The sequence below is a fragment of the Streptomyces sp. PA03-5A genome, from assembly GCF_033792725.1.
In the GTDB taxonomy this organism is placed as follows: Bacteria; Actinomycetota; Actinomycetes; order Streptomycetales; family Streptomycetaceae; genus Actinacidiphila.
Window position 1 is genome coordinate 1 of sequence record NZ_JARAVL010000009.1, and the last position, 56,047, is coordinate 56,047.

Below are 56,047 nucleotides of genomic sequence, written 5' to 3' on the forward strand. Positions count from 1 at the left end.
GCGGTCACCTCGTCCACGGCCGGGAGCAGGGCGAACTCGCTGGAGAAGCGGTACGCGACGGTGGCCGCGTCGGCCAGGTCGCGCGCCGCGCCGACGATGTCGCCGGCCCGGCGGGCGGCGTCACGCGCGGCCTCCGCGGCGGTCGCGGCGGCCTTCTCCGCGTCCGAGGCCTCCAGGGCGGCGCGGGCCGGGTCGGCGTCGGGGGCGGAGTCGTCCAGCCAGCCCGTCCGGACCGCCTCGGCGGTCTCCTGCTCGACCTCCGCCAGCCGCTGCACCAGGTGCCCGGACTCGCTGCGCGCGCGCTGTGCCTCCGTCGCGGCGGCGGTGGCGTCGCGGTGCGCCGCCTCGGACTGCGCCTGGAGACCCGCGGACCGCTCCTCCTCCGCGTCCGCCCGCTCGTCGGCGGTGTCCGCGGCGGCCCGCAGCACGCGGACGAGATCGCCCGCGGCCTTCGCACGGGCAGCGAGTGCGGGCGCGGCGTCCCGTTCCGCCTCGCGGATGGCGGTGGTGACCCGGGTCATGCGGTCGGCTGCGGCCCGGTGCCGCAGCACGATCTCCGCGGCCTGCCAGGCGGACTGCAGCGTCCGGGCGTCGTTGAGTTCGCGGCGCAGCGCGGTGGCGCTCTTCTCGCCGGACGCCAGGGCCAGCGAGGCGTGCCGGTAGGCGAGTTCGGCGGCGACCAGGGCGCTGCGGCCGCGGGCGGCCTCGGCGTCGGTGACGGTGTGCGCGGCACGGGCCGTCTCCTGTGCCAGCTCGGCGGCGCGGCCCCGCTCCTCGCGGGCGCGCGCGGACAGCCTGCGGGCCAGGGCGCGGCTGCGGCGCTCGGACTGGGCGTGGACGCCGCGTGCCTGGTCGCGGGCGGCGGTGGTGTCGACGATGCGGCCGAGCAGTTCGAGGGAGCCCGCCGTGAAGTCGCGTTCCGCGGTGAGTTCGGCCCGGCGGCCCAGCTTGCCCGCGAAGCCGTGCACGAGGTCGGCGAGGCCGTCGGTGTCCCGGGTGTCGGTGACCGCGCGCAGCAGGAGGTCGGTGAAGTCGGAGTCCTTCTTCACCGCGAACAGGCCGGCCGCCTCGCCCTCGTCGGCGTTCATCTCCCGCTGGTAGCGGAAGAGTTCGGGGTCCAGACCGAGCTCGCCCAGGTGCTCGTTCCACCGGTCGTGGATCTCCTCCCACACCACTTCCAGGTGCGGGTAGTAGCGTGCGGCGTCGGTCACGGCGTCGCGGAAGCCCTTCATGGTGCGGCGGCGCCCGCGGGCACCCGAGGCGCCCTCGACGGGCGTCCGCACCGCGGTGGACTCGGCGACGGGCAGCGAGTCCAGGCTGAGCCCCGGACCGGGCCGGAAGGAGTACCAGGCCTCGGCGAACTTGCGCGGGTCGGAGGAGACCTGGCGTCCGCGCCACTCGCTGACCTTGCCGACGACGACCAGCTCGCCGGTGACCGTGTGCTGCCACTCCAGGGCGACGTGGCCGCAGTCGTCGGCCAGCAGGAACTTGCGGAGCACTCCGGAGCTGGCGCCGCCCAGGGTGTTGCGGTGACCGGGCAGCATGACCGAGAAGATCAGCTTGAGCAGGACGGACTTGCCGCCGCCGTTCTCCAGGAACAGCACCCCCGCCGGTGCCGGACGGCGCGGCGGGCCGGTCGGCTCGTCCTCGAAGAACTCCGCCTGGGCGGGGGCGGGGTGCGGCACGGGCTCGCCGACTCCGCGCAGGTCCAGCACGGTGTCGGCGTAGCGCGCACCGGCGGGCCCGATGGAGTAGAGGCGGACCCGGGACAGCTCGTACATGGGGGGCTCTCGTGGTGGTCTGTGGTCGGCGGGTTCGGGTGGATCGGCAGGATCCGGGAGGCGGGTGCGGGGGCGGGGCGCCGCTTCAGGAGTGGAAGGGCAGGCCGGCTCCGGTCACGAGGTCGAGGTCGTCGCCGTCCGCGGCCGGCATCAGGGCCGCCGAGTCACCGGCCCGGGGCACGATCCCGAGGTCGAGGAGCTCGGCCATGGCGGCGCTGCCCGCCATGTCGCGCACCTGGAGCTGGTAGCGGGCGGTGGTGCGGTAGGTGCCGCCCGACTCGTCACCTGTGCGCTGCAGGAACCCCGAGTCGACGAGGAAGGAGACGGCCTTGCCGACGATGCCGGTGGTGGAGCCCGCCAGGCGCCGGGCGTCCTTGGTGGCGCCGGTGGAGCTGCGGCGCACGTAGACCCGCCAGGCGGCCTCCAGGCCGGGGGCGTCGCTGGCCGGGTCGGTGTTCTCGCCCTGCTCCTCGGCCCGTTCCTCCAGCCTGCGGCAGGCCTGGCGCAGGAAGCCGTCGATGCCGTTGACGGTGACCCGGCCGATGTACGCGTCGTCGGCGAGGTCCTCCGGGCGGGGGAAGGCCATGGCGGCGGTGGCGAGGTGGGCGAGGCCGTGCAAAAAGCGGTCGCCCGCGTCGGACGCGGCGCGGCGTGAGTAGTCGCCCATGCGGACGGCGAAGACCGAGTCCTCGCCGGCGGCCAGCGCCATGCCGGCCCGGGGCGAGACCTCCAGCACGACCAGGCCGAGCCCGGCGGCCACGGCGTCGGCCAGGCGCGAGAACAGCGGGTCCTCGCGGTAGCGCCGGATCAGCTCGGCGTACTCGACGTCGCGCCCGGGCAGCAGCTTCGGCTGGAGACCGAAGGAGACGAGACGGGCGGCGTCCGCGGCGTCGCCCGGCGTGACGGCCGCCGGGACGGGGGCCGCTGCGGGCGGCTGCGTGCTCTCGCCGTCGCGGTGGTCGCTCACGGGGTCGTCTCCTCGGTACGGATGGTCGGTTCGCTCATCGTCACGCCACCTCGGACCGCTCGGCGGCCATCCCGGCGGCGTCCAGCCGGGCCGTGCCCACGATCAGGTCGGCGCCGCCGAACTCGGGGTCGTCCAGCCCGGTGCCGTCGTCCACGGCGAACAGCAGCCGCTCCTCGCCCTGGCGGTAGGCGGTGCCGACCGGCGGGCTGGCGGCGTGCACCGCCAGCAGGGCCACCAGGTAGGGCAGTTCGGGATCGAGGCGGCGGGCCTCGGCGAGCAGCCCGGACAGCCGGCGGGGGGCGTCGTGCGGCAGGTCGAGGAGTTCCAGGGCGGTCTCGAGCTGCTCCTCGCTGAACCGGCTGTCGTCCGGCGTGGCGACGAGGTCGGGCTCGGGCATCTCGGCACCGAGGTGCTCGCGCTCCAGCGGCGGGGTGAGCAGGGCGTCCACGAGGTCCGTGACGCGTACCGAGGCGGGGGTGCGCAGGCCCGTGCCGCGGGCGAACCAGGCGTCGGTGACCCGGGTGGCCTGCTCCACCGGGAGCGGCAGGACCGGCGCGACCAGCTGCCCGTACAGGTCGAGCATGCCGACGAGGGCGCCGCCGCGCGGTGCGGCGAAGGCCTGCCGGTCCTGCTCGGCGCGGAAGATCGGCCCGGCCTCCAGCAGCCGGGACTGCAGCTGGGTGTGGCGGCGGATGCAGTCCTTGACGATGTCGACGAGCTCGGCGGCACGGCGCTTGTGCTCCGGGTCCTCCGACTCGTCCCTGGCCTTGCGGATGTTGGTCAGGATGGCGTTCTCGTGCCGGTAGCGGTCGGCGACGTGGTCGAGCGCCTCGTCGATCATGTCGGGGACGGTGCGGATCCAGTCGACCGCCCGGACGTTGCGGCGGGTGGCGTCCAGGGCGCGGCGCAGCGTCTCGGCGTACTGCACCGTGCGGTAGCGGGCCTGTTCCGCGGCGAGCTGGGCGTCGGCGAGGCGGCCCCGGTTGATCAGCACCTCGAGCTTGACCTCGGCGGCGATCTGGGCGCTGGTCACGTCGGTGTCGAGGGCACCGACGAGCACGTTGACGGCCTCGTCGGTGGTGCGCAGGTAGACGGTGCCGTCGCGGCCCGGTACCTCCTCGATGAGCTTGAAGTCGTAGTCACGGCGGACGTACGCCCCGTCGGGGCCGAAGGTGCCGTAGACGGCGCGGAAGCCGCGGTCGACGCTGCCGACGTTGATCAGGTTCTCCAGGACCCAGCGGCCCACCCGCTCGTGCTCGGCGGCGGGACGGCCGGGGGCCTGGGCGGCGATGCGCGGCAGCAGACGGGAGATTATCTGGTCGTGGTCGGCACCGGTGTCGAAGTCCATGTTGAGCGTGACCAGGTCGATGACGGCCAGGGCCACCTCCGCCATCGCATACACCGAGTACTCGCCCGCGAGGTTGGCCTTGCGCACGTCGAGGTCGTGCAGCGGCGCGGTGCAGGCCAGGGCCTTGAGCCGGCGGGCCAGGCCCTCGTCCGCGGCCGGCCCCGGCGCGGGCCGGACACCGCCGCTGAGCTGGTGCGGAACGGTCGTGGTCACGACGCACAGACTAGGCGCTCGGACCGACATCATCCCAAACGGCACGGTCCGGGCGGCCCCGCGCCCGGGCCCCCTCAGCCGCCTGCGGCCCCGTAGCCGCCCCCGCCGGGCGTCGCGACGACCAGGACGTCACCGGGCCCGACGTCGGCGGAGTCGACGCCGCCGAGCGGGGTGACGGAGCCGTCGGCGCGCTCGATCCGGTTCTCGCCCAGGGCGCCGGGCCCGCCGCCGGCCAGGCCGTACGGGGCGACCCGCCGGTGGCCGGAGAGCAGGGCGACCGTCATGGGTTCCAGGAAGCGGATGCGGCGGACGGCCCCGCGGCCCCCGTGCCACCGGCCGTCGCCACCGCTGCCGTCGCGCAGGGCGAAGCCCTCGACGCGGACGGGGTAGCGCCACTCGAGGATCTCGGGGTCGGTGAGCCGGGAGTTGGTCATGTGGGTCTGTACGGCGTCGGCGCCGTCGAAGCCCTCGCCCGCCCCGGAACCGCTGGCGACGGTCTCGTAGTACTGCACCCGGTCGTTGCCGAAGGTGACGTTGTTCATCGTGCCGGAGCCCTCGGCCTGCACGCCGAGCGCGGCGTACAGGGCCCCCGTGACGGCCTGGGAGGTCTCCACGTTGCCGGCGACGGTGGCCGCGGGGTATTCCGGGGCCAGCATCGAGCCCTCGGGGACGCGGACGTCCAGCGGCTTCAGGCAGCCGCTGTTGAGCGGGATGTCGTCGGCGACGAGGGTGCGGAAGACGTAGAGCACGGCGGCCATGACCACGGACCGCGGCGCGTTGAAGTTGCCCTCCTGCTGCGGCGCGGTGCCGGTGAAGTCCAGGACGGCGGAGCGGGTCGCGCGGTCGACGCGGACGGCGACGCGGACGACCGCGCCGTTGTCGGTCTCGTACGCGCAGTCGCCGTCGTCCAGGCCGGCGACGATGCGCCGCACGGACTCCTCGGCGTTGTCCTGCACGTGCCGCATGTAGGCGTGCACGACGTCGAGGCCGAACTGCGCGGTCATGCGCCGCAGCTCGGCGATGCCCTTCTCGTTCGCGGCGATCTGGGCGCGCAGGTCGGCGATGTTGGTGTCCGGGTCGCGCGAGGGGTACGGGGCGTCCGCCAGCAGGGCGCGGGTCTCCTCCTCGCGCAGGCGGCCGTCGCGCACCAGGAGCCAGTTGTCGAAGAGGACGCCCTCCTCGTGCACGGTGCGGCTGAAGGCGGGCATGGAGCCGGGGGTGAGGCCGCCGATCTCGGCGTGGTGGCCGCGTGAGGCGACGAGGAAGAGCGGGGACCGGCCCTCGTCGTCGAAGACGGGGGTGACGACGGTGACGTCGGGCAGGTGGGTGCCCCCGTGGTACGGGTCGTTGACGGCGTAGGCGTCGCCCGGGCGCATGGTGCCCTCGTTCCGGCGCAGCACCTCCTTGATGGACTCGCCCATGGAGCCGAGGTGGACGGGGATGTGGGGGGCGTTGGCGATCAGGTTGCCCTCGGGGTCGAACAGGGCGCAGGAGAAGTCCAGGCGTTCCTTGATGTTGACGGAGTGGGCGGTGTTCTCCAGGCGCACCCCCATCTGCTCGGCGATCGACATGAAGAGGTTGTTGAAGATCTCCAGCATCACCGGGTCGACCTCGGTGCCGACCGCCACCCGGCCGGGCCGCGGCCGCACCCGGGTCAGCAGGAGGTGGCCGTGCTCGCCCACCGCGGCCCGCCAGCCGGGGTCGACGACGGTCGTCGCGTCGGCCTCGGCGATCACGGCGGGCCCGTCCACGGTGTCGCCCGGGCGCATTGCGTCCCGGCGGAACAGGGGGCTGCCCTGCCGCCGGCCCTCCGTGTACAGCGACACCTCGGCGGCCGGTCGCAGGGGGCCCTCGCGGGCCGGCGGCTCCACGTGGTGCCGTCCGGGCGGGCCCGCGGAGCCGACGGCCTCGACCGAGACCGCCTCGACGACCAGGGGCTTGTCCATGGTGAAGGCGTACCGGGCGCGGTGGTCGGCGGTGAACGCCTCGCGCATGGCGTCGACCGTGCCCATCGGCACCGGGAGCGCCGCGTCGGTGCCCGCGTAGCGGACGTGGACGCGGGTGACGGTCTCGACGGTGTCGTCGGGCACCCCGTCCTCGCGCAGTTGCGCGCGGGCCAGGCCGTCGAGCTCGTCGCGGGCCTTGCGCAGCGCGGGCAGCCCGTCCTCGCCGAGTCCGGTCTCCACGGAGCGCTCGCGCATGGCGGTGGCGTCGGCCAGGCCGATCCCGTACGCGGACAGCACACCGGCCAGCGGGGGCACGACGACCGTGTCGACGGACAGGGCGTCGGCGACCGCGCAGGCGTGCTGGCCGCCGGCTCCGCCGAAGCTGGTGAGGGCGTAGCGCGTGATGTCGTGGCCGCGCTGTACGGAGATCTTCTTGACGGCGTTGGCCATGTTCAGGACGGCGATCTCCAGGAAGCCCGCGGCGACCTCCTCCGGGGTGCGGCGGTCGCCGGTCGCGGCCCCGGACTCCTCGGCGAGCCGCGCGAAGCCCGCGCGGACGGCCTCGGTGTCCAGCGGCTGGTCGCCGTCCGGGCCGAACACGGCCGGGAAGTGCGCCGCCTGGACACGGCCGAGCATCACATTGGCGTCGGTCACGGTCAGCGGGCCGCCGCGGCGGTAGCAGGCGGGGCCCGGGTCGGCACCTGCGGAGTCGGGGCCGACGCGGTAGCGCTGCCCGTCGAAGTGGAGGACGGAGCCGCCGCCCGCCGCCACCGTGTGGATGTCCATCATGGGCGCCCGCATCCGTACGCCCGCCACCTGGGTGCCGAGGACGCGTTCCAGCTCGCCCGCCCAGTGGGAGACGTCGGTGGAGGTTCCGCCCATGTCGAAGCCGACGACCCGGTCGAACCCGGCCTGCCGGGACGTACGGGCCATGCCGACCACTCCCCCGGCCGGGCCGGACAGCACGGCGTCCTTGCCGCGGAAGTGACCGGCCTCGCGGAGCCCGCCGTTGGACTGCATGAACATCAGCCGGACGCCGCGCAGTTCGGCGGCCACCTCGTCCACGTAACGGCGCAGGATCGGCGACAGGTAGGCGTCCACCACGGTGGTGTCGCCGCGCGGGACCAGCTTGATCAGCGGGCTCACCTCGTGGGAGCAGCTGATCTGGTCGAACCCGGCCTCGCGGGCCGCCCGCGCGACGGCCTGCTCGTGGGCGGGATGGCGGTAGCCGTGCAGCAGGACGACGGCGACGCTCGTCAGGCCGTCCCGGCGCGCCTGACGCAGGGCAGCTGCGGTGGCGGCCGGGTCGAGGGGGCGGACGACCTCGCCGTGCGCGCCGATGCGTTCGGGGACCTCGATGACGCGCTCGTAGAGCGCCTCGGGGAGGACGATCCGGCGGTCGAAGAGCCGCGGCCGGTTCTGGTACGCGATGCGCAGCGCGTCACGGAAGCCCTCGGTGACGACGAGGACGGTCGGCTCCCCCTTGCGTTCCAGGAGGGCGTTGGTGGCGACCGTGGTACCCATCTTGACGGCGGAGATCCGGTCGGCGGGCACGGGTTCGCCCGGGTCCAGGCCCAGCATGCGCCGGATGCCCTCGACGGGGGCGTCCCGGTAGCGCCCGGGGTCGTGGGAGAGCAGCTTGCACGTCTCCAGGCCGCCGTCCGGCCGTCTGGCGACGACGTCGGTGAAGGTGCCGCCCCGGTCGATCCAGAACTCCCAGCGTCCGGTCACCCCCTCATTGTCCCAGGGACGTCCCTTCCAGGCGGGCCAGCGCACCGGCGGTGGCGTCGCGGGAGCGCAGGTCCAGCAGCCCGTCGGTGCCGGCCAGCCGGTGCCGGGCCTCCCGGCCGGCGAGCCGCAGCAGATCGGGCAGCAGATCGGTGCAGCGGTCGGCGACCCAGCGGGTACCCTTGGTCGCCATCCACCAGACGCTCGCCGCGGCGCCCGGTCCCGGGCCGCCGGGGGTCGTGGACGGCGGTTCGCCGTCCGACAGGCCGCGCGAGACCAGGAGGTCGTGGAACTCCCGGGCCAGCAGCCGGTGGCCGAGTTCGCTGGGGTGCAGCCGGTCCGCGCTCCACGAGGCGCGGTCGGTCGCCCACGCATGGCGGGCGGCGTGCAGGTGCACGGCCTCGTACCGCTCGGACAGCACGTGCACGACCTGGTTCAGCGCGGCCATCCGGCGGCCCAGCGGGCGGGCGAGCGGCCACGGCAGCCCCAGCATGCGGCCGGGGTCGGGCAGGCAGGCGGTGAGCACCTCGGCGCCTTCGGCGCGCAGTTGGGCCAGGACGGTGTCCAGGCGGCGGGCGACGGTCTCGATGTCGAAGCTGCCGCGGAGCGTGTCATTGGCGCCGATCACCACGGAGGCCAGGTGCGGCCGGTGGTCCAGGGCGCGCGGCAGCTGCTCCTCGACGACGTCCTTGGTGAGGGCGCCGCTGCGGGAGCAGTTGAGCAGGCGCACGGCCGAGGGTTCGGCGGACAGCCCGTGCGCCAGGAGCGGCGCCCAGCCGCGCCATCCGCCGGCGACGGGGTCGCCGAGGCCCTCGGTGAGCGAGTCGCCGAGGGCGGCGAAACGTATCTCCTTTGTGCCGGCGGACACGGTGGTGGCCTGGACCGACGCCGGGGTGGTGGCCGGGGCGGGGACGGGAGCAGGGGCGGGCATCCGGGCGGTGACCTGGGCCTGGACGGGTACCGCGACGGTGGGCGCGTGGGCCGCGGGTCTGGCACGTCCGGGGACGGTGGGCGTCTGCGTGCCCGTCGTCATGGCGTGACCTCCGGGACGGTGAGCCGGGGCGCGGCGTCGTGGGCGGCGAGGAAGGCGTTCACGGCGGTCGGCCAGCCGTAGCGCTCGGCCTGGGCGCGGGCGATGGCGCGGCGCATGGGCTCCGGGCGGGCCAGCAGGTGGCCGACGGCGTCGGCGAAGGCCGGGCCGTCGTCGGTGGCGGCGGCACCGGCCGGGCCGAGGATGTCGGGCAGCGCGGACAGCGCGCTGGCGACGACCGGGGTACCGCAGGCGAGGGCCTCCAGGGCGGACAGGCCGAACGTCTCCACCGGGCCCGGGGCCAGGACCACGTCGGCGGTGGCCTGGAGGGCGGACAGGGCGCGACGGACGGGGACGTGCCCGACGAAGGTGACCGGCAGCCGGGCCTCCCGGGCCCGGGCCTCCAGGCGGGCGCGCATCGGCCCGTCCCCCGCGACGACAAGGACGGCGTCCACCCCCTGGCGACGCATGTGGGCGAGGGCCTCCAGGGCGCGTCCCGGCCGCTTCTCGGGCGACAGGCGGGAGCACATCACCAGCAGCACCTCGGCGTTGCCGGCGTACCGGGCGCGCAACTCCGGGTCGTGGTGCGCCGGGTGGCATGCCTCCAGGTCGACGCCGAGCGGCGCCCGTACGACGTTGCGGGCCCCGATCCGCTCGAACTCCGCCGCCGCCCAGGCCGTCGTGCAGACGATACGCGAGTACACGTGCGCGCTGCGGCGGTTGAGCCGGTCGGCGGCGCCCTGGGCGAGGCCGCTGGGCACACCCCAGGTGCGCAGCACCCCGTCGACGCTCTCGTGGGACACCATCACGGACGGCACCCGGCGGCGGCGCGCCCACTCCCCGGTCCAGCGCAGCGTCGTGCGGTCGGAGACCTCCAGCCGGTCGGGGCGGAGGCCGTCCAGCACCGCCTCCAGCCGGGCCCGGCCGGTCAGGACGCGGTAGCCGCCGGTACCGGCGACCAGGGGGCCGGGAAGGGTGATGACCCGGCCCTGGGAGGTGGTCTCGTCCTTGGCGGCCGGGCCGGGGACGACCAGGACCGGGTCGTGGCCGGCCGCGAGGTAGCCCTCGCCGAGGTGGCGCAGCGCGGTGCGCAGGCCGCCGGAGGTGGGCGTGACGAAGTTCGCCAGCCTGACGATGCGCAGCGGGCCGGTCATGCCGCCACCGCCGTGCGGGCGTCGAGCACCTGCGCGTAGTGCTCCAGGAGCAGGTCCCCGACGGCCTCCCAGGTGCGCGCGGCCACGTCGGCGCGCCCCTCGGCGCCGAATTGGTCGCGCATGGCCGGGGCACCGGCCAGCAGCCGTACGGCGCCGGTGACGGCGTCCACGTCGCCGGGCGGCACGAGCAGCCCGGTGCGGCCGTGGTCGACGAGGTCGAGCGGACCGCCGGCGGCGGGGGCGACCACGGGCAGCCCGCTGGCCATCGCCTCCTGGACGGTCTGGCAGAACGTCTCGAACGGCCCGGTGTGGACGAAGACGTCGAGGGAGGCGTAGATCCGCGCCAGGTCGTGGCCGGTGCGGCGGCCGAGGAACACCGCGTCCGGCAGCGCCTCGCGCAGCCCGGCGGCGCTCGGGCCGTCCCCGACGACGACCACCTTCACCCCGGACAGCCGGCCCGCGCCGGCCAGCAGCTCCACGTGCTTCTCCGGAGCGAGGCGGCCGATGTAGCCCACCAGGACCTCACCGTTCGGGGCGAGTTCACGGCGCAGCGCCTCGTCGCGGTGGGCCGCGTCGAAGCGCACGGAGTCCACGCCGCGCGGCCACAGGTGCACGCGCGGGACGCCGTGCGCCTCCAGGTCGCGCTGGGAGGCGCTGGACGGGGCGAGCGTGCGGTCGGCGGCCGTGTGCACGGCGCGGATGCGGCGCCACGCGGTGCTCTCGCCACGGCTCAGGTAGGTGCGGGCGTACCCCGCGAGGTCGGTCTGGTACACGGCGACCGCGGGGATGTGCTGGCGGGTGGCCGCGGCCATGCCGCGCACCCCGAGGATGAACGGGCTGGCCAGGTGGACGAGTTCGGCGCGGTGCGCGGCGATCGTCGCCGCGGTCCTGCGGCCGGGGAGCGCCACCCTGACCTGCGGGTAGCCGGGCAGCGGCAGCGACGGCACACGCACGACGGGGCACGGTTCGTCCCCCGGCGCGGACTCCTGCGGGCCGGCCGGCGCGATCACCAGCGGCTCGTGGCCCCTGCGGACCAGATGTTCGGCCGTGCGCAGCGCGCAGTGGGCCACTCCGTTGACGTCGGGTGGGAAGGACTCTGTGACGATGGCTACTCGCATACGGACGTTGTCGGCTCCCCGGGCGTTGTCCGGGTCACGTGGATCTTTCACCTTGGGGAACGTGCCGTGAGCGTTGGCTCCGGATCGGGCCTTCCGGCCGCGCCGGCGCCCCTCGGTCTCCCCCGGACGCCGCGCCGGGAGGCATCGGGCGCCGGTCGCCGGTCCGGGCAGGGGTTCGGCGACGAGCACGGGACCGGCGGGCGGTCGGGTCGGCGTGCGGGAGGCCGACGCCGAGTCCTTCGGCGAGGCGGTGGAACAGGCCGCGCGGACCCAGGGGGCCGTGGTCCGGGGGTGAACCGATGGGGATCGCGGCCGGGGCAGTGGTCCGGGTGGAGGCCCGGCAGCATGTTGATGTCGTCGGCGTGCAGCACCAGCGCCCGCGTCCCCGCCGGTACGTCGAGGACCAGCCGCTCGCCCTCGACGCAGCTCCAACTGCCGTGCTCCCAGGCCCGGGCCCACTCCCCGGAGCGGCCGGCGCCGTCGACGCACCCGCCGTCGGCGTACAGCAGGTCGCCGAACGCGCCGGCGAGTTCGTCCTGGCCGAGCAGGGCCGGACGGCCGTCCACGCCCATCCGCTCCGGGATTGCCCGCGGCGGGATGCCGTGGGCGAAGGCCGGACTCGGCAGCGGCAGGTCGCACCCGTCCATCCGGTCCGGCCCCACCCGCGGCCGGGGGGCCGGGGCCTACCGCGCGGGATCGCCGGAGCTGAGGCGGCCGCGGACCGCGGTCTGGACCTCGGCCTCCTCCGCGGGATCGGCGGCGAGGCTGCGCAGGCGGGCCAGGACCCGGACGTCCGAGGTGGTGGCCGTGCGGGCGGCGAGTTCGCGGGTGGTCTCCTCGCAGTCCCACAGGCACTCGACGGCGAGGCCGGCGCCGAAGCAGGGGTCGGTGCGGGCGAGGGCGTGGGCGGCGACGCCGCGCAGCTGTGAGGAGCTCGTCTCGCGGTAGACGTGGCGCAGGACGGGGGCGGCGCACTCGATGGAGAGCCGGCCGGCCCCTTCCACGAGCACGGCGAGGCCCTCGGCGTCGGCGCCCTCGCGCTGGACGAGGCGGCGCAGGGCGCCGAGGACGCGGTCGGCGTCCTGTTCGCCGCCGCGGCAGGCGAGCATGCGGGCGGCGGTCGCGCCGAGCACGTCCTCACGGCGTGACCAGGCGCGGGCCCGGGCGAGGGCGGCGATGCTGCGCATCCGCTCGAAGGACTCGACGGCGGCGCGGGCGACGAGCTCGGACTCGCTGAGGGCGGCGGCCTCGATGAGGTCGAGGGCCTCGCGGTCCTGGCGGTCGGAGAGGTGGCGGAGTGCGGCCGCGCGGGCCGCCTCGGGACCGCTGCGGGCCGCCCGGACGAGCTCCTCGCGGTCCTCGGGGCCGGCGACGGCGGCGAGGCAGCGGGCGGCGGGGGCGTCGCGGTGCTGCGGTGGGTGGGCGGCCAGGCCTTCCTGGGCCCATTCGAGGACGGCGCCCACGCTCCAGCCCGGGGTCGGCCCGGCGGGCCGCATCTGGCGCTGCCAGCGGTCGAAGGCGGTCTGTTCCGCTGCCTTGCGCACCCGTTCGGAGACGGCGGGGTCCGGATCCTCGGCCCACAACCGCCAGGGCCGCGGCTCGTACGCCTCGCGGAGCGCGGTGGCGAGCTGGGCGTCACCCTCCGTGGTGAGCGGGAAGCGGGCGAGCACGGCCGGGCCGAGGGCACGCAGCGCGTCGTCCTCGTCACGTACGGCGAGCTCGTCCAGGGCCCACTCCCAGTTGCCGCCGGTGGCGGCGTAGCGGCGCAGCAGCAGGGCGGCGTCCCGGCGGCCGTAACCGGCGAGGTGACCGAGGACGGACAGCGCCAGGCCGCAGCGGTGCTCGTCGGGGCTGATGATGTCGTCGGGGTGGAAGAGGTGCTGTTCGATCCCGTCGAGCGAGCCCTCGAGCTCCGAGTAGAGGCGCGCGTAATAGAGGGAGCGGGACTCCACGCGCCAGTCGTGGCGGGGGTCGCGCAGGACGCACTGCTCCAGCGCCGCGAGCGCGTCTGCTCGCTGCGCTGCGAGGGCGTGCAGGGTCCCGTCTCCGCGTCCTCTCTGGAGGAGGCCGAGAAGGGTACCGCTGGGCGCTATGTCGGGGTCGAACATGAGGTCAGCATCCGGTGCGGGGAGTTGGTTGGCAACGGGATTTCCCGTTACCGGCTGCGAGGTATCTTCGCAGATCGTCCCGGGTTCAAACCCTTTGTGCGGCACCCGGGCGGCTCGCGGGCACGCTCGCGGCCGGAGTCCCGCAGCTTACCCGGACCGAGGCATTCCGCCGAGTTCTCCGAGCGTGGCGGCCCTCCAGGCTCCTGACATATGCCGGTAGCACCACCGGATCGGGTATTGCAGAAACCCTTACGGGCCATCACTCCTTGTGCAAGAGTCGTGACTGGCCCATCCGTACGGCCCCGTTGAGGCCGGCGCCCGGTTCGGAGACATGTTCGGAGAGCGTCATGCCGCCCCATTTGCATGAGGACCGCGCCACCGCGAAGCCTGAGCCCGGCACCGTGGACGCGCTCATCTCCCAGACCCGCCAGCTGCGCGGCAAGGTCGACGCCGTTCGTCGTGACGCCGCCGCCGAGGACGAGGAGGACCCGCAGCTGCGCTGGCAGCGCGCGCTGTGCGACCTCGCTGTCCACCAGCTCGACGACCTGGGTGCGCACCTCGGGCAACTGCGGGACGGCATCCCCGCCCTCGGCGACCCGGAGACGGGCACCGAGCCCGGCGGCGCCGCCTACGCGGGCCGGTCCGCCCGGGAGGTCCCGGTCCCCGCGCCGGTCGCCGGCGCCGTGCAGGCCCTGGGGCGGGCCGGTAGCGCGGAGTGGGACCTGCTCACGGACGGTGTCCAGTGGTCGGAGGAGCTCTACCGCATCTTCGGGCGCACCCGCGAGGACGGGCCGCTGACCCTGGACGAGCTGCCCTCCTGGCTGTTCGCCGAGGACCAGCAGACCCTCACCGCGGCCGTGACCGGCTGCCTGGTGGACACCCGGCCGATCGACTGCGAGTTCCGCATCGTCCGCCCGGACGGTGCCGTGCGTACGGTGCACATGGTGGGCGAGCCGGTGCTCGACGCCGCCGGCGCCACCGCCTCCATGTGGGCGGTGCTCCGCGACGTCAGCGAACTGCGCCGCAGCCAGCGGACGCTGCGCGAGACCCGTGACTCGTTGCAGCGCGAGCAGCAGATCGCGCAGACCGAGCGCCGGCTGGCGGTCGAGCTGCAGGAGGCCGTACTGCCGCCGTGGCGCGGCTCCCTGCGGTTCCCGCAGGACGGCGGCCCCACCACGGTCGACCTCGCCGCCCACTACCTCCCGTCCTCCACCGGCGCGTTCGTCGGCGGCGACTGGTACGACGCGCTGCACCTGCCCGACGGCTCCGCGCTGCTCACCGTGGGCGACCTCACCGGGCACGGGGTCTCCGCCACCTCCGGCATGGCCATGCTGCTCGGCGCGCTGCGCGGCATGGCGATGACGGGGCTGGACCCGGCCCCGCTGCTGGGCGGGCTCAACCAGTTGCTGGACAGCTCCGCGCAGCCCGCCCTGGGCAGCGCCCTGTGCTGCCGCTACCGCCCCGAGGACCGCTCTTTGGTCTGGGCGCAGGCCGGACACCCCGCCCCGCTGTTGTTCCGCGACGGGACGGGGCGACCGCTCGACGCACCCGAGGGCGTACTGCTGGGCGCCACCTCGGGCGCCCAGTACGGCCAGGCCACCGAGCGGTTGCTCCCCGGCGACCTGCTGGTGCTGCACACCGACGGCCTGCTGCCGCGCCGCTCCGGTTCCATGGCGGCCTCGGACTCGGCCACCGCCGTGCGACGCCTGCTGGAGCTCGGCCCGAGGTTCGCCCAGGCCCGTACCCCGCAGGAGTGCGTGCGCATCGTGGTGGAGGAACTCGGCGCCCCCGAGCGCGAGGACGACGCCTGCGTGCTCATCGCCAAGTTCCACTGAGGTCCAGGGGCGCACTGGTCCACGGCCCTGTCGGTCCACGGTCGACGTGTTCCCATGTCGATGTGTCGACATCAGGACGGCATCCGGGAGAGCCGGCTCATTCGGCGTCGAGTCGGCTGGTCCCGCTCATCGATGTCCACGTCCTCCGCGTGGGTCTCCGCTCAGATCGCGGGGCCCCTGCGCTTGGGGCCGCTCGGCAGCGCGATCTCGATCTCCTCACGCAGGTCCTGGATCCTGGTGAAGTCGGAGTAGCGGGCCGTCAGCCGGTACATCTCCCGCAGCCGGTCCCAGGTCCGCAGCGACGAGTTCTGCCTTATGGTCAGCAGCGCCAGTCGCGCGTAGCGGTCCGCCTGCTCGGGGTCGTCGGCGATGAAGCAGGCCGAGGCCAGCGAGATGTAGTCGAAGATGTTGGACCGGTCGCGGCCCTTGCCGCGCAGCTCCAGCGCGTGCTTGGCGTGCTGCTGCGCCGTCCGCGCCGCCAGCGGCTCGTACTCGGCGAGGGTGCGGTACGCCAGCGCCTGCATCCCGTGCAGATCGGCCTCGTCGAACATCTGCATCCAGCTCGGCGGCGGGACGTCGCCGCGGTCGGTGGCGAAGAGGTCCTCGGCCTTGCCCAGGGTGCGGCGCATCGCCTGGCCGTGGCCCATGGAGGCCTGTGCCCAGGCCTCGATGGTGCACAGCATGGCGCGGGTGCGCGGCAGGGTCTCCTGCCCGGAGCCGGACTGCGCCAGTTTCATCAGGTCCAGTGCGTCGTCCGGCCGTCCCAGGTGGACCATCTGCCGGGCGGCGCGGGAGAGCGCCTCGCCGGCCCTGGGCCGGTCCCCGCCCTCACGCGCGGCGTGCGCCGCGATGACGAAGTACTTCTGGGCGGTGGGCTCCAGGCCCACGTCGTGGGACATCCAGCCCGCCAGGACGGCGAGGTTGGCGGCCACGCCCCAGAGCCTGCGCTTGAGGTGGTCGGGGTGGTGGTAGGCGAGCATGCCGCCCACCTCGTTGAGCTGTCCGACGACCGCCTTGCGCTGCAGTCCGCCGCCGCGGGAGGCGTCCCAGGCGCGGAACACCTCGACCGAGCGCTCCAGCGCCTCGATCTCATGGGAGCCGACCGGGGCCGCCTCGTAGCGGTCGTAGGAGACGGCGTCGGCGTCGAAGGGGTCGTTGGTGGTGGGGGCGTCGGCCGCGAGCGCCGGATCGGTGCGCAGCCAGTCGTACATGGCGCTGCTGAGTGCGGAACCCGCGGCAAGCGCGGCTCCCGCGCCCACCAGACCGCGTCGGTTGAGCATGAGGTCCATTCCCGTGAATTCGGTGAGGACCGCGGCTGTTCGCTCCGGTGGCCAGGGCAGTCCGTCGGCGCTGACGGACTGCTTCCTTCCCGTACGCCGATGCCGGCCGAACCCGAGATCCTCGATGGTTACGACACGGCCGAGACGCTCGGTGAACAGGGCGGCCAGCACGGTGGGGACGGGTTCGCGGGGGGATTCCCCGGTCTCGATCCAGCGGCGCACCCGCGAGGTGTCCGTCGCCAGCTGCGGGTGGCCCATGGCCGCCGCCTGCCGGTTGACGAGTCTCGCGAGCTCTCCCTTGGACCATCCGGTGAGTGCGAACAGGTCCGCTAGCCGTGAGTTGGCTTCCTTGTCCATCCAAGCCCCCAGGTTCCTCGGCACTGTTGACACTAACGGCCGGTCAGCGCCGCCGCGAGCATTCGCCATGGTTCGCCAGGGTGCGCCAGATGGTCTGCCACCCGCATGCGGTGGTCAGGTAGGAACGCGCCACCCGGCCCGGCAACCGCCGGCTCGCGAACGGTCGCATATGAACAACTTTCGAAAAACGCCGATCAGCGTTGAACAACTCGAGAGACATGTGCGTACTGGTACGCGAGGGGCGTACGGCGCGTGGACAGTTCGGACCGCCGGCCCGGACCCGCATTCCCCAGGGTGCGGGACCGGACGCCGACTCCGGCTCCGGATCCGTCCACGCGCCGGCCCCGCCACCTCGTCAAGAGCTCGTTGGCACACGAAGGGATCTGTCTCCCCATATGTATTCAGCATCGTCCTCCGTGTCCGCACCGCCCCGGCCGACCCAGCTCCCGGGCTTCACCGGGACAGGGACCGCCCTACGGCCTCGTCCGGTGCTGCCCGCTCCGCGCAGGGGCGCGCCGGGAACCTCCCACCCGCTCAGCGGGAGGCTCGACTTGACCGGTCCCCAAGGCGCGCAGTTGCGCTCGGCCATCGCCTCGGTGCAGCGCATCTGCCCCGAGTTCACGCCGGTCCAGATGCTGCGGCGCAGCGGCCGCTCGGTGCTGCTGGTCGGCACCTCCGGCCGTGCCCCCGCGGTCGCCAAGTGCCTGCTCGACCACTCCCCCGCCTGGGTGGAGCGGTACCGGCACGAGATCGGCGCGTACCGGGCCTTCGTACGGCACCGGCCTCCGGTCAGGGCGCCGCGGCTGATCGCCGCCGACCCCGAGAGCTGCACGCTCGTGCTGGAGCGCATGCCCGGACGGGTCGCGGCCCTGCAGCGGCACCCCTCGGAGGCTCCGCCGCGGGCCGACGTGCGGATGGCGCTCAGCGCGATCTCCCGGGTCAACATGTGGCGTCCGCCGGCCGGGATCTTCGACGCCCCCGTCGACTACGCGTCACGGCTGTCCCGTTATCACGAGCTGGGACTGCTCACCGACCGGGACATGGGCGACCTGCAGAAGCTGCTGCACGGACTGGCGCACGCACAGGGCCAGTTCAACCACGGCGACGCCCTGCTCTCCAACATCCTGCTCTCCCCGGCCGGCCCGGTGCTGGTCGACTGGGAGCACGCCGGCTGGTACCTGCCCGGCTACGACCTGGCGGTGCTCTGGATGATCCTGGGCGACGACCCGGTCACCCGGCGGCAGATCAGCCAGATGGCGCAGGCCGCCGGACCGATCGCGCGTGACGCCTTCCTGGTCAACCTGATGCTGGTGGTCACCCGCGAGATCCGCACCTACGAGACGGCCGTGCAGCGCACGATGCGCAGCACCGTCCCGGTGGGTCCGGGCGCGGCCGAGGCCGGCGAGGAGCAGCGCCTGCTGCTGCGCCGTCTGCACGACGACGCGGGCCTCGCCCGGCGGGCCGTCAGGGCCGCCGTCGGCACGAGGTGACCTTCCGGCCGGTCCCCGGACGGAAGAGGAGGAACCGGTGCGTGGTGGACGGCGGAGCACCGCGGTCGCGGACCCGGGGGCCAGGGGAGGGTCCTCCGGTGCCGTCGCGGTGCCGCCCGGGCGGCCTCACGGCCGGGACGGCACCGCCGGTGGTCCAGTCCACTGACGCACCGCAGGCCATGGCACCCGTGTGGGGAAAGCTCCCCGCACGGGCGCTGACATGCGTAAACAGCTTTCACAGCGCCTAGTTGACGGATCGTCGACCAACGGATACCTCTGTGGTGCCGAACGGCCCCGTGCGTCACCACAGGAGGCTGCAGTGCGAGGAACCCCCCACAACGCGAGACGCCCGCGCAAGGTCGTCACCGCCGCAACGGTCACCGTGGCCGTCGGCGCCCTGCTCTCCGCCCTGCCGCCGCTGGCCGCGGCCGGCGTGACCCCGCAGGAGCGGGACGCACCTCTCCGGCAGGCCTTCCAGGACGCCGCGGAACGTCATCACGTCCCGGAGAGCGTGCTGATGGGCGTGGCCTACCTGGAGTCGCGCTGGGACACCCACCGCGGACTGCCCAGTGTCACCGCCGGATACGGCCCCATGCACCTCACGGACGCCCGGACGGCGCTCACCGACAAGCCCCGACGGGGAGATGGCGGTGACGACCCGCGCGGAGACGCGGGCCGTCCCCTGGCCGACGTGGGGCTGCCCGCCGTGGACACCCGCGCGCTGCCCTCGACCCTCACCACGCTGGACCGCGCCGCCGGGCTGACCGGGCTGAGCGCCGAGGAGCTGCGCGAGGACCCGGCGGCCAACGTCGAGGGGGGCGCGGCGCTGCTGGCCCGGGCCCAGAAGTCGCTGGGCACACCGCTGAGTTCGGACCCGGCCCGCTGGTACGGCGCGGTGGCGCGCTACTCGGGCGCCGACGACACCGCCACGGCGTCGGTCTTCGCCGACGACGTCTTCCAGGTCATCCGTGAGGGAGTCACGCGCACCACGGACGACGGGGAGAGCCTCACCCTCGCCGCGCACCCCGGGCTCGCGCCGGAGACCGCCCAGCTCCGCTCCCTGGGTCTGCGCACGGTTGCCGCGGACGGGACGGAGTGCCCGCGCACGATCGCGTGCGAATGGCTCCCGGCGCCGTACGAGGAGTACGGCACGGGCGACTACGGCAACCACGACCTCGCCGACCGCCCGCACGACCAGAAGATCGACTACATCGTCGTCCACGACACCGAGGCCACCTGGGACACCACCCTCCAGCTGGTGCAGAAGCCGGACTACCTCGCGTGGCACTACTCGATCCGCTCCGCGGACGGCCACGTCGACCAGCACGTGAGGACCAAGGACGTCGGCTGGCACGCGGGCAACTGGTACGTCAACGCCAAGTCCGTCGGCATCGAGCACGAGGGCTTCCTCACCGATCCCGGCGCCTGGTACACCGAGGCCATGTACCGGGCGTCGGCCCGGCTGGTCCGCTACCTGGCCGGGCGTTACGGCATCCCGCTGGACCGGCAGCACGTCCTGGGCCACGACAACGTCCCGGGACCGACCCCCGCGAACATCCCGGGGATGCACACCGACCCCGGCCCGTACTGGGACTGGGCGCACTACTTCCAGCTCCTGGGAGCGCCCTTCCGGCAGACCGCCGGGCCGGGCAGCGCCCTGGTGACGATCGACCCGGACTACGGCTCCAACCGGCCCGTCTACACCGGGTGCGCGAGCGCCGGTGACACCTGCCCGTCCCGCGGTTCCACGGCCGTCCGGCTGTACACCGAGCCACGCGAGGACGCCCCACTCGTCAAGGACGTCGGTCTGCACGGGGAGGCCCCCTCCACGACCGGGGTGAACGACACCGGCGCCCGTGCCTCGACCGGCCAGCAGTTCGCGGTGGCCGAGCGACGCGGGGACTGGACGGCGATCTGGTACCTGGGCCAGAAGGCCTGGTTCCACGACCCCAGGGGGCACCGCACCGCCCTGCCGGCCACGGGCCTGCTGGTCAGCCCGAAGGAGGGCCGCGGCGAGGTCCCGGTGTACGGGCGCGCCTACCCGGAGGCGTCCGCCTACCCGGCGGGGGTCCCGGTGCAGCCGGAGGCCCCGCTGCCGTACCGGCTCCTCGCGGGCCAGAGCTACGCGGTGGGCCAGGCGACGCACGGCGAGTACTACCGGGCGGTCACCTTCGACGCCTCCCAGCACGTGGTGGTGCGGGGGGGAGCAGCTCTACTACGAGATCCAGTTCGGCCACCGGGTGGCCTGGGTCAAGGCCGAGGACGTGACCCTGCGGCCCTCCTGGGCCCCGCTCAGCCCTGCTGGAACATCTCCGCGGGGAGGGGCTTGAGCAACTGGTAGAGGTCGTCGGTGATCGGGCGGTCCCAGGTCGCGATGGTGACCAGGACGCCGTCGCTGCGATCGAACTGCGTGCAGGCGATGCGCCCCTCGGAGAGCTTCACCTTGCGCACGATCAGCAGGTTGTCACCGTGCATGACCGGGGTGTCCTCGGTGCCGACGACCTCGACCGGCTCGTCGTTGCCGAGGGCCAGCAGCAGCTGGGCGACCTCGAAGGGGATCTGGCCCTCTTCGAGGTCGCGGGCGGGCGAGCCCTCGGGGAGGTTGCCGATCAGCATGGCGGGACCGCGCCCGCCGAAGAGGTCGTAGCGCAGGAAGATGCCCTGGCAACTGCCGTCCTCCCCGGGCAGCAGCCCGGCGCCGAGTTCGCCCGGCCAGTCGCCCGGGTCCATGGCCAGGACGTCGAATTCCGGCCCTGTGGGCGTTGCGGCGCTGCGGCGGCGGAGGAACGACATGCGCCCATCGTACGGTCCCCGGGCCGCCCGTGTGCCCGGGGTCGCGTCGCTACGGGGCGAGCGCCCGGGACAGGCCCGCCCGGTCGGTGCCGATCTTGCGGTAGACGGCGGAGAGCAGACGGGTGACGCCCTCCACGTCGGTGTCCAGACCTGCGGCGATCTGCTCGTCGTCCTCACCCCGGGCGGCCCGCGAGGCGGCCGCCCGTTCCTGGGCGGTGAGGGCGTCGGTCTCCGTCGTACGGAGCCTGCGCGGGCGCAGTCCGGCGGCGGCGAGTTCGTCGCGGGCGCGCTCGGCCAGTTGGTCGGCACCGCAGTGGACGGCGGTCTCCAGACCCCGGTAGAGCTGCTCGGCCGCCTCGTGGAGCCGGGCCTCGCGGCGCAGGGCGGCACCGTGGTCGACCAGGGCCCGGGCCAGCTCGTAGCCGGCCGGTGAGCGCTCCAGGTGCGTGACCGCCTCCTGCAGCAGCTTGAGCCGGTCGGGTTCCGCGGCCACCTCGGCGCAGACCCGCAGCGCCTGGCCGATCGAGGACGCGGTGCCGTACTGGCGGGCGCGTTCGACGGCGTCGGCGGCGGTGGCACGGGCCCGCTCCGGGGTGTCCCGGGCCTCGGCGAGCGCGAGGTGGAGCTTCCACGGGGACCAGGCGGGATTGCGCATGCCCCGGGGGTCGAGCCGGCGGCCGCACGCCTCGAGCTGGGCGATGGCCTCGTTGACCATGCCCCGGGCGAGCAGCAGTTCGCCGTAGACGGTCTGGGCGTCGGGGAAGGTGACGGCCGCCGGGAAGGGCTCGCAGAAGTCGTACTCGTCGGCGAGGGCCGCGGCCTCGCGCAGCCGGCCCCGGGCGAGCAGGATCTCGACGAGGATCGCCACGGTGTACCAGACGACCGGGGTGCCGCGGCCGACGCGGTCGGCGAGCCGCAGGCCGTCGCGGGCGAAGTCCTCGGCCTCGGCGAGGCGCCCGCGGCGGTAACGCACGTACCCGAGCAGGGAGTAGCCGAAGGCGAGGTGGGCGCCGCGCCATCCCTGGCGCTCGTAGTCGCCGATGCCGGCGGCGAAGAGCTCCTCGGCGCGGCCGGGCCGGTCGGCGTACATGTACGTCATCGCGACGAGGACCGGGACCTCGAAGCCGAAGTCCTCGCTGGCCCAGGGCAGTCCGCCGTCCAGGGCGCGGTCGGAGTGCCGCAGCGCGGTCTCGGCGGGCTCGCCGCGCAGGGTGGCGTCCCAGGCGCGCAGGCCGATGATGTAGCGCTCGGTCAGGTCGCGTCCGGTCAGCCGGTCGGCCAGGCGGGCCAGCCGGCGGGAACGGGCCGGGGAGTCGGGTTCGTCGGAGCGGAAGGCGTCCCACATGAACTGCTCTTCCTGCATCCGCAGCCGGGCCCGCGCGTTGGTGGCGGTCCGGGCGGCCTGTCCGACGGTGTCCGCGGCCTCGCCGAGCCGGTCGGAGTGGGCCAGCGCCTGGGAGAGCCGGTAGGTGATCGCGTCGCGCAGCGCCGGGTCGACGACGGGCTCCTCGAGCGCGGCGCGCAGGTGGTTGACGGTGGTCGCCGGCTCGGTGAGCAGGGAGGAGCAGCCGAGCTCGAACAGCACGGCCGCCCGGTCCTCGAACGGGGGCGGCTCGCGCAGGGCCCGCGCCAGGTAGCGGCGGGCCGCGTCGGGGGCGCCGGCCCGGGCGGTGTCCCGGGCGGCCTGGCGCAGCTGGCCGACGACCCAGGGGTCGCCCTCGGGGTGGGTCTCCAGCAGGTGGCGGGCGGCGGCGGAGGGGCCGAGCCCGGCGTCCACGACGGACCAGGCGGCCTGGCCGTGCAGGGCGACCCGGACGGCGTCGGGGATGGCCCGGTACACGGCGGTGGCGATGAGGGGGTGGACGAACTCCAGGACGTCGCTGCCGGTGAGGATGCGGGCCTTGCGGAGCCGGTCAGCGGCGTCGGCGGCCTCCTCGCCGCCCAGGCCCGCCACGCTCGCGGCGATCGCCGGCGAGATGGACGTGCCGAGGACGGCCGCGGCCCACGCCATGCGGACGGTGGAGGTGCCCAGGCGTTCCAGGCGGGCGATGAGTCCGCTGCCCTTGGCGGCGGCGGCGAGGTCGCGCAGGAGGTGCGCGCTGGACTCGTCGGGGCGCAGCGCCCGGTCGAGGACCTTGGCGGTGAGCTCCACGGCCTCGAAGGGGTTGCCGGCGGTGACGGCCCAGGCCTCGCGGCAGAACGCGTCGTCGGCGTGGTCGCCCACGGCGTCGCGGATGAGCCGGCCGATGGCGGCGGCGCTGAGCGGTTCCAGACCGAGCGGGCGGGTGCCGGAGCGGTCGGGGAGGCCGCGGAACGCCTCGGCGTGGGCGGGGAGTTCGTCGGGGCGGTAGGCCACGACGACGAGCATGGGGAGTTCCTCGGCGCGCGGTGCGAAGGCGGCCAGCCAGCCCAGGGACTCGGGGTCGGCCCAGTGGGCGTCGTCGAGCACGAGGACCACGGGGGCACGCCGGACGGCGATGTGGGTGAGGACCCAGTCGAGTCCGTCCGCGAGGCCCTGCGGGTCCGGGGGCGCGCCCTCGCCGTCGGTGCACAGCCCCAGGGCGGGGCCGACGATGCCGTACCAGCTGCCGAGGGTGGTGCGGAGCACCCCGTCACCGGCTCCGGCGAGCTGGGGCTGGAGCAGCTGGCGTGCGACGTGGAAGGCGACGCCCTGTTCCTGGTCGCCGCCGCGGGCGTACAGGACGGTGCAGCCGAGGGCGGAGGCCCGGCGCCGGGTCTCCGCGAGCAGGGTCGTCTTGCCGAGGCCCGCGGGGGCCGCGAAGGCGAGCACGCCGCCGCGCCGTGTGCCGGCGCGGGGGTGGTCCCCCTCGGCCCGTATGCCCGTGAGTTCGGCCAGCGCCTCGTCGACGGCCACGAGCTCGGCCTCGCGTTCGAGGAGCGGTCGCCGGGACTTCGGTGTGCGCCGCGCCATAGTGCACCCCCTGCCCCTGATCCGGCGCGCGCCGGGGCGCGCCGGTGATGCTCGGACGCCTGTCCGGTGGCACCTCAGCGTACGCCACCAGGGACCCTGCGTGAGTACATAAATGTGAAGTGGTGACGGCTGTTCACAATCGTCCGCGGAATGATCGACCGTGCTCGATCAGGTGCGCCCACGTGCGGGAACGCATCACCGTGATGCCCCCGGCACATGCCGGAACGGCAGCGGTACGCGGGACGCCGCGGGCGCGGGAACCGGGGGCACCAAGGCCTCCGGGGCGCGCCCGGCCGGGTGCGCCGGCAGCCCGTCGTCGTGGACGGGGCGGGCTGCCCGGCGCGCCCGTGAGCTTCCGTCAGGTGAGGTCGAACTCGCCGTCGCGGGCCCCGAGGACGAAGGCCCGCCATTCCGCCGGGGTGAAGATCAGCGAGGGCCCCTCGGGGCTCCGGCCGTCCCTCATGGCGATGTAGCCCTCGACGAAGGCGATCTGGACGTCTCCTGTGCCCTGGCTGCTCGACTGCCATGTTGCGTTGGCCAGATCAAGCTGCGGCTTCTTCCCGTTGGCCAACGGCGATCCGATCGTGCTCTCGGCCACGTCCGCTCTCCTCCCGACTCCGTCGTCCGGGCCAGCCTAGCGACCGTGCCGGGGCCCGGACAGGTCATGGAAGAACCTGCCCGGACCCGGTACCGGTTCATGCCCGCTTCACTCTCCGGGGTGCCCGGATCCGACCACCCACATGGCGAAGAACTGCGAACCCCCGCCGTACGCGTGACCCAGCGCCAGGCGTGCGCCGTCCACCTGGTGGCCGCCCGCCGTGCCGCGCACCTGGAGGGCCGCCTCGGCGAAGCGGATCATCCCCGAGGCACCGATCGGGTTGGTGGACAGCACACCACCCGAAGGGTTGACGGGCAGGTCGCCGTCGAGCTCCGTCACCCCCGACTCGGTCAGCTTCCAGCCCTCGCCCTCCTGGGCGAAGCCGAGGTTCTCCAGCCACATCGGCTCGTACCAGGAGAAGGGCACGTACATCTCCACGGCGTCGATCTGCCGCCGCGGATCGGTGATGCCCGCCTGCCGGTAGACGTCGGCCGCGCAGTCGCGTCCGGCCCGGGGGCTGACGAAGTCCTTGCCCGCGAACATCGTGGGCTCGCTGCGCATCGCCCCGCCGTGCACCCACGCCACCGGTCCGGGGGCGCGGCGCCCGCCGGCCCCGTCGGTGAGCACCATCGCGCAGGCGCCGTCGGAGGACGGGCACGTCTCGGAGTAGCGGATCGGGTCCCAGAGCATGGGCGAGGAACGCACCTTCTCCAGGGTGATGTCCTGTTCGTGCAGATGGGCGTACGGGTTCCTCAGCGCGTTGCGCCGGTCCTTGTACGCGACGAGGACGCCGACGGTGTCGGGCGCGCCGGTGCGCCGCATGTAGGCGCGCACGTGCGGCGCGAAGAACCCGCCCGCCCCGGCCAGCAGGGGCTGCTGGAAGGGGACGGGCAGCGACAGCCCCCACATCGCGTTGGACTCGGACTGCTTCTCGAAGGCGAGCGTCAGGACGGTGCGGTGCACCCGCGCGGCGACCAGGCTGGTCGCGACGAGCGCGGTGGAGCCGCCCACGGAGCCCGCGGTGTGCACCCGCATCATGGGCTTGCCGACCGCGCCGAGGGCGTCGGCGAGGTACAGCTCGGGCATCATCACGCCCTCGAAGAAGTCCGGGGCCTTGCCGATGACGACCGCGTCCACGTCCGCCCAGGTCATCGACGCGTCCACCAGGGCACGCTGCGCCGCCTCGCGGACGAGTCCCGCGATGGACACGTCGCGCCGCGCCGAGGTGTGGTGGGTCTGGCCGACGCCGACGACCGCGACGGGTTCCTTGCCGGTCACCGCGCTCATCGGTCCTCTCCTTCCAGGACGGCGACCAGGTTCTGCTGCAGGCAGGGCCCGGACGTGGCGTGGGCGAGCGCGCGGCGGGACTCGCCGCGATGGATGCGGGCGGCGGCCTCGCCGAGCCGGATCAGGCCGGCGGCCATCACGGGGTTCGCGGCGAGCGGGCCGCCCGAGGGGTTGACCGTGACGTCGTCCCCCAGGCCGAGTGCCTTGCGGAGCACAACTTCCTGGGAGGTGAAGGGGGCGTGCAGTTCCGCGGTGTCGACGGGTGCGTCGAAGGCCCCGGCGCGTTGCGCGGCCAGGCGGGCGGAGGGTGAGTCGGTGAGGTCTCGGACGCCGAGCGCATGGGCCTCGATGCGGTGGTCCATGCCGCGGATCCAGGCGGGGCGCTCGCACAGCCGCCGGGCGGTGTCCCCGGCGGCCAGCACCACCGCGGCCGCGCCGTCGCCGACCGGCGGGCAGTCGCCCCGGCGCAGCGGCCGCACCACGTACTCGCCCTGCGGCCGGTCGCCGGACTCCTGGGCGTACGGATTGCTCCCGGCGGCGGTCCGGCTGCGGCCGGCGACGGCGGCGAGCGCGCCTTCGTCCGTGTCGCCCGCGTCGATCAGCGCCTGGGCCTGGAGCGCGGCCAGGGCGACGGAGTCGGGCCACAGCGGTGCCAGGTAGTAGGGGTCGAGCTGGCGGGTCAGCACGTCCCGCAGCCGCCCCGGCGAGGACTTGCCGTAGGAGTAGACCAGGGCGGTGTCGGCCTCGCCGGTGAGGAGCTTGACCCAGGCCTCGTACAGCGCCCAGGCCCCGTCGGTCTCCACGTGCGACTCGGAGATCGGCGGCCAGGCCCCGACCCCGTCGAGCGCCATGGTGAAGGAAAAGGCACGCCCCGCCAGGTAGTCGCAGGAGCCCGAGCAGGTGAAGCCGATCTCGCCCGCGGTGAGGCCTACCCGGCCCAGCACCTCGTGCAGCACCGGCATCAGCATCTCGACCTCGGAGAGGGTCGCGCTGTCGCGCACGTGCCGGGTCTGGGCGAAGGCCACGATGGCCACGTCCCGGCGCGCCTGCGCAGTGGTCGCCGTGGTCACAGCAGCTCCTTGTAGGTGTCGTAGTCGGCGTCGGGCTCGCCGGTGGGCCGGTAGTGGTCGGGGTAGCGTCCGTCGCCGGTCCATACGGGCTCCACGCGCAGGCCCATGCGCACCTGGTCGTACGGGATGCCGCCGATGCGTCCGTGCAGGGCGAGGCCGGCGCCGTCGAGGGCGATGTGGGCGTAGACGTAGGGCACCTCGATGGCGACGCCCTTGGCCTTGATGTTGACGATGCAGAAGGTGGTGACCGTGCCGCGCGGGCCGACCTCGACCTGTTCGTCGGTGGCGACGCCGCAGGTGGGGCACGCGCCCCGGGGCGGGACGTAGACCTTGCGGCAGGAAGGGCACCGCTCGCCGACAGTGCGGTGCCCGGCGAGGGCGGCGAGGTAGCGGCTCTGGGCCCGGCCCGGGGCGTAGGTGTACTCCAGCCGGGCGGGCACGGTGATGCCGGTGACGGGTTCGGCGAACGCGCCGGTGTGCGCGGTCGCCGCGGCCGCCCCGGCGGCGTCGTCGTCCGCGGCGGGTTCGAAGCACGCGATGTCGGTGACGGCGCCGGTGCGCCGTCCGGCCCAGCGGACGCGGACGCGCATGCCGGTGCGCACCGCCTCCGGGCCGGGTGCGTCCAGGACGTGCAGCAGCGCGGTGTCGGCGCCGTCGAGGCGGACCAGGACCCAGGCGAAGGGGGTGGTCAGCGGCTGCTGCGGCCGCGGCGACGGGTTCCAGGCCCAGGTCGTGACCGTGCCGGTGGTGCCGACCTCGACGAGGTCGCGCAGTTCCTCGGCGGTGACCGGGTCGTACTCGACGGGCGGCACGAGCACCCGCCCGTCCCCGGTGCGCACGCCGAGGACGGTCCGCTCGCGCAACCCGGTGAGGAAGGCGCTCTGCACCGGGCTGAGGGAGCGGGTGAAGGGGAACTCGACGACGAGGGGCGCGGTGAGCGGTTCGGGCATGGCGGTGATGACCTCCCGTGTCAGGCGCGGCGGTAGACGGGCGGGCGCTTCTCGCCGAAGGCCCTGGCGCCCTCCTTGGCGTCGGCGGTGGCGAAGACTGGCCCGCCGCGCTCCAGTTCGGACCTCAGTCCCTCGGCCTCGGTCATCTCCGCGGTCTCGTAGACCGAGGCCTTGACGGCCTCGACGGCCAGCGGGCCGTTGGCGTTGACCAGTGCGGCGATCTCCAGCGCCTCGTCCAGGGCGGTGCCGTCGGGGACCACGTGGCCGATCAGCCCGATCCGCTCGGCCTCGGCGGCGGTGTAGGGGCGGCCGGTGAGCAGCATCTCCAGGGCGTGCGTACGTGGTATCTGGCGGGCGAGGCGGACGGTGGAGCCGCCGATGGGGAAGAGGCCGCGGCGCACCTCGAACAGGCCGAAGACCGCGCTCTCGCCCGCGACGCGGATGTCGGTGCCCTGGAGGATCTCGGTCCCGCCGGCCACGCAGGGCCCCTCGACGGCGGCGATCACCGGCTTGCGGGGGCGGTGGTGGCGCAGCATCGCCTTCCAGTGCAGGTCGGGGTCGGCGGTGAGGCGCTCCCGGTACTGCTGCCCCGCCATGCCTCCGTTCGCGGCGAGCGCCTTGAGGTCCATGCCGGAGCAGAAGGCTCCGCCGGCGCCGGTGAGGACCACGGAGCGGATCGCGTCGTCCTGGTCGGCCTCCAGCCAGCCGTCGTGGAGGCCCACGAGCATCGGCAGGGAGAGCGCGTTGCGCGCCTCCGGCCGGTTGAGGGTCAGTACGAGTGTCGCGCCGACGCGCTCCACCGTGAGGTGTTCGGTGCCGCCCATCGCGTCCTCCCGCCTCTGGTACCGGACCTAGAACAGGTTGCAGTAGGTGCAGGTCGAGTTCAATACTTTTCTGACTGTCAGTCAGATTCTTGCCGCGGGACCCCTTCACAGCCCCCCTGCGGGGTGCTCTGATGACCGGCTGGGAGCCGGACGCGCACCCGGTCCCCCGGCCCCGGTGAGGAGGAGCCGTGGAGTACAACCTTGCCGACCTCTTCGAGTCGGTCGCCGACACCGTGCCCGGCCGCGAGGCACTGGTGCATCTCGACCACCCCGGCACGGGGGCCGAGCGCCGGCTCACCTACGCGCAGCTCGACGCGGCGGCCAACCGCCTGGCGCACCACCTGGCGGACCACGGCGTCGCCCCCGGCGAACACGTGGGCCTGCACCTCCTCAACGGCGTCGAGTACCTGCAGACGGCGCTGGCCTGCATGAAGATCCGCGCCGTCCCGGTCAACGTCAACTACCGCTACGTGGCGGACGAGCTCGTCTACCTCTACCGCGACGCCGACCTCACGGCGCTCGTCTTCGACGCCGGGTTCACCGGCCGCGTCGCGGCGGCCCTGCCCCGTACCGAACGGCTGCGCCACCTGGTACGGGTCGGCGACGCGCCACCGGACGCGCCCGAACCCGCCGTCGCACCGGTCGGCTTCGCCGACGCCGAGGCCTCCGGATCGCCCGCCCGCGACTTCCCCGCCCGCTCCGCCGACGACCGCTTCATCATCTACACCGGCGGCACGACCGGCATGCCCAAGGGCGTCATGTGGCGCCACGAGGACCTCTTCTTCTCCGGCATGGGCGGCGGCGCCCCCACCGGCGTCCCCGTCTCCCGCCCCGAGGAACTCGCCGAACGGGTCGCGGCCGGCGGTGAGGGCCTGGTCTTCTTCCCCACCGCGCCGCTCATGCACGGCACCTCCACGCTGACCGCCTTCATCGGCTTCCACTACGGCCAGAAGGTCGTCGTCCACAGCAAGTACGCACCCGTGGAGGTGCTGCGCACGATCGAGCGCGAGAAGGTCACCAGCGTCTCGCTGGTCGGCGACGCCATGCTGCGTCCCCTCGCCGACGCCCTGGCCGGACCGCTCAAGGACACCGACGTCTCCTCGCTGTTCAGCCTCTCCAGTTCCGGCGCGATCCTCTCCGAGACCGTGCGCGCGCAGTTCCAGGCGCTCGCCCCGAACTGCATGATCCTCAACAACTTCGGCTCGTCCGAGTCCGGCTTCAACGGCACCGCCACGGACGACGCCGGTCCGCGCAGGGGCTTCCGGCTGCGCGTCAGCACGCACATCGCCGTCGTCGACCCCGCCTCCCTGGGGCCCGTGGCCCCAGGTGAACCGGGGCGCATCGCGCTGCGCGGCCACGTGCCGCTCGGCTACTACAACGACCCCGGCAAGACCGCCCAGACCTTCTTCGAGCGCGACGGCGAGCGCTGGGTGCTGCTCGGCGACATGGCCACCGTCGACGACGAGGGCATCGTCACCGTGCTCGGACGCGGCTCGCAGTGCATCAACACCGGCGGCGAGAAGGTCTACCCGGAGGAGGTCGAGGAGGCGCTGAAGGCCCACCCCGACGTGTACGACGCCCTGGTGGCCGGTGTCCCCGACCCGAAGTGGGGCCACCACGTCTCGGCCGTCGTCCAGCTGCGCGAAGGCGCCCCGGCGCCCTCCCTGGAGGAGATCCAGACCCACTGCCGGGCCCGTCTCGCCGGCTACAAGGTGCCGCGCAGCCTCGTCATCACCCCCCTCATCCAGCGCTCCCCCAGCGGCAAGGCCGACTACCGGTGGGCCCGCGAGACGGCCGCGCAGGGAGCTGCCTGCGGCTGAACACCGAGGTGAGCCGAGCGCGGGGGCACCCGATGGCCGCGAGCCCCTGCGCACGCGCGGCGGGGGTACTTAAGGTGTGCCCATGACGCGTCTCGAGCCCCAACGCACCGCACTTGTCCTGATCGACCTGATGGAACGCATCGTGGAGCTGCCGTTGGCTCCGCGGTCCGGCGAGGAGGTCGTGCTGGCGTCGCTGGGACTCGCGACGGCCTTCCGGGAGGCGGGGGCGCCGGTCGTCCTGGTGCGCGTGGAGCGCCCCGGGGTCGACGAGCAGCCGCCGGGGAGCGAGCTCGTCGAAGGGCTGGAGCGGGAGGGCGACCTCGTGATCGTCAAGCGGACCGTGGGCGCCTTCCACGGGACCGGCCTGGACGAGGAGTTGCGGGAGCGCGGCGTCGGCACGCTCGTGATCGCCGGCATCGCGACGAACATGGGCGTCGAGTCCACGGCCCGCGCGGCGGCCGACCACGGGTACGCACTCCACTTCGCCGAGGACGCGATGACCGCGCTGAGCGCGGCGGAGCACGAGGCCGCCGTGACGCTCGCCCTCCCGCGCTTCGGGACCGTGGCCCCGGCGGGGGAGCTGGCGAAGGCCCTGTGGAGCTGATCGGCGCGGGCCGCGACGCCGACGTCTACGCCCTGGACGGCACGCGGGTCCTGCGCCGCTACCGGCACGGCGGTTCGGCCCACGAGGAGGCCCGCCTGATGGCCCACCTCGCCGGCGTGGGGTTCGCGGTGCCCCGGGTGCACGACGCGGACGGCACCGACCTCGTCATGGACCGCCTGACGGGCCCCACCATGGCCCGGGACCTGGCCCGCAGGCCCTGGCGGGCGTACGCCCACGGACGGTTGCTGGCCGGGCTGCAGGCGTCCCTCCATGCCGTCCCGGCGCCCCGCTGGCTCGGCCGCCGCTTCACCTCCGGGGATCCCGCCCGGGACCGCGTCCTCCACCTGGACCTGCACCCGGAGAACGTGATCCTCACCCCGGAGGGACCGGTGCTGATCGACTGGAGCAACGCCGCGGCGGGCGACCCCGCCGCCGACACCGCGCTGACCGTCGCCATCCTGCGCGGCGTCGGCCTGGGCCCCGTCCGGGACGTCGGCCTGCGCGTCTTCGTCGCCGGATTCCTCCACGCCGCCCCCGCCGACCCGGCGCCGAGGATGGCCGAGGCGATCGCCGCGCGCCTCGCCAACCCCAATCTGCTGCCCGCCGAGGAACAAAGGCTCCGGCGCTTCGCCCGCCGCTCGCCGGAGGTCAATTGACTCGCGGACCCTCCGGCACCGCCCCTAGCCTGGCCCGATGGCCCACCAGGTGATCGTGCTCAACGGCGGCTCCAGCTCCGGCAAGTCGGGCATCGCGCGCTGCCTGCAGTCGGTGCTCCTGCCGGACCCGTGGCTGACGTTCGGCTCCGACACGCTCGTCGACGGCCTGCCCGCCGGGCTGCGGGGCTCCGGGGCCGGGGCGGGCATCGGCTTCGGTGCCGACGGGAGCGTGTCGGTCGGCGCCGCCTTCCGGGCCCTGGACGAGGCCTGGACGGCCGGTATCGCTGCCATGGCGCGGGCCGGTGCCCGGGTCGTCGTCGACGAGGTGTTCCTCGGCGGCCCCGCCTCGCAGGACCGCTGGCGGCGGGCCCTGGACGGCCTGGAGGTGCTGTGGGTCGGCGTGCGCTGCGCCCCCGAGGTGGCGGCGGGCCGGGAGATCGCCCGGGGCGACCGGGTACCGGGCATGGCGGCGGCGCAGGCGGAGGCGGTCCACCGGGGAGTCGTCTACGACATCGAAGTGGACACGACACGCATGGAGTCCATGGAGTGCGCGCGGGCCGTCGCGGCCCATGTGTCACCTGTGTGACGTACCCGACTCCGGAGGGGACAGACCGGCGGTCCGTGTGTTTGCATGGGTCCATGCGCACGAACATCTGGAACCTCGGCCCCCTGTGGCCGGGACGCCGTGCGCACCACTTCGACCAGAGCTGTCGCCGGGGCTGACCTCCGTAGCCCCGACCACCCCATGACCTGCCCTCCCGCCCAGGCGGGGCACGTCGTGTTCCCGCTCTGGAGCCCTTCCCATGGCCCTGCACCACCGGGCGAGCGGTCCCACCCCGCTCGTCCTCCCCCAACTGCGCGCGCTCGTCCGCGGCTACGCCGCCGCCGTCGAGGCCGGTGTGCACCTGCCCGTCCACCTGCCCGACCGCCGCTGGTACACCCGGCTGCACCAGGACCCCTACGTGGACGTCTGGCTGATCACGTGGCCGTGCGAGACGTCCACCGAACTGCACGACCACGCGGGCTCGCTCGGTGCCCTGACCGTCGTCGGCGGCACGCTCACCGAGCACCGCTGGCTCCACGACGAGCGGGGCCACGGCAGCATCGCGACCCGCGAACTCGCCGCGGGCGGCGGCGCGGCCTTCCCGCTCGGGCACGTCCACGACGTCGTCAACGTCTCCGCCGCGCCCGCGGTGAGCGTGCACGCCTACTCGCCGCCCCTGACGGCGATGTCGTACTACGCGGTCGACGCCGCGCGCTCGCTGCGGCGCACGCGTACCGTGCTGACGGACGAGCCGGAGCCCTCCGCGGTGCCCCGCGCCGTCCCCCTGTCACGCGCCCTGGCCGTGACCGCGTCCGCGTCCACGACCGCTCCGGAGGCCGCCCGATGAACCCGTCCGCCACCGTCAGGTCCGGCATCGACCGGATGCTCGACCGCGCCCGGGCCCGGCTGGACCGGGTCGGGCCCGACGACGCGGCGGCCGAGATCGCCGCGGGTGAGGCACTGCTGGTCGACATCCGCCCGGCCGCGCAGCGGGCCCTGGAGGGTGAGTTCCCGGACGCCCTGGTGATCGAGCGCAACGTCCTCGAATGGCGGCTGGACCCGCTGAGCGACGCCCGCGTCCCCGAGGCCACCGGCCCCGACGTGCGCTGGATCGTGGCGTGCTCCGAGGGCTACACCTCCAGCCTGGCGGCGGCCTCGCTGCTGGACGTCGGCCTGACCCGGGCCACCGACCTCGAGGGCGGTTTCCAGGCGTGGCTGCGGGCCGGGCTGCCGGTCAAGGGCGGGGCGCCGGAAGGAGCCCCCTGACCTCGGCGAGGAAGTCCGCCGGGCGCTCCTGGTGGACCAGGTGCCCCGCCTCCACCGTCACCAGCCGCGCCCCCGGCACCCGGGCCGCGACGGCCGCGATGCCGTCCTGGGGGACGTGGCTGGCCGCCCCGCCGGCGAGGACCAGGGTGGGGCAGTCGATCGTCGCCAGCAGGTCCCACCAGCCCGGGTCGGGGGCGTTGCGCCAGCGGTTGACGGCCGCGATGACCCGCCAGTCGCACGTCTCGTCCCCCTCGGGGCCGGACGGCACGGCCCGCGGTGGCACCTCCGGGTCCGGCGGCACGGGCTCCTCCAGGACGAGGGCCGCCAGCCGGGTCGACACCTTCGCCGCCACCAGGTAGGCGACGACCGCGCCCATCGAGTGCCCGGCCAGCACCACCCGCTCCGGGCCGAGGGTGTCCAGGAAGGCCACGACGTCGTCGCGCATGGCCTCGAAGGCGTACTCGCCCGGCCAGTCGCTGGCGCCGTGGCCGCGCAGGTCGGGCGCGTACACCCGGTGGGCCGAGGCCAGCGCGGGCGCGACCGGCTGCCAGTCGGCGCCGTCCAAGCCGCGTCCGTGGAGCAGGACGAGCGGCGGCGCGTCCGCCTCGCCCCAGCTGCGGTAGGCCATCCGGATGCCGTTCACCTGCACGGTGTGGAGATCGCTCACCCGGGCGACGCTACCCGCCGACCGGAGACGTCACTCGTCCGGGCGTCACCCGTTCCGGTCCGCCCACCGCGAACAGGCCCGCTCCCGCGGGCGTCAGTGCGGGACGACGGCCACCGGGCAGGCCGCGTGGTGCAGCACCGCGGCCGCCACGGGGCCCAGGTGCGGGCCCGCGCCTCCGTGCCGGTTCCGGCACCGTCCGACGACCAGCAGCGAGGCGCCGGCCGCCGCGTCCACCAGGGGCTGCGCGGCGTTGCCCGCGGCGACCTCCTCCGTGATCTCCACACCGGGCGCCTTCTCCCGCCACGGCGCGAGGGCGGCCTGCACCGCGTGCCGCTCCGCCGCCGAGATCTCCGCGCCGCAGGTGGGGTCCATGGCCGCGGGGACGTATCCGTACGTCGGCGGGTACGACCACGCGTGGACCACCCGCAGCTGCACCCCGCGCCGCCGCGCGTGCTCCACCGCGAAGGCGATCACGTCGTCCGCGCCCTGCCGCAGGCTGAAGCCCAGCACCACGGGCCGCCGGTCGTCCCCGGCTCCCTCGTCCTGGCCGGTGCGGACGACCACGACGGGGCCCTCGGCGCGGGCCAGCGTCGCCTGCCCCACGGACCCGAGGAGGAAGCCGCTGAGCCCGCTCAGCCCCTGCGAGCCGAGCGCGAGCAACTCGCTGCGGCCCGCCTCCGCGACCAGCAGCTCCGCCGGCGGGCCGTCGGCCACGTCCGTCGTCACGGGCAGCTCCGGATAGCGCTCGGCGAGCTCCTGTGCGGCCTCGCGCACCACCGCGTCGCCGTACGGGTGTCCCCCGGCGTGCACCAGGCGCAGCGGCACCGATCTCCGCAGCGCCTCCCCCGCCGCCCAGTGCATGGCGGCGTGGCTTTCCGGCGAGCCGTCCAGGCCCACGGTGACGGGTCGGGTCATCGGATGTGCCTCCCTCGCCTCCACAGTAGGCGCCGCCGCCCCGCCCGGCGCCCCGGCGGACACGGCCGTCCGGCCGTCCGGGGGCCGGGCGGCCGGGCGGTCACAGCGGCCGTGCGCGGCCCTCCCAGTACGGGTCGCGGAGCCGGCGCTTGTAGAGCTTGCCGTTGGGGTCACGCGGCATCTCGGCGACGAAGTCCACCGACCGGGGGCGCTTGTAGCCCGCCAGGCGCTCCTCGCAGTGGGCCAGGACGGAGGCGGCCAGCTCCGGCCCGGGCTCGTGGCCGGGGGCGGGCTCGACGACGGCCTTGACCTGCTCGCCCCAGTCGTCGTGGGGGATGCCGAAGGCGGCCGCGTCGGCGACCGCGGGGTGGCTGAGGAGCGCGGCCTCGATCTCGGCGGGGTAGACGTTGACGCCACCGGAGATGATCATGTCGATCTTGCGGTCGCGGAGGTAGAGGTAGCCGTCCTCGTCCAGGTAGCCCAGGTCCCCGACGGTGAAGAAGTCGCCGATGCGGCTCGCCCGGGTCTTGGCCTCGTCCTTGTGGTAGCGGAAGCCGGGGGTGTTCATCCTGATGTAGACGGTGCCGAGTTCACCGGGCGGCAGCCGGTTGCCGTCGTCGTCGTGGACGGCGATCTCGCTGATCGGCCACGCCCTGCCGACCGTGCCGGGCTTCTTCAGCCACTCGGCGGCGGAGGCGAAGGTGCCGCCGCCCTCGCTGGCCGCGTAGTACTCCTCGACGCACGGCCCCCACCACTCCAGCATGGCCCGCTTGATGTGCTCGGGGCAGGGCGCGGCGCCGTGGATGGCGTGCCGCATCGAGGAGACGTCGTGGCGGCTCCTGACCTCTTCCGGGAGGGCCAGCAGCCGGTGGAACTGCGTCGGCACCATGTGGGTGTGCGTGCAGCGGTGGACGTCGATCAGCCGCAGCATCTCCTCGGGCGTCCACTTGTCCATCAGGACGACCGGGTGGCCGATGTGCAGCGCGGCGCCGGCGAACTGCAGCACCGCCGTGTGGTACAGCGGCGAACAGACGAGGTGGACGTTCCCGTCGAAGGGGCGGATGCCGAAGATGCCGAGGAAGCCGCCGAGGTGGGTCTCCTCGGGAGGCCTGCCGGACAGGGCGCGCCGGATGCCGCGGGGGCGGCCGGTGGTGCCGGAGGTGTAGTTCATGACCCAGCCGGTGGTGCGCTCCCTCGGCGGGGTGCCGGGCATGCCGGCCTGCAGGTCCGCGTACGGGCGGAAGCCGTCGATGCCCGTGGCGCCGACGGCGTACCGGCGTGTCCCGGGCAGTCCCGCCTCGTCGGCGGCGGCGCGTGCCTGGTCACCGAAGCGCTCGTGGGCGACGAGCACCTTCGCGCCGGAGTCGGCGACGATCCAGGCGATCTCGGGCCCCACCAGGTGGTGGTTGACCGGGACGAGGTAGAACCCGGCCTGGAAGGCGGCGAGGTACGCCGTGAGGAACTCGGCGCCGTTCGGCAGCACGACCGCGAAGGCGTCGCCGGTCCGCAGGCCGGCGGCGCGCAGTCCGTGGACGAGGCGGTTGGACTCCTCGTGCAGCCGCCGGGCGCTCCACCGGTCGCCGTCGGGAGAGGTGAGCACGACCCGTTCCGGGTCGGCGGCGGCCTGGGCCCAGAACCCGTTGGGGGCGTTCGCCGTGGTCGGTGTCATGGGTGCCGCCTCCTCAGGTGCGTCCGGCGATGCGGTTGATGCGGTCGACGGCCCGCTCGAAGCCGCGGGTCAGGTCGTCGAAGACCGCCTGGACGCTGCGTACTTCACGCATCTGTCCCACGATCTGGCCGACCGGCGTGCCGAGCAGCGGCGCCACCTCGTACTTCTGGATCCGGGTGATCGCGTCGGCGACCAGCAGGCCCTGCAGGGGCATCGGCAGCGCTCCGGGCCCGGCCGGGCCGTCCCAGGCGTCGGTCCACTCGGTGCGCAGCTGGCGGGCCGGTTTGCCGGTCAGGGCGCGCGAGCGGACGGTGTCCCCCGAGCCGGCCGCGAGGAGCTTGCGGACCAGGGCGGAGGAGGGGAGTTCTGCCTCCGTGGTGGTCAGCCACACCGAGCCCAGCCACACGCCCTGGGCGCCCAGCGCCAGTCCCGCGGCGACCTGCTCACCGGTGCCGATGCCTCCGGCGGCGAGCACGGGCAGCGGGTCCACGGCACCGACGACCTCCGGCACCAGCACCATGCCGGCGATCTCGCCGGTGTGGCCGCCGGCCTCGTAGCCCTGCGCGACGACGATGTCGATGCCCGCCTCCTGGTGGTGCCGGGCGTGCCGGGCGCTGCCGGCGAGGGCTGCGACGGGGACGCCCCGGTCGTGGGCGCGCCGTACGACGTCCGCGGGCGGGGAGCCCAGCGCGTTGGCGAGCAGGCCGATCGGGAAGTCGAAGGCGACGTCGAGCTGCGAGCGGGCCACCTGCTCCATCCAGCCCGTGATGCGCCAGCCGGTGGGGTCGCCCGGCTCCAGCTCGGGCACGCCGTGCTTGGCCAGCACCTCCCGGACGTACTGGCGGTGCCCTTCCGGGATCATCGCCTCGACGTCCGCCTCGGTGACGCCTTCGACCTTCTTGGCCGGCATGACGACGTCCAGCCCGTACGGCCGGCCGCCGGTGTGCGCCTCCATCCACTCCAGGCCCCGGGCCAGCTCGTCGGGCGCGGTGTAGCGCACCGCCCCGAGGACTCCCATGCCCCCGGCCCTGCTGATCGCGGCCGCGACGGCGGGGAACGGCGTGAAGCCGAAGATGGCGTGCTCGATGCCCAGCCTCTTGCTCAGCTCCGTCTCCATGGGGGCAGGATGCCCGAGCGGACCGGCCGGGGGAAGAGATTTTCTGATGCAGCGTCAGATTTTAGGGAAGCACACCTCTCCCCACCCGCCGTCGCGCAGGTCCCGGACGACCACCCGGCCGGGCCCCGCGGGCCCCGCACAGGCGGGCTCGCACGGATCGAGTTGTCCCGGCTCCGGGGAGAGGGCGGCGCCCGGCCCGAAGTACCCGCCGTCCAGGGCGAATTCCCACCGGCTCCCGCACCCTGCTGGCGCCGCCCGCTCGAGCGGCGCCGAGACGGGCCTGAGCCCCGTCGACTCCTGCCGGAAACCGCGGCCGCCGCACCACATCTCCACCACCGTGCGCGTGCTCAGCGCCGCGGCGGCGGCCGGCAGGAGCCACGCGGGGCCGAGCAGCGAGCCGAAGTACCCGGGGGCGGGAGCCTCCTGCCCTTCCCAGGAGTGCGGCTCGTCGAGGGTCACCGTGAAGGAGAGCTCAGCGGTGATCTCGACGAGCCCGCTCAGCGAATGCGACGGGGCGACCGCGGCCGCCGGGTGCATGACGTGCCCGGCGACGGCGGACAGCACGGCGGTCGGCAGCCGCGGATCGCCCTGCCCGAACCGGAAGTACCTCCCCGGCCAGGCGCGCACCCCCGCGTCGAAGTCCAGGACGGTGATGCGCGAAGCGTCGTACGACTGCCCGGTCATGGCCGCAGGCTATCCGCCGTCCGCCGTCGCGGATCAGGCGTCGGACCGGTCGAAGTAGTGGCCCTCCGCCAGGTCCTGGAGCAGCGCGGGGTGCTCCGGGCGCCACCCCAGGAGCTCCCTGGTGCGCGCGTTCGACGTCGGGTTGTCCAGCGTCACGAAGCCGGACAGGAAGCCGAGGTGCTCCTCCGCCGCCTCGCGCGGCACGCTCTTCACCGGGACGTCCAGGCCGCGCCCGATCGCCTCGGCGATCTCCCGGAACGGGATGCCCTCGTCACCGGCCCCGTGCAGCCGCGAGCCGGCCGGCGCCGCTTCCAGGGCCAGGCGGAACAGGCGCGCCGCGTCCAGGGTGTGGACGGCGGGCCAACGGGTGGCGCCGTCCCCCACGTACGCCGAGACGCCCTTGTCGCGCGCCATGCCGATCAGCCGCGGGACGAAGCCGTGCCGGTCGGACGGGCCGTGCACGGACGGGGCGAGGCGGACGACCGACGACCGGACCCCGCGCGCGGCGAGCGCGACGGCCGCGTTCTCCGCCTCGCCACGGGGAGATGCCGGGGGCGCCGCCTCGTCCTCCGTCCCGGGGCGGCCCGCGACGGCGGAGGCGAGCATCAGCGTGCCGGAGGTGATCACGAAGGGGCGTCCCGAGCCCTCGAGCGCGTCCCCCATCGCCTCGACGGCCCGCAGGTCGGTGGCGACTGCGCCCGCGTAGTCGGAGAAGTCGTGGCCGAAGGCCAGGTGGATGACGCCGTCGGCCTCCGTGGCGCCGCGGCGCAGGCCGTCGAGGTCCTCCAGGCTGCCGCGGTGGACCCCGGCCCCCACGGTCGTCAGGGCGGCGGCGGAACGGTCCGAGCGGGCGAGGCCGACGACCTCGTGCCCGGCCCCGAGGAGTTCGGCGACGACGGCGGTCCCGATGTGCCCGGTGGCGCCGGTGACGAATACACGCATGCTGCGATCCTTCGATGAGGTGGTGTGGTGCCGCCCCTCGCGCGGTGCCGGCGGCGCGGTCCGGGGCGGTCTCCATCGTGCGGGCCGGGACCACCCGCGGTCTAAGGCCCGTTCTGCACGGCGCAATGCGTTCCGGGCATCACCCCAGGTGGAAGGGGACGGGACGGACTAGGCTGGGCGTCATGTCCGAGTCCTCCTCCGCGCCGCCGGATCTCGACCTGCGGCTCGTGCGCTACTTCACGGCCGTCGCCGAGCACCGGCACTTCGGCCGGGCCGCCGAGGCGCTGCACGTCACGCAGCCGTCCCTGAGCCGGCAGGTCCGCCGCCTCGAGCAGCAACTGGGCGCGCGCCTGCTGGACCGCACCCCGCGGGGCACCGTCCTCACCGAGGCCGGGGAGGTCTTCCTGCCCCGCGCCAGGGCGCTGCTGCGCTCCGCCGCGAGTGCCGCGGCCGAGACCCGCGCCGCCGCCCGGCCCAGCCGGATCACCGTGGGCTACACCGCGGGCCTCATCGTCACCCCCGCGGTGCGGGAACTGCGCCACCGTCATCCCGACGCCGACGTGCGCACCCAGCACGTGCCCTGGAACGAGGCGAGCGCGGCACTGCTGGACCACCGGGTGGACGCGCTCGTCACGCGGCTGCCGTTCCCCACCGGCGGGCTGCACGTGACCGTGCTGTACGACGAACCCCGGGTGCTGGTGGTGCCACTGGACCACCGCCTCGCGGGCAAGGAGTCCGTCACGCTCGACGACATCGCCGGCGAACCCCTGCCCCGGGTACGGCAGTCGGACCCGTCGTGGAGCGCGTTCTGGCGGATCGACCCCCGCCCCGACGGCAGCCCGGCGCCGGACGGCCCCCTCATCGACGCCGTCGAGGACAAGTTCGAGGTGGTCGCCGCCGGGCAGGCCGTGACCATCTCGGCGGGCGTCCGCGGCGGCCTGCGCCCCGACCTCACCGCGATCCCCCTCGAAGACGTCGAGCCGAGCCACGTCGTCCTGGCGACCCGCGCCGGCGACGGCAACCGCCTCGTGGCGGCCTTCCGCAAGGCAGCGCAGTCCCGCCTGACCAGCCGCCCCTGAACGCGGAACCTCGCGCGCGGGGTTCCGGGCGCGCCAGGAGCGCAGCCCCGTGCGGGCCCGCAGGCGCTTCCGCCGAAGTTGTGCGGCCGCCACCGCCGAAGCCACCTCGACAGGCACGACGGACTGCGCCACGGCGTCCGCCGCGCCGGGTTCCCACCGGCCGCCCCTGAACCCGGAACCCGCGGCCGACCGCCGCAACCGGGTACTCGGCGCGCCAGGGCCACGGCGCCGGGAACACGGCCTACGCGGGCTCGTCGGAGGCAGGCCCGGCAGAACCCGTCCTCCGCGACTCCGGACCCGCAGCCGGAAGCCGCGACCGACTGCTCGGCACGCCGCTTCGACGGCGGCGGTGCGGCGACCACCGCCGAAGCGGCCCTCGACAGGCCCGGCGAGCTCCGCGGCGGCTCCTCATCGGCCGCCTCCGGACACGGAACGCGCGCCCGGACGGCCGCCTCCGTCCCCGGAGTCGCACGGGTCATCCGATCGTCCGGTCAGCAGGGCAGGCCCAGTTGTTCGCGGCAGCGGGCCCGGTCCTCGTGGCTGGCCACCGTGTCGGGGTGCTCCGGGCCGAGGGTCCGCTCGCGGGCCTCCGCCACGGCCTCGTGGAGAGCCAGGGCCTCGCGCCAGTCCCCCAGCCAGCCCAGGGCGACGGCGATCTCGCGGCGGCTGACGAGCGTGTCGGGGTGGTCCGTGCCGAGCGCGCGGGTGCGGACCGCCGCGACGTCGCGGGCCTCGGCGAGGGCGTCGCTCCAGCGGCCGAGACGGCCGAGGCTGACCCCGAGGCCGTGCCGGGCGCGGAGGGTGTCGGGGTGGGCGGGGCCCGACAGGCGGGTGCGGAGGGCGACGAGGTCGGTGTAGAGCTCGTGGGCCTCGGCGCCGAGGCCCATCCGCCCCAGGCAGATGCCCAGTTCGTGGCGGGTGGCCAGGGTGTCGGGATGGTCGGCCCCCAGCAGTGCGGCCCGGGTCGCGGCGACGTGGGCGTAGGTGGCGCGGGCCTCCGGCCAGCGGTCGAGGAGCCCGAGCAGATGGCCGACCTCGCAGCGGGTGGTGAGCGTGTCGGCGTGGGCGGGGCCCAGGACGCGGGTGCGGGAGTCCGCGACCTGCGCCGCCAGCGCGTACGCCTCCTGCGTGCGGCCGAGCAGCCCGAGGGTGACGGCGAGGTTGTGCCGGCAGTGCAGGGTGTCGGGATGGTCGGTGCCCTGCCGCCCCTCGCGGGCGGCGAGCACCGCGGTGTACCCCTGGCGGGCCTCCTCGTGGCGGCCGAGCCGTCCGAGGGCGTAGGCGGCCTCCTGGCGGGCGGCGAGCACGGCGGGGTGATCCGCGCCCAGGGCCTGCGCCCGGGCCGCGGCAACTTCCTCGTACGCGCGCAGCGCCTCGGCGTGGCGGCCGCCGCGGCTGAGGCACAGGGCGAGTTCGTAGCGGCTGGTGAGCGTGTCGGGATGGGTGGCCCCGAGCAGCCGTTCGCGCTCCTCGGCGACGGCGCGGTGCGACCGTTCGGCCTCGGACCAGCGGCCCAGCCGGGCGAGTCCGACGGCCGTGGTGTGCCGGCTCGCCAGGGCCGCGGTGCCGTGCATGCCGGGCGCCCCCGACCGCAGTTCCAGACGGCGCGCCCAGGAGGGCAGCCCGGGCTCGGGGCGGGTGCCGCCCTGCCCGCCCTGCCCGCCGTCCCGGAGCGTCTTGAGCCGTCCGGCCACGTCGGCGGCGCTCTGCGGGCGGTCCTCCGGGTTCTTGGCGAGCAGGTCGAGGACGAGCTGCTCCAGTTCCCCGGGCAGGTCGGGCCGGTGCTCGCGCGGCGGCCGGGGCGGAGTGTCGCGGTGGCCGACGAGGACGGCCCAGGTGTCGTCGAGATCGAAGGGCGGCGCGCCGGTGGCGATCTCGTAGAGGACGCAGCCGAGCGAGTAGAGGTCGCTGCGGTGGTCGATCCCGTCCTCGCCGCCGATCTGCTCCGGCGACATGTAGTGCGGGGTGCCCATGGCGACCCCGGTGCCGGTCAGCCGCGAGGTGAAGCCGATGTCGTGGCCGAGGCGGGCGATGCCGAAGTCGCAGATCTTCACGTCGCCGTCGGCGAGCCGCATGACGTTCGCCGGCTTCAGGTCGCGGTGCACGATGCCCCGGGCGTGGGTGTACGCCAGGGCCGCCGCGATCTGCACGGCGATGTCGGTGACGTCGGGGACGGGCAGCGGACGGCCCTCGTTGTCACCGAGCAACTGCCGCAGGTTGCGGCCGTCGAGCAGCTCCATGACGAGGAAGAGCACGCCCTCGCTCTCACCGAAGTCGTGGACGACGGTGACGCCGCGGTGCTGGAGCGCCGCCGCGACCCGTGCCTCGCGGCGGAAGCGCTCCCGCAGCACCCGGTGCACGGACGGGTCCAGTGAAGGGCTCGTCGGTTTCAGGCACTTGACCGCGACCTCCCGGCCCAGCGACTCGTCCAGCGCCTTCCAGACCTCGCCCATGCCGCCGCGCCCGATCCGCTCCCGCAGCCGGTAGCGGTCGCGCAGCAGTGTTCCCCCGTCGTACCGACCTGCCGTCATGGTGTGCGCCGCCCCCGGTCGTCCGCCTCTCCCCGTACCCAGTATGGCCGCGGGGGGCACGCTTGGGGACCCGCCGTTACCCCAGGGAACGCGCCTGTTCGCGCAGCCGGTGGGTGGACGGGTGCGTGCCGGGGCCGAGGCGTCCGACCGCCTTGAGGATGTGCCCGGGGGGCAGTTGCCAGCGCAGGTAGGAGGGGACCGTGCGCAGCAGCAGGCCCGTGCCGCGCAGCCGCCGCCCGGTGACCGGGACGGCCGGGGCGGGCCGCCCGTACAGCTCGTGGGCGAAGGGTGGCAGCGCGGCGTAGGCCAGTGCGGTGGCCCGGCCCCACACGGCGAACCGCAGGGGCAGCAGCGCCCAGGGCACGGGCGGCCCCTGCAGGAAGGCGAAGACCTCCAGGGCCTCGGGGGTGGCGGCGAGCTCCGGCCGCACCTTCTCGAAGTAGGCGGCGAGCGACTCGGTGTCGCCGGGGACCTCCGCCGGGTCCAGGCCCACCAGCCGGGCGGCCTCGCGCTGTTCGGCGACGTAGGCGTCGGCCTGCGCGTCGGACAGGGGGAAGCCGGAGCGCCGCGCGACCTCCAGGTAGGAGTCGATCTCGGCGCAGTGCACCCACAGCAGCAGTCCGGGATCGTCGACGGGGAAGCGCTCGCCGCTGTCCGGGTCCGTCGCGGACAGCCGGCGGTGGATGCCGCGCACCTTGGCCCCGGCCCGCTCGGCCTGCAGCGTGGTGCCGTAGGTGATCGTGCCGACGAAGTCCGCGGTGCGCAGCAGACGGCCCCACGCGTCCCGGCGGAAGTCCGAGTTCTGCGTGACGCCGCGCACCGCGCGCGGGTGCAGCGCCTGCAGGTACAGCGCCCGTACGCCGGCGATCCACATCATGGGGTCGCCGTGCATCTGCCAGGTGACCGAGGCGGGCCCGAAGAGCCCGGGGTCGGCGTCGCGCATCGCAGCCTCCTGTCGCCGTGCGACCACGGCCGGCCCCACCCGCGACCGGGGCGGCGGCCTCCGGCCTGGTGCCCGCAGCGCCGAGCATAGGGCCGCGCGGGGCGCCGGGTCTGCCCCGTGCGGCCCTCCCTCGGTGGCGTGTCAGCGGGCGGGCGCGGCGTCACCCGGCGGGTGGGAGCGCCGTCGCTCGATCAGGGCCAGGCTCACCGCTCCCAGGACGATCAGGCCCACGCCCGTCACGATCTGGTTGAGGGGCGCGAGACCGGCGCCCGGGTCGTCGAAGTAGCCGAAGACGAAGGGCGAGGCGACCAGGCAGGCACCGCACACGATGGTGATGACGTCGCTGCCGGGCCCCCGGGTCCGGGCCGCCCGTGCGATCGCGTTGAGCAGGATGATGGTCGAGAAGACCAGGTCGACGATCCGCACGTTGTTGCCGATGGGCGTGTCGGGATACGCCAGCGCCCATCCGGCGGCGAACAGCCACCCGCCGATCAGCAGCAGGGGTGCCGTGAACAGCGAGTCGCGTATGTCGGCCGGTGGGGTCTGGGTGTGGCCCGCCGTCTGGATCCGGGTGGCGGAACGCTGAGCCAGGGACATGGTGCCCTCCCGCGGTGGGAGCCCCGTCGCCCGGCACGCGGCACACGCCTCGCGGCGCCTGTCGGCGGGGAACGCACCCGCGTCCGCTCCGGGCGACGGGCCGGAGTGTGGACTCCTCTCATTTTAGGCGGGTCGCCGGGAACGTCCTGTTCTGCGGCCTTCCGGTGCCGGGCGCGGTTCAGGCCCAGATCGCCTGGGCCACGGCGGCCCCGGTGAAGGCCGCGCCGATCCCGGCGACCACGCTGGCGACGACGTTCGCGACGGCGAAGAACCGCGCCCCGGTCTCCGCCAGCCGCAGGGTCTCGTACGAGAAGGTCGAGTAGGTGGTCAGCGCCCCGCAGAAACCCGTGCCGACCAGGAGCTGGACCGAATGGGAGGCCGCCCCGTAGGTGACCCCGCCTGCCACCAGCCCCAGGACGAGGCAGCCGACGACGTTGACCGTGAACGTGCCCCACGGGAACACGGTGTCGTGCCGGGCCTGGACGGCGCGGTCCGTGAGGTACCGCAGCGGTGCCCCGACCACGGCCCCGGCGATGACGAGCACCCAGTTCACCCGTGGTTCCCCCGTCCCACGTAACGGATGACCTCGACCTCGTCGAGGGTGACCAGCCCTTCGGTGACCAGCTCGTCGAGCTGCGGCAGGAACGCGCGGACGCGCTCCTCGTGGTCGACGATGACGACGGCCACCGGCAGGTTGTCGCTCAGCGAGAGCAGCCTGCTGGTGTGGATCAGCGAGGAGGCGCCGAAGCCCTCCACCCCGTGGAAGACGCTGGCGCCGGCCAGGCCGGCGTCGTGGGCGCGGCGGGTGATCTCGGAGCACAACGGCTTGTGGTGCCAGGTGTCGTTGTCGCCGATGAGGATCGTCAACCGTATCGCGGTGCCGTGCAGCCGTGTCATGTCTGCCTCCGAACGATCAGGCGACGGGTCGCGTGCGCCGCGCCCCACACCGCGGCCAGGGCGACCAGCGGCGTGGCGGCGAGGTAGGCCAGCCCGGCGCCGGCGTGACCGCCCTCCACCAGGCCGTGGATGTCGACGGCGTATGTGGAGAAGGTGGTGAAGCCCCCGAGCACGCCGGTGCCGAAGAACGGACGCACGAGCCGGTGCACGGACCACATCTCGGTGATGACCACCATGAACACGCCGATCACGGCGCAGCCGAGCGCGTTGACACCGAAGGTGGTCCACGGGAAGGCGCCCGGCGCACCGGGCCACAGCAGGCCCGCGCCGTAGCGCGCGCACGCTCCCAGCGCTCCGCCGACCGCGACCACGCCGACGACCGGCGCCTGTTCCCGTATCCGCGCGGATCGCGGCAGGGGCGGCTGCGGCTCGACGTCGGGGGACACGGGCTCGGTCATCGGGGAGAAGGGGGCTGGTGAGGTCATGCGTCTCCTACTCGTGAGGCGCCCTGCTGCGGGCGCGTTCCGTCACAAGTAGGGACCGTTGGCGGCATCCTCACCGCGGTTCGGTTACGGCGGGCCCCACCGCCGCGCGGCGGTCACCAGGGACCACCGCCACCTCCACCATACTCCGCGGTGCCCGGCCCCGTGATCCGCTCCGGGGTGGCACCCTGGGGCTTCGAACCGGGCGAGGGGGGATGCGGCGATGATGACCGGGCCGGACGTGGTGGAGATCCTGCACCTGCTGCGGAGCGCGGGCGCGGAGGTCTGGGTGGGCGGCGGCTGGGGCGTCGACGCCCTGCTGCGCAGGCAGACCCGCGACCACCGGGACCTGGACCTCATGCACCGCCACGCGCAGGAGGACACCGTCGTCGCGGCGCTGGCCGCGGCCGGCTTCACCCAGTCCCTCGACCGGCGGCCGGTGCGCTTCGTCGTCACCGACGGCAGGGGCCGTGAGATCGACCTGCACCCGCTGTCCTTCGCCGCCGACGGGAGCGCGCAACAGGCGTCGCCGGAGCCGGGGCGGCCCTTCGTCTACCCGGCCGCGTGCTTCGTCACCGGCGAGGTCGAACGGACCGTCGTCCCGTGCCTGTCGGCCGAGCAGCAGGTGTACTTCCACCAGGGGTACGAGCCGACCGACCGGGACCGCCACGACATGCTCCGGCTCCGCGAGGCCTTCGGCATCGCCACCCACTTCTGAGGTCATCAGGACAGCGGCGTCAGGAAGATCCAGACGTGGCCGAAGGGGTCCCGCAGCATCGACTGGCGTGCGCCGTACGGCATGTCGGCCGGGGCCGCGAGCAGTTCGGCTCCGGCGGCCACGGCCCGGTCGGTGAGGGCGTCCACGTCCGGCACGTAGACGTGCAGGACGACGGACGGCGCGGCCGCGGCGGACGGGGGCGAGGCCGGGGCCTCGGCGTCGCCGAGCATGAGGGTGGAGCGGTGGATCCTGATCTCGGCGTGCACGATCCGCCCGTCGTCGCCTTCGAGCCGGAAGGACTCCGTCGCTCCGAACGCGGCGGCGTAGAACGTGATCGCCTCGGCGGCCCCGTCGACCAACGCGTGCGGGATGACGGCGTACTTGTACTGCTCGGGGATCTCCATGCACCGCACGCTAGAACCGCTCCGGGCGGCCGGGCATCGAGCGGAGGTCCCGTCGCGTCTGCGCCGGTGGACGTAGGACCGGCGGCGGCCTGGCCGCGGCCCGGCCGCCTCACCGCCGTACGCGCGGCATGCCCAGCCCGATCCAGGAGATGATCTCGCGCTGGATCTCGTTGTTGCCGCCGCCGAAGGTGAAGATGACGGCGCTTCGGTAGCCGCGTTCCAGCTCGCCGTGGAGGAGGGCGCCCGCGGAGCCCTCCTTCATGGGGCCGAGGGCGGCGGTGACCTCCATCAGCCAGGCGTACGCGTCGCGACGGGCCTCGGAGCCGTAGACCTTGACGGCGGAGGCGTCGTGCGGGGTGAGGGTGCCGCGCTGGAGGGCGTCGACCATCTGCCAGTTGAGCAGCTTCATGGCGTCCAGGCGGGCGTGGGTGCGGGCGAGGCGGCCGCGGACCCAGGCGAGGTCGATGACGCGGCGGCCGTCGGCCAGTTTGGTGCCGGCGGCCCAGCGGCGTACGTCGTGGAAGGCGCGGATCGCCATCGTGCCGTGGGCGGCGAGGGTGACGCGCTCGTGGTTGAGCTGGGTGGTGATCAGCCGCCAGCCCTGGTTCTCCTCGCCGACGCGGCGGGCCACGGGGACGCGGACGTCCTCGTAGTAGCTGGCGGTGGTGTCGTGGGAGGCGAGGGTGTTGATGATCGTGCAGGAGTAGCCGGGATCCGTGGTCGGCACCAGGAGGATCGAGATGCCCTTGTGGGGCGGGGCGCCGGGGTCGGTGCGCACGGCGAGCCAGATCCAGTCGGCGGTGTCGCCGTTGGTGGTCCAGATCTTCTGCCCGTTGACGACATACGTGTCGCCGTCCCGTACGGCGCGGGTGCGCAGCGCGGCCAGGTCGGTGCCGGCGTCCGGTTCCGAGTAGCCGATGGCGAAGTCGATCTCGCCGGCGAGGATGCGCGGCAGGAAGTGGGCCTTCTGCTCCTCGGTGCCGAACTGCATGATCGTGGGGCCGACGGTGTTGAGCGCCATCAGCGGCAGCGGGACGCCCGCCTGGGCGGCCTCGTCGAAGAAGATGAACTGCTCCATGGGGGTCATGCCGCGGCCGCCGTACTCCTCGGGCCAGCCGACGCCCAGCCAGCCGTCGCCGCCGAGCCGGCGGACGGTGTCGCGGTAGAAGCGCTTGGCCGCGGCCCGGTCGAAGTGGCGGGCGTAGGCGTTGTCGGGCACCAGTCCGGCGAAGTACGACCTGAGTTCGGCGCGCAGCCGCTGCTGCTCCGGGGTGTGGTCCAGGTGCACGGCCCCTCCAGAGGTCCGGTCGCGTCCCTGAGCGACGACGGCGCAAGAGTAGAACGCGTTGCAGAAATCCGGAAGGGCCGTGACCGGCCTCAGCGTCGGGGCACGAAGCGCACCGGCAGCCCCGGGACGGCCTGCGCGGCCGCGGCCAGGCCGCGCTCGGGGACGACGCCGACGACCGGGTAGCCGCCGGTGGTGGGCGAGTCGGCGAGGAAGACCACCGGCCTGCCGTCGGGCGGCACTTGGACCGCGCCCACGACCATGCCCTCGCTGGGCAGCTCCCGGTGGACGGCGCGCTCCAGCACCGGCCCCGTGGTGCGCAGCCCGATGCGGTTGCTGCGGTCCGACACCCGGAAGCGGCCGGCCGCGAGGGTCCGTACGGCCGCGGCCGTGAACCAGTCGTCGCGCGGACCGAGCCGCAGCGGCAGCACGAGCTCCCGCGGCGGACCGGCGTGCGGGGCCAGGTCGGCGTGGACGGGCAGCCCGGCCCCCGAGCCCAGCGGCAGGACGTCACCGTCCCCGAGCGGGGCGGGCCCGAGCCCGGACAGCAGGTCGGTGGAGCGGCTGCCGAGCACCGCGGGCACGGCCACTCCGCCCCCGACCGCGAGGTAGCTGCGCACGCCCCGCGTGGCGGGCCCGACCTCGAGCACCGCCCCGGCCGGCAGCCGCACGGGGGTGCCCCAGGGGGCGGGACGGCCGTCGAGCAGGACCGGTGCCGGGGCTCCGGTGACCGCGACGACGGCGGGGCGGGTGACCCGCACGGTCACCCCGGTCAGCGTGGTCTCCAGGGTCGCGGCGCCGTCGGCGTTGCCCACCAGTCGGTTGGCGAGCCGGTGCGCCGGACGGTCCAGGGCCCCGGAGCGGGCGACGCCGAGGGCCGCGTGGCCGTACCGCCCGAGGTCCTGGACGGTGGTCAGCGCGCCGGCCCTGACGACCCGCAGCTCGCCCCCGCTCACGCGCCGGCCCCGGCGGGCACGGGGACGAAGCGCACCCGCGTGCCGGGCGCGAGCAGCGCGGCCGGTTCGCGTTCCAGGTCCCACAGGCGCACGGAGGTGGTGCCGATCAGCTGCCAGCCGCCCGGCGAACTCCTCGGGTAGATGCCGGTGTAGGGGCCCGCGACGGCCACCGAGCCGGCGGGCACCGAGGTGCGCGGCTCGGCCCGGCGCGGCACGCCGTACCGTGCGCCGAGGCCGGTCATGTAGGCGAAGCCCGGGGCGAACCCGCAGAAGGCGACGCGGTGTTCGGCACCGGTGTGCAGCCCGGCCACGTCCTCCTCCGCAACGCCCCACCGCTCGGCCACGACCGCCAGGTCGGGCCCGTCGTAGCGCACGGGGATCTCCACGAGCGGCCCGCTCCCGGCGGCCCGGGCCGCGACGGTCCAGCCGCGCAGCTCGGCGCGGAGCGCGGCGGTGTCCGGCACCCCGTACAGCAGCACGGTCCGCTCGCCGGGGACGATCTCGCGCACCGGCCCGAGGCTGCCATCGCCGCGGCGGCGCAGGAGCTCGGCGTGCCAGGACTGCGCCTCCTCGGCGGTGGCGAGGTCGATCAGGAGCGCGTCCTCCCCGACCGTGAGGACCCTCACGCGAACGCCTCCAGCCGCACGCCCGCGTCCTCGAGCGCGGCCCGCACCCGCAGGGCCGTGGCCACCGCGTCCGGGGAGTCGCCGTGCAGGCACAGCGACCGCGCCCGTACGGTCACCCGCTCGCCGGTCAGGGCGGTGGTGACGCCGTCGCGGGCGAGGGCGACCGCCTGCCGGGTGACGTCGTGGGGGTCGGCGAGGAGCGCGCCCGAGGTGCCGCGCGGGACGAGTGTGCCGGCGGCGGTGTAGGCGCGGTCGGCGAAGGCCTCCCCCACCACGTCCAGCCCGGCCTGCCGGGCCGCGCGCTCCATGGCCGAGCCGGGCAGGCAGAGCACCGGCAGGGCCGGGTCGGCCCGCCGGGTGCCCGCGGCGACGGCGGCGGCCTGCTCGTCGTCGACGACGACCCTGTTGTAGAGGGCCCCGTGCGGTTTCACGTACGCCACCTGGGCCCCGGCGGCGCGGGCGAAGACCTCCAGCGCGCCGATCTGGTAGGTGATCTCGTCGGCCAGTTCGTCGGCGGGCACCTCCATCGCCCGCCGGCCGAACCCCGCCAGGTCGCGGTAGGAGACCTGGGCGCCGATGCGCACCCCGCGCCCGGCCGCGGTGTCGCACACCCGGCGCATGATGCCGGGGTCCCCGGCGTGGAAGCCGCAGGCGACGTTGGCGCTGGTCACGACGGAGAGCAGGGCGTCGTCGTCGGTGAGGACCCACCGCCCGTAGCCCTCCCCCAGGTCCGCGTTGAGGTCGATCACGAGGTCTGTCATCGGTGCGGCGAGCTCCTCGGGAAGGGTCGCGTCCGGTCGGGCGACGCGAGCTGCGGTCTCCGGCGGGCCGGTGGCGAACGGGTACCCGGCGCTCGATCACCGTAGATTCTTGTTGAACAATCCCACAAGAGTCCTGTTGTCTTGTCCCCCGCTCTCGGATTGACTGGGCCCGCGCCGCGGGCCCGCGGCGGAGCGGAGAGGGGCGGGGACGATGGCAGCCGAGGTGGATCCGGCGGTCCTCGTGGGCGACCGCGCGCTGCTGGCACGCTCCAGCACCGCCGACCGCGTCGCCGCCGTGCTGCGCAGCCGGATCTCCGAGGGCCACCTGCCGCCGGGCGCCAAGCTCGCCGAGGACGTCGTCGCCGGGGCGCTGGGCGTCTCCCGCAACACCCTCCGCGAGGCCTTCCGGCTGCTGACGCACGAGAGACTGCTGGTGCACGAGCTCAACCGCGGGGTCTTCGTCCGGGTGCTGACCGTGCGGGACGTCGTCGACGTCTACCGGGTGCGGCGCCTGGTCGAGTGCTCCGTGATCCGCGGCCTCGTGGCCCCGCCGTACGACCTGACCGGGGCGGCGGAGGCCGTGACGGAGGGCGAGCGGGCCGCGGCCGGGGAGCGGTGGGGCCTGCTCGGCACGGCCGACATCCACTTCCACCAGGCGCTGGTCGACCTCGCGGGCAGCGCCCGGCTGACCGGGCTCATGACGGGCGTGCTCGCCGAACTGCGCCTGGCCTTCCACGCGATGGACGACCCGCGCGAGTTCCACGCCCCCTACCTGGGCGGCAACCGGGAGATCCTCGCCGCCCTGGAGGCGGCCGACCCCGCGAAGGCGGAACTGCTGCTGGCGTCCTACCTCGACGACGCCGAGGCGCAGCTCGTCCGCCGGTGCTCCGGACCGGCCGGGGGCGGGGACCAGCGCGGCTGAAGCCTCGTGCACGGTGCACACGAGACTCGTGCGTCATCAGGACTGCCCACGGCGCGCGGCTGATCCGTAGGCTGATGTCACAGCGCAGCACCTCCAGACCCAGCCTTTGGACGGAGCCGTTCGATGAAGATGCTGATCAATGTCCCGGAGACCGTCGTGGCCGACGCGCTGCGGGGGTTCGCGGCCGCGCATCCCGAGCTGACCGTGGACGTGGAGAACCGGTTGGTCGTGCGCCGGGACGCGCCGGTCGCGGGGAAGGTCGGGCTGGTCTCCGGTGGCGGGTCGGGGCACGAACCGCTGCACGGCGGGTTCGTGGGACGCGGGATGCTCGACGCGGCCTGCCCGGGCGAGGTGTTCACCTCCCCCGTCCCGGACCAGATGGTCCGGGCCGCCGCGGCGGTGGACAGCGGGGCCGGGGTGCTGTTCATCGTGAAGAACTACACCGGTGACGTGCTCAACTTCGACATGGCCGCCGAGCTGGCCGAGGACGAGGGGATCGTGGTCGCCAAGGTCCTGGTCAACGACGACGTCGCGGTGACCGACAGCCTCTACACGGCGGGACGGCGCGGCACCGGCGCCACGCTCTTCGTGGAGAAGATCGCGGGCGCGCTGGCCGAGGAGGGGGCGCCGCTGGAGCGCGTCGAGGCGGTCGCGCGGCGCGTCAACGAGCTCTCGCGGAGCTTCGGCGTGGCACTGACCGCGGTCAGCACGCCCGCCAAGGGCGCGCCCACCTTCGACCTCCCGGCGGGCGAACTGGAGCTGGGCATCGGCATCCACGGCGAGCCTGGCCGGGAGCGGCGGGCGATGATGACCTCGGGCGAGATCGCCGAGTTCGCCGTCGACGCCGTCCTGGACGACTTCCGCCCGACCGGTCCGGTGCTGCTGCTGGTGAACGGCATGGGCGGGACGCCGCTGCTGGAGCTGTACGGGTTCAACGCCGAGGTGCACCGCGTGCTCGGGGCGCGCGGCGTGACGGTGGCCCGCACACTGGTCGGCAACTACGTGACGTCGCTGGACATGGCGGGCGCGTCGGTGTCGCTGTGCCAGGTGGACGAGGAGCTGCTGCGCCTGTGGGACGCGCCGGTGAGCACGCCGGGCCTGCGCTGGGGCGCCTGAGCGAGCAGAAGGAGAGCGGGAGAGATGAGCGAGGCATCGTCCACCGGAGCGGGCCAGGTGATCGACACGGCTTTCCTCCGCCGTTGGCTCACCGCCGCGGCCTCGGTGATCGAGCGCGAGGCGGACCGGCTGACGGAGCTGGACTCCCCCATCGGCGACGCCGACCACGGCGCGAACATGCGGCGCGGTTTCATCGCGGCGCGCACCGCGGTGGAGAAGGAGCCGCCGGACACCCCGGGCGGTGTCCTGGTGCTGGTCGGGCGGCAACTGATCAGTACGGTCGGCGGGGCCTCGGGGCCGTTGTACGGGACGCTGCTGCGCAAGGCGGGCAAGGCCCTGGGCGACGCCCACCAGGTGGCGCCGGAGGAGTTCGCACAGGCGCTGCGGGAGGGGGTCGACGGCGTGGCGCAGCTGGGCGGCGCGGCGCAGGGGGACAAGACGATGCTGGACGCACTGGTGCCGGCCGTGGAGTCACTGTCGTTCGCCCTCGACAAGGGTGCGGGGCTCGCGGAGGCGCTGTCGGCGGCCGCGATCGCCGCGGACGAGGGCGCGCTGGCGACCGTGCCGCTGCAGGCCCGCAAGGGGCGGGCGAGCTACCTCGGGGAGCGCAGCATCGGCCACCAGGATCCCGGGGCGACCTCCTCGGCCCTCTTGCTGGGCGCCCTGGCCGGCACCGCGCGGGGCGGTGCGTCATGACGGTCGCAGTGGTGCTGGTGTCGCACAGCGCCGAGGTCGCCGAGTCGGTCGCCCGTATGGCGACCGGCCTGAGCGGCGGCGGGGCCCGGGTGCCGGTGGCCGCCGCCGGCGGCGCGCCGGACGGCGGACTCGGCACGGACGCCGCGAAGATCGCCGCCGCCGCGCACGCTGTCGACCAGGGCGACGGCGTCGCCGTCCTCGCCGACCTGGGCAGCGCGGTCCTGACGGTGAAGACGCTGCTCGCCGACGAGGACGAACTGCCGCCCGGCACCCGGCTGGTCGACGCGCCGTTCGCCGAGGGCGCGGTGGCCGCGGTGGTCACCGCGTCGGCGGGCGCCGACCTGGACGCCGTGGCCGCGGCGGCCCAGGACGCCTACACGTTCCGCAAGACCTGAGCGCCGCGGCCGTCGTCGGTCGTCAGCTCCGGCGGGCGCCGGCCCCGTACCGGCGCTCGAACCGCTCGACGCGTCCGGCGGTGTCCAGGACGCGGGCGTTGCCGGTGTAGAACGGGTGGCTCGCGGAGGAGATCTCCACGTCGACCACCGGGTAGGTGTTCCCGTCCTCCCAGACGACGGTCTTCTCGCTGGTCATCGTGGAGCGGGTGAGGAAGGCGTGGTCCGCGGCGCGGTCGCGGAAGACGACCGGACGGTAGACGGGGTGGATCGTGTGCTGCACGGTGTGCTCCAGTCTGGGGAAGGGACGGGGGACGGTCGGCCTCGCCGGTGTCAGCGCTCCTCGCGGAACGGCACGTGACGGCCGACGGCCGGGTCGTACTTGCTCAGGACCATGCGGTCCGGGTCGTTGCGCCGGTTCTTGCGGGTCACGTAGGTCGTGCCGGTGCCGGCGCTCGACCGGAGCGTGACCACCGGGCGCTGCTCGCTGCGTGCCATGCGGTGCCCTCGGCTTCCATAATGGTTTTCATTTTCTTCGGACGTGCTCCTCAACACGGGGGCCGTCGCGTCCATTCCCGCCGCTCCCCGCCCGGTGCGGCGAAGATGGAGGCAGGGGGTCCCGCACGGCGACAGGAGGGCCGGCACCGATGGCCCGAGGCCCGCACCAGCACACCGCGGCAGCCCCGCTCGCACTGTCCCGCGGGGCGCTGTGCTTCCTGGTCATGGCCTACCTGCTGATCGCCGCGTGCGTGGTCCTGGACCTGACCAGCGGCCCGCAGACCACCCTGGCCCCCGTGCTGGCGGCCCTTCCGGTGCTCGCCGGTGCGCACTCCCGCCGCGCCCGCGGGCCGCTGGCGGCCGGGGCGCTCGCGATCGGCCTGGTCTTCGTGCTCGCGGCGGCGAACCACGGGGTCCCGGCGCTGGTCCACGTGGCCTCCGCGATCACCGTGCTCGCGGTGACCTTCACCAGCACCGGCGCCGTCGTCCTGATCACCGGGCGGGAGCGGGAGCTGGCCCGGGTCCGCGGGGTCGCCGAGGCGGCGCAGAGCGCCCTGCTGCGTCCCGCGCCGCCCCGGATCGGACGGCTGCGCGTCGCGGTGCGGTACGTGGCGGCGGAGGCGGAGGCCCGTATCGGCGGGGACCTGTACGAGGTGGTGCCGACCGACCACGGGGTGCGGGTGCTGCTCGGCGACGTGCGCGGCAAGGGACTGACCGCTGTGGAGACCGCCGCCGACGTCCTCGGCGTCTTCCGGGAGGCCGCCCGCTCCGAACCGGACCTGGAGGCGGTGGCCGCCCGGCTGGACGGCGCGCTCTCCCGCAGCGGCGGTAGCGAGGACTTCGTCACCGCCGTGCTGCTGACCGTCCCGGAGGACGGCGACGCCGCCGTGCTCGTCAACTGCGGCCATCCCGCGCCGCTGCTGCGGCGCGCCGGCGCGGTGACCGAGCTGACGCCGGAGCCCGCGGCGCCGCCGCTCGGGCTCCTCGCCCTGACCGGCGACCGCTACCGGCCGCGGACGGTCCCCTTCCACCGCGGCGACCTGCTGCTGTTCTTCACCGACGGTGTGGTCGAGGCCCGCGACCGACGGGGCCGCTTCTACCCGCTCGCCGACCGCGTGCGGGAGATGACGGAACAGGACCCGGACGACCTCCTCGACCGGGTGCTGGCCGATCTGCGCTCCTGGAGCGGCGGCGGCCTCGGCGACGACGCGGCACTGCTGGCCGTGCGCCGCACACGGTGACGGACGCGTGCGTCTTCACTTCCGGGGGGGGACAGCGCCCACGACCACCACTGCACCGACTCCGCGCTGCTGCCGAAACAAGGGCGGCATGCGCACCGGCGCCCGCGCCCCTGTGCTGCTTCCCGACGGGACGGCGATCGCGGGCCTTTACGCCGCGGGCAACGTCAGCGCGGCCGTCGCGGGGCACAGTTGCGCCGGGGCGGGCTCGAC

General features: G+C 74.6%; 49 protein-coding genes and 3 pseudogenes (1 of these 52 cut by a window edge). 17 read left to right on the forward strand and 35 right to left on the reverse strand.

Annotated features, from left to right (window positions below; all coding sequences use genetic code 11):
* From PV410_RS12940 to PV410_RS12975, 8 genes and pseudogenes are all read right to left on the reverse strand, one after another.
* Positions 1-1,781: pseudogene (locus PV410_RS12940) on the reverse strand (hypothetical protein); the annotation flags it as partial.
* Positions 1,782-1,866: 85 nt separating this feature from the next.
* Positions 1,867-2,748: a hypothetical protein gene (locus PV410_RS12945; RefSeq protein WP_500324251.1), complete on the reverse strand. Its 882-nt coding sequence runs from the start codon at positions 2,746-2,748 to the stop codon at positions 1,867-1,869.
* 40 nt (positions 2,749-2,788) lie between these two features.
* Positions 2,789-4,339 carry a hypothetical protein gene (locus PV410_RS12950; RefSeq protein WP_500324483.1) on the reverse strand — a complete coding sequence of 517 codons (1,551 nt, stop codon included), beginning with the start codon at positions 4,337-4,339 and terminating at the stop codon, positions 2,789-2,791.
* A 44-nt stretch (positions 4,340-4,383) separates the two neighbouring features.
* Complete coding sequence (locus PV410_RS12955; protein ID WP_500324252.1) at positions 4,384-7,986, reverse strand: hydantoinase B/oxoprolinase family protein; 3,603 nt, start codon at positions 7,984-7,986, stop codon at positions 4,384-4,386.
* Between the two features lie 4 nt (positions 7,987-7,990).
* The gene (locus tag PV410_RS12960; RefSeq protein WP_500324253.1) at positions 7,991-9,016 is read right to left on the reverse strand and encodes an SGNH/GDSL hydrolase family protein; all 1,026 of its coding nucleotides are present in this window, start codon (positions 9,014-9,016) and stop codon (positions 7,991-7,993) included.
* Positions 9,013-10,167: a glycosyltransferase gene (locus PV410_RS12965; protein WP_500324254.1), complete on the reverse strand. Its 1,155-nt coding sequence runs from the start codon at positions 10,165-10,167 to the stop codon at positions 9,013-9,015. Before PV410_RS12965 ends, PV410_RS12960 begins: the two co-directional genes overlap by 4 nt.
* Positions 10,164-11,285, reverse strand: coding sequence for a glycosyltransferase family 4 protein (locus PV410_RS12970; RefSeq protein WP_500324255.1), 1,122 nt, complete (start codon positions 11,283-11,285; stop codon positions 10,164-10,166). Before PV410_RS12970 ends, PV410_RS12965 begins: the two co-directional genes overlap by 4 nt.
* Before the next feature lie 683 nt (positions 11,286-11,968).
* The gene (locus PV410_RS12975; RefSeq protein WP_500324256.1) at positions 11,969-13,393 is read right to left on the reverse strand and encodes a HEAT repeat domain-containing protein; all 1,425 of its coding nucleotides are present in this window, start codon (positions 13,391-13,393) and stop codon (positions 11,969-11,971) included.
* Between the two features lie 347 nt (positions 13,394-13,740).
* Here PV410_RS12975 and PV410_RS12980 point away from each other — a divergent pair, with 347 nt between their 5' ends.
* Positions 13,741-15,228, forward strand: a complete 1,488-nt coding sequence (locus PV410_RS12980) for a PP2C family protein-serine/threonine phosphatase (protein WP_500324257.1) — start codon at positions 13,741-13,743, stop codon at positions 15,226-15,228.
* A 161-nt stretch (positions 15,229-15,389) separates the two neighbouring features.
* On the opposite strand, the gene PV410_RS12985 is transcribed toward PV410_RS12980, so the two are convergent.
* Positions 15,390-16,865, reverse strand: coding sequence for a DNA-binding protein NsdB (locus tag PV410_RS12985; protein ID WP_500324258.1), 1,476 nt, complete (start codon positions 16,863-16,865; stop codon positions 15,390-15,392).
* A gap of 395 nt (positions 16,866-17,260) precedes the next feature.
* On the opposite strand from PV410_RS12985, the gene PV410_RS12990 reads away from it, so the two are divergent.
* The gene (locus PV410_RS12990) at positions 17,261-18,355 is read left to right on the forward strand and encodes an aminoglycoside phosphotransferase family protein (RefSeq protein ID WP_500324259.1); all 1,095 of its coding nucleotides are present in this window, start codon (positions 17,261-17,263) and stop codon (positions 18,353-18,355) included.
* Between the two features lie 319 nt (positions 18,356-18,674).
* Positions 18,675-20,685 (forward strand): annotated as a pseudogene (locus PV410_RS12995) (N-acetylmuramoyl-L-alanine amidase).
* Here the strand turns inward: PV410_RS12995 and PV410_RS13000 are convergent.
* From PV410_RS13000 to PV410_RS13030, 7 genes are all read right to left on the reverse strand, one after another.
* On the reverse strand, positions 20,648-21,148 hold the full coding sequence (locus tag PV410_RS13000; protein ID WP_361791587.1) for a hypothetical protein: 501 nt from the start codon (positions 21,146-21,148) through the stop codon (positions 20,648-20,650). The pseudogene PV410_RS12995 and the gene PV410_RS13000 overlap by 38 nt on opposite strands.
* Positions 21,149-21,197: 49 nt before the next feature.
* The gene (locus PV410_RS13005; protein WP_500324260.1) at positions 21,198-24,080 is read right to left on the reverse strand and encodes an ATP-binding protein; all 2,883 of its coding nucleotides are present in this window, start codon (positions 24,078-24,080) and stop codon (positions 21,198-21,200) included.
* A gap of 358 nt (positions 24,081-24,438) precedes the next feature.
* Complete coding sequence (locus PV410_RS13010) at positions 24,439-24,678, reverse strand: DUF397 domain-containing protein (RefSeq protein ID WP_018561140.1); 240 nt, start codon at positions 24,676-24,678, stop codon at positions 24,439-24,441.
* Between the two features lie 108 nt (positions 24,679-24,786).
* Positions 24,787-25,965: a thiolase family protein gene (locus PV410_RS13015; protein WP_500324261.1), complete on the reverse strand. Its 1,179-nt coding sequence runs from the start codon at positions 25,963-25,965 to the stop codon at positions 24,787-24,789.
* The gene (locus PV410_RS13020) at positions 25,962-27,035 is read right to left on the reverse strand and encodes a thiolase family protein (protein WP_500324262.1); all 1,074 of its coding nucleotides are present in this window, start codon (positions 27,033-27,035) and stop codon (positions 25,962-25,964) included. The genes PV410_RS13015 and PV410_RS13020 overlap by 4 nt, the downstream gene beginning before the upstream one ends.
* Positions 27,032-27,985, reverse strand: coding sequence for an OB-fold nucleic acid binding domain-containing protein (locus tag PV410_RS13025; RefSeq protein ID WP_500324263.1), 954 nt, complete (start codon positions 27,983-27,985; stop codon positions 27,032-27,034). The genes PV410_RS13020 and PV410_RS13025 overlap by 4 nt, the downstream gene beginning before the upstream one ends.
* Before the next feature lie 20 nt (positions 27,986-28,005).
* The gene (locus PV410_RS13030; RefSeq protein ID WP_500324264.1) at positions 28,006-28,809 is read right to left on the reverse strand and encodes a crotonase/enoyl-CoA hydratase family protein; all 804 of its coding nucleotides are present in this window, start codon (positions 28,807-28,809) and stop codon (positions 28,006-28,008) included.
* Between the two features lie 188 nt (positions 28,810-28,997).
* On the opposite strand from PV410_RS13030, the gene PV410_RS13035 reads away from it, so the two are divergent.
* The 6 genes from PV410_RS13035 to PV410_RS13060 all read left to right on the forward strand — a co-directional run bounded on the left by PV410_RS13035 (position 28,998) and on the right by PV410_RS13060 (position 33,699).
* Complete coding sequence (locus tag PV410_RS13035; RefSeq protein WP_500324265.1) at positions 28,998-30,629, forward strand: acyl-CoA synthetase; 1,632 nt, start codon at positions 28,998-29,000, stop codon at positions 30,627-30,629.
* An 82-nt stretch (positions 30,630-30,711) separates the two neighbouring features.
* A complete protein-coding gene (locus PV410_RS13040; RefSeq protein ID WP_500324266.1) occupies positions 30,712-31,233 on the forward strand; it encodes an isochorismatase family protein in 522 nt (173 codons plus the stop codon).
* Complete coding sequence (locus tag PV410_RS13045) at positions 31,224-31,889, forward strand: phosphotransferase (RefSeq protein WP_500324267.1); 666 nt, start codon at positions 31,224-31,226, stop codon at positions 31,887-31,889. Before PV410_RS13040 ends, PV410_RS13045 begins: the two co-directional genes overlap by 10 nt.
* Positions 31,890-31,926: 37 nt before the next feature.
* A complete protein-coding gene (cpt, locus tag PV410_RS13050) occupies positions 31,927-32,475 on the forward strand; it encodes a chloramphenicol phosphotransferase CPT (RefSeq protein ID WP_500324268.1) in 549 nt (182 codons plus the stop codon).
* Positions 32,476-32,692: 217 nt separating this feature from the next.
* Complete coding sequence (locus PV410_RS13055; protein WP_500324269.1) at positions 32,693-33,280, forward strand: cysteine dioxygenase; 588 nt, start codon at positions 32,693-32,695, stop codon at positions 33,278-33,280.
* Positions 33,277-33,699 carry a rhodanese-like domain-containing protein gene (locus PV410_RS13060; protein ID WP_500324270.1) on the forward strand — a complete coding sequence of 141 codons (423 nt, stop codon included), beginning with the start codon at positions 33,277-33,279 and terminating at the stop codon, positions 33,697-33,699. The genes PV410_RS13055 and PV410_RS13060 overlap by 4 nt, the downstream gene beginning before the upstream one ends.
* Here the strand turns inward: PV410_RS13060 and PV410_RS13065 are convergent.
* From PV410_RS13065 to PV410_RS13090, 6 genes are all read right to left on the reverse strand, one after another.
* Complete coding sequence (locus PV410_RS13065) at positions 33,668-34,366, reverse strand: alpha/beta fold hydrolase (RefSeq protein WP_500324271.1); 699 nt, start codon at positions 34,364-34,366, stop codon at positions 33,668-33,670. The two genes, PV410_RS13060 and PV410_RS13065, sit on opposite strands and share 32 nt — an antisense overlap.
* 93 nt (positions 34,367-34,459) lie before the next feature.
* Entirely contained in the window at positions 34,460-35,281 is an 822-nt protein-coding gene (locus tag PV410_RS13070) for a universal stress protein (RefSeq protein ID WP_500324272.1), read from the reverse strand.
* Between the two features lie 100 nt (positions 35,282-35,381).
* The gene (locus PV410_RS13075) at positions 35,382-36,950 is read right to left on the reverse strand and encodes an acyl-CoA synthetase (RefSeq protein ID WP_500324273.1); all 1,569 of its coding nucleotides are present in this window, start codon (positions 36,948-36,950) and stop codon (positions 35,382-35,384) included.
* A 13-nt stretch (positions 36,951-36,963) separates the two neighbouring features.
* Positions 36,964-38,067, reverse strand: coding sequence for an NAD(P)H-dependent flavin oxidoreductase (locus tag PV410_RS13080; protein ID WP_500324274.1), 1,104 nt, complete (start codon positions 38,065-38,067; stop codon positions 36,964-36,966).
* Between the two features lie 54 nt (positions 38,068-38,121).
* Entirely contained in the window at positions 38,122-38,751 is a 630-nt protein-coding gene (locus PV410_RS13085) for a hypothetical protein (RefSeq protein ID WP_500324275.1), read from the reverse strand.
* 33 nt (positions 38,752-38,784) lie between these two features.
* Complete coding sequence (locus PV410_RS13090) at positions 38,785-39,693, reverse strand: SDR family oxidoreductase (RefSeq protein ID WP_500324276.1); 909 nt, start codon at positions 39,691-39,693, stop codon at positions 38,785-38,787.
* A 182-nt stretch (positions 39,694-39,875) separates the two neighbouring features.
* On the opposite strand from PV410_RS13090, the gene PV410_RS13095 reads away from it, so the two are divergent.
* Entirely contained in the window at positions 39,876-40,772 is an 897-nt protein-coding gene (locus PV410_RS13095) for a LysR family transcriptional regulator (protein WP_500324277.1), read from the forward strand.
* 491 nt (positions 40,773-41,263) lie between these two features.
* Here PV410_RS13095 and PV410_RS13100 read toward each other — a convergent pair whose 3' ends face one another.
* From PV410_RS13100 to PV410_RS13125, 6 genes are all read right to left on the reverse strand, one after another.
* A complete protein-coding gene (locus tag PV410_RS13100; protein ID WP_500324278.1) occupies positions 41,264-43,303 on the reverse strand; it encodes a serine/threonine-protein kinase in 2,040 nt (679 codons plus the stop codon).
* A gap of 76 nt (positions 43,304-43,379) precedes the next feature.
* The gene (locus tag PV410_RS13105) at positions 43,380-44,246 is read right to left on the reverse strand and encodes an oxygenase MpaB family protein (RefSeq protein WP_500324279.1); all 867 of its coding nucleotides are present in this window, start codon (positions 44,244-44,246) and stop codon (positions 43,380-43,382) included.
* A gap of 141 nt (positions 44,247-44,387) precedes the next feature.
* Positions 44,388-44,843 carry an SPW repeat domain-containing protein gene (locus tag PV410_RS13110; RefSeq protein WP_500324280.1) on the reverse strand — a complete coding sequence of 152 codons (456 nt, stop codon included), beginning with the start codon at positions 44,841-44,843 and terminating at the stop codon, positions 44,388-44,390.
* Positions 44,844-45,021: 178 nt separating this feature from the next.
* The gene (crcB, locus tag PV410_RS13115; protein ID WP_500324281.1) at positions 45,022-45,396 is read right to left on the reverse strand and encodes a fluoride efflux transporter CrcB; all 375 of its coding nucleotides are present in this window, start codon (positions 45,394-45,396) and stop codon (positions 45,022-45,024) included.
* On the reverse strand, positions 45,393-45,740 hold the full coding sequence (locus PV410_RS13120; protein WP_500324282.1) for a DUF190 domain-containing protein: 348 nt from the start codon (positions 45,738-45,740) through the stop codon (positions 45,393-45,395). The genes crcB and PV410_RS13120 overlap by 4 nt, the downstream gene beginning before the upstream one ends.
* Positions 45,737-46,225 carry a fluoride efflux transporter FluC gene (locus PV410_RS13125; RefSeq protein ID WP_500324283.1) on the reverse strand — a complete coding sequence of 163 codons (489 nt, stop codon included), beginning with the start codon at positions 46,223-46,225 and terminating at the stop codon, positions 45,737-45,739. The genes PV410_RS13120 and PV410_RS13125 overlap by 4 nt, the downstream gene beginning before the upstream one ends.
* Positions 46,226-46,448: 223 nt before the next feature.
* Here PV410_RS13125 and PV410_RS13130 point away from each other — a divergent pair, with 223 nt between their 5' ends.
* Positions 46,449-46,940, forward strand: a complete 492-nt coding sequence (locus PV410_RS13130) for a nucleotidyltransferase domain-containing protein (RefSeq protein ID WP_500324485.1) — start codon at positions 46,449-46,451, stop codon at positions 46,938-46,940.
* 5 nt (positions 46,941-46,945) lie between these two features.
* On the opposite strand, the gene PV410_RS13135 is transcribed toward PV410_RS13130, so the two are convergent.
* The 5 genes from PV410_RS13135 to PV410_RS13155 all read right to left on the reverse strand — a co-directional run bounded on the left by PV410_RS13135 (position 46,946) and on the right by PV410_RS13155 (position 50,972).
* A complete protein-coding gene (locus tag PV410_RS13135) occupies positions 46,946-47,344 on the reverse strand; it encodes a VOC family protein (RefSeq protein WP_500324284.1) in 399 nt (132 codons plus the stop codon).
* Positions 47,345-47,453: 109 nt separating this feature from the next.
* Positions 47,454-48,632, reverse strand: a complete 1,179-nt coding sequence (locus tag PV410_RS13140; RefSeq protein WP_500324285.1) for an acyl-CoA dehydrogenase family protein — start codon at positions 48,630-48,632, stop codon at positions 47,454-47,456.
* 89 nt (positions 48,633-48,721) lie between these two features.
* Positions 48,722-49,585 (reverse strand): 5-oxoprolinase subunit C family protein, encoded by an 864-nt coding sequence (locus PV410_RS13145; protein WP_500324286.1) that lies wholly within the window; start codon positions 49,583-49,585, stop codon positions 48,722-48,724.
* Positions 49,582-50,211, reverse strand: coding sequence for a 5-oxoprolinase subunit B family protein (locus PV410_RS13150; RefSeq protein WP_500324287.1), 630 nt, complete (start codon positions 50,209-50,211; stop codon positions 49,582-49,584). The genes PV410_RS13145 and PV410_RS13150 overlap by 4 nt, the downstream gene beginning before the upstream one ends.
* Complete coding sequence (locus tag PV410_RS13155) at positions 50,208-50,972, reverse strand: LamB/YcsF family protein (protein WP_500324288.1); 765 nt, start codon at positions 50,970-50,972, stop codon at positions 50,208-50,210. Before PV410_RS13155 ends, PV410_RS13150 begins: the two co-directional genes overlap by 4 nt.
* A 211-nt stretch (positions 50,973-51,183) precedes the next feature.
* Between PV410_RS13155 and PV410_RS13160 the strand changes: the two genes are divergently transcribed.
* The 4 genes from PV410_RS13160 (at position 51,184) to PV410_RS13175 (ending at position 54,101) form a co-directional block, all read left to right on the forward strand.
* Positions 51,184-51,894: a GntR family transcriptional regulator gene (locus tag PV410_RS13160; protein WP_500324289.1), complete on the forward strand. Its 711-nt coding sequence runs from the start codon at positions 51,184-51,186 to the stop codon at positions 51,892-51,894.
* Positions 51,895-52,017: 123 nt separating this feature from the next.
* Positions 52,018-53,010: a dihydroxyacetone kinase subunit DhaK gene (gene dhaK, locus PV410_RS13165; protein ID WP_500324290.1), complete on the forward strand. Its 993-nt coding sequence runs from the start codon at positions 52,018-52,020 to the stop codon at positions 53,008-53,010.
* Between the two features lie 24 nt (positions 53,011-53,034).
* Complete coding sequence (gene dhaL / locus PV410_RS13170) at positions 53,035-53,706, forward strand: dihydroxyacetone kinase subunit DhaL (RefSeq protein WP_500324291.1); 672 nt, start codon at positions 53,035-53,037, stop codon at positions 53,704-53,706.
* Positions 53,703-54,101, forward strand: a complete 399-nt coding sequence (locus PV410_RS13175) for a PTS sugar transporter subunit IIA domain-containing protein (protein WP_500324292.1) — start codon at positions 53,703-53,705, stop codon at positions 54,099-54,101. Before dhaL ends, PV410_RS13175 begins: the two co-directional genes overlap by 4 nt.
* A 22-nt stretch (positions 54,102-54,123) precedes the next feature.
* Here the strand turns inward: PV410_RS13175 and PV410_RS13180 are convergent, their stop codons facing one another.
* Both PV410_RS13180 and rpmG read right to left on the reverse strand, forming a co-directional pair.
* A complete protein-coding gene (locus PV410_RS13180) occupies positions 54,124-54,381 on the reverse strand; it encodes a 50S ribosomal protein L31 (protein WP_499510636.1) in 258 nt (85 codons plus the stop codon).
* 50 nt (positions 54,382-54,431) lie between these two features.
* Positions 54,432-54,596: a 50S ribosomal protein L33 gene (rpmG, locus tag PV410_RS13185; protein WP_500324293.1), complete on the reverse strand. Its 165-nt coding sequence runs from the start codon at positions 54,594-54,596 to the stop codon at positions 54,432-54,434.
* Between the two features lie 149 nt (positions 54,597-54,745).
* On the opposite strand from rpmG, the gene PV410_RS13190 reads away from it, so the two are divergent.
* Together PV410_RS13190 and PV410_RS13195 are read left to right on the forward strand one after the other, a co-directional pair.
* Positions 54,746-55,837, forward strand: a complete 1,092-nt coding sequence (locus PV410_RS13190; protein ID WP_500324294.1) for a PP2C family protein-serine/threonine phosphatase — start codon at positions 54,746-54,748, stop codon at positions 55,835-55,837.
* Positions 55,838-55,864: 27 nt separating this feature from the next.
* Positions 55,865-56,047 (forward strand): annotated as a pseudogene (locus PV410_RS13195) (FAD-binding protein) (its annotated part continues 56 nt past the right edge of the window); the annotation flags it as partial.

Excerpts from the sequence above, each read along its gene's own strand:
- rpmG (WP_500324293.1), bottom strand. The coding sequence starts at position 54,596 with ATGGCACGCAGCGAGCAGCGCCCGGTGGTCACGCTCCGGTCGAGCGCC.
- PV410_RS13030 (WP_500324264.1), bottom strand. The coding sequence starts at position 28,809 with ATGGGCGGCACCGAACACCTCACGGTGGAGCGCGTCGGCGCGACACTC.
- cpt (WP_500324268.1), top strand. The coding sequence starts at position 31,927 with ATGGCCCACCAGGTGATCGTGCTCAACGGCGGCTCCAGCTCCGGCAAG.
- PV410_RS13060 (WP_500324270.1), top strand. The coding sequence starts at position 33,277 with ATGAACCCGTCCGCCACCGTCAGGTCCGGCATCGACCGGATGCTCGAC.
- PV410_RS13040 (WP_500324266.1), top strand. The coding sequence starts at position 30,712 with ATGACGCGTCTCGAGCCCCAACGCACCGCACTTGTCCTGATCGACCTG.
- PV410_RS13090 (WP_500324276.1), bottom strand. The coding sequence starts at position 39,693 with ATGCGTGTATTCGTCACCGGCGCCACCGGGCACATCGGGACCGCCGTC.
- PV410_RS13085 (WP_500324275.1), bottom strand. The coding sequence starts at position 38,751 with ATGACCGGGCAGTCGTACGACGCTTCGCGCATCACCGTCCTGGACTTC.
- PV410_RS13025 (WP_500324263.1), bottom strand. The coding sequence starts at position 27,985 with ATGCCCGAACCGCTCACCGCGCCCCTCGTCGTCGAGTTCCCCTTCACC.
- PV410_RS13095 (WP_500324277.1), top strand. The coding sequence starts at position 39,876 with ATGTCCGAGTCCTCCTCCGCGCCGCCGGATCTCGACCTGCGGCTCGTG.
- PV410_RS12975 (WP_500324256.1), bottom strand. The coding sequence starts at position 13,393 with ATGTTCGACCCCGACATAGCGCCCAGCGGTACCCTTCTCGGCCTCCTC.
- PV410_RS12990 (WP_500324259.1), top strand. The coding sequence starts at position 17,261 with ATGTATTCAGCATCGTCCTCCGTGTCCGCACCGCCCCGGCCGACCCAG.
- dhaL (WP_500324291.1), top strand. The coding sequence starts at position 53,035 with ATGAGCGAGGCATCGTCCACCGGAGCGGGCCAGGTGATCGACACGGCT.
- PV410_RS13075 (WP_500324273.1), bottom strand. The coding sequence starts at position 36,950 with ATGACACCGACCACGGCGAACGCCCCCAACGGGTTCTGGGCCCAGGCC.
- PV410_RS13175 (WP_500324292.1), top strand. The coding sequence starts at position 53,703 with ATGACGGTCGCAGTGGTGCTGGTGTCGCACAGCGCCGAGGTCGCCGAG.
- PV410_RS13110 (WP_500324280.1), bottom strand. The coding sequence starts at position 44,843 with ATGTCCCTGGCTCAGCGTTCCGCCACCCGGATCCAGACGGCGGGCCAC.
- PV410_RS13125 (WP_500324283.1), bottom strand. The coding sequence starts at position 46,225 with ATGACCTCACCAGCCCCCTTCTCCCCGATGACCGAGCCCGTGTCCCCC.
- PV410_RS13000 (WP_361791587.1), bottom strand. The coding sequence starts at position 21,148 with ATGTCGTTCCTCCGCCGCCGCAGCGCCGCAACGCCCACAGGGCCGGAA.
- PV410_RS13120 (WP_500324282.1), bottom strand. The coding sequence starts at position 45,740 with ATGACACGGCTGCACGGCACCGCGATACGGTTGACGATCCTCATCGGC.
- PV410_RS13135 (WP_500324284.1), bottom strand. The coding sequence starts at position 47,344 with ATGGAGATCCCCGAGCAGTACAAGTACGCCGTCATCCCGCACGCGTTG.
- PV410_RS13070 (WP_500324272.1), bottom strand. The coding sequence starts at position 35,281 with ATGACCCGACCCGTCACCGTGGGCCTGGACGGCTCGCCGGAAAGCCAC.
- PV410_RS12965 (WP_500324254.1), bottom strand. The coding sequence starts at position 10,167 with ATGACCGGCCCGCTGCGCATCGTCAGGCTGGCGAACTTCGTCACGCCC.
- PV410_RS13005 (WP_500324260.1), bottom strand. The coding sequence starts at position 24,080 with ATGGCGCGGCGCACACCGAAGTCCCGGCGACCGCTCCTCGAACGCGAG.
- PV410_RS12970 (WP_500324255.1), bottom strand. The coding sequence starts at position 11,285 with ATGCGAGTAGCCATCGTCACAGAGTCCTTCCCACCCGACGTCAACGGA.
- PV410_RS12980 (WP_500324257.1), top strand. The coding sequence starts at position 13,741 with ATGCCGCCCCATTTGCATGAGGACCGCGCCACCGCGAAGCCTGAGCCC.
- PV410_RS13130 (WP_500324485.1), top strand. The coding sequence starts at position 46,449 with ATGACCGGGCCGGACGTGGTGGAGATCCTGCACCTGCTGCGGAGCGCG.
- PV410_RS13015 (WP_500324261.1), bottom strand. The coding sequence starts at position 25,965 with ATGAGCGCGGTGACCGGCAAGGAACCCGTCGCGGTCGTCGGCGTCGGC.
- PV410_RS13055 (WP_500324269.1), top strand. The coding sequence starts at position 32,693 with ATGGCCCTGCACCACCGGGCGAGCGGTCCCACCCCGCTCGTCCTCCCC.
- dhaK (WP_500324290.1), top strand. The coding sequence starts at position 52,018 with ATGAAGATGCTGATCAATGTCCCGGAGACCGTCGTGGCCGACGCGCTG.
- PV410_RS13105 (WP_500324279.1), bottom strand. The coding sequence starts at position 44,246 with ATGCGCGACGCCGACCCCGGGCTCTTCGGGCCCGCCTCGGTCACCTGG.
- PV410_RS12985 (WP_500324258.1), bottom strand. The coding sequence starts at position 16,865 with ATGGACAAGGAAGCCAACTCACGGCTAGCGGACCTGTTCGCACTCACC.
- PV410_RS13160 (WP_500324289.1), top strand. The coding sequence starts at position 51,184 with ATGGCAGCCGAGGTGGATCCGGCGGTCCTCGTGGGCGACCGCGCGCTG.
- PV410_RS13155 (WP_500324288.1), bottom strand. The coding sequence starts at position 50,972 with ATGACAGACCTCGTGATCGACCTCAACGCGGACCTGGGGGAGGGCTAC.
- PV410_RS12950 (WP_500324483.1), bottom strand. The coding sequence starts at position 4,339 with ATGTCGGTCCGAGCGCCTAGTCTGTGCGTCGTGACCACGACCGTTCCG.
- PV410_RS13080 (WP_500324274.1), bottom strand. The coding sequence starts at position 38,067 with ATGGAGACGGAGCTGAGCAAGAGGCTGGGCATCGAGCACGCCATCTTC.
- PV410_RS12960 (WP_500324253.1), bottom strand. The coding sequence starts at position 9,016 with ATGACGACGGGCACGCAGACGCCCACCGTCCCCGGACGTGCCAGACCC.
- PV410_RS13190 (WP_500324294.1), top strand. The coding sequence starts at position 54,746 with ATGGCCCGAGGCCCGCACCAGCACACCGCGGCAGCCCCGCTCGCACTG.
- PV410_RS13100 (WP_500324278.1), bottom strand. The coding sequence starts at position 43,303 with ATGACGGCAGGTCGGTACGACGGGGGAACACTGCTGCGCGACCGCTAC.